Genomic DNA, 57671 nt, shown 5'->3' with positions numbered 1-57671 from the left:
CAGGCGGGCGTGGGCCCGACTCCCGCTCCGTGCTCGACCGACCAGACCCCGGTGACGGAGTCCCCGGACCTCTCGGGCCGTCCGGACTGCATCAGGTCCAACGCCTCGGACGCCTCGGCCCCGGCATCTCGAAGTTGTCGGCGTGGGCGGAGCCAGCCCACTGTGAGCAACCGAAGTTCGGTACACCTGTGGGACACGTTCTCCGGACACAGCGATATCGTCCTCGCGGACGGCACGAGCGAACTCGTCACGTTCGACCCGGCAGATGACCCCCTCGCCACCAGTCACGACGGCAACGTCGACGTGTGGCGCATGCCCATCACCGACCCGGATCTGGCGATACAGCACATCTGTCGGTCCGTGAACCATGACCTCACCAAGGCCGAGCAGTCGTCCTACCTGACTGACGCCCCGGCTCAAAGAAGTGTGATGTGCAACACCTCGAAGGGACCTCCCTCAGCTCTCGTTGCGGATGCCACCCGCCGCAACTGTGTGACAGGCCGACTGCGGCACTAGCCCTCAGCTCACGCTGCGGCCGCACGTCTCACCCTCGAGAGCTGGAGAAATCAGATACTCTGATTCCATGAGGACGATGACGGCGACAGAAGTCGCACGCAACTTCGCCTCCGTGCTCGACCGCGCCGAGCACGGGGAAACGATCGTGATCACCCGCGGCGGGCGTCGCCTGGCGACCCTCTCTCCGGCGCACGCCGGCAACGGAGCCGCGATCAAGGAGTTCCTGGCCACCCACCCCGTCGACGAGGACTTCGCCGACGACGTGACCGCGGCCCGGGAGAGCGTGACCGACGAGATGAGCGCGACATGGCACGACGACTGATCCTCGACACCGGCGTCGTCATCCGTGCCGAGCGCGGCGGCGCCGGGCTCGCCCGCCTGCTCGACGACGAGGACGACGTCACCATCGCGGCCGTGACCCTCGCGGAACTGCAGTTCGGAGTAGAACTGGCGGACGGCACCCGGCGAGAACGCCGACAGGCGTTCGTCGACGGAGTACGCGCCCTCATCCCCGTCGAGGACTACACCACGGACATCGCCGTCATCCATGCCCGCCTCCTCGCCCACGTCCGCCGCCAGGGCAAACCACGAGGCGCCCACGACCTCATCATCGCCGCGACCGCCGCCGCAACCGCCCGCACCCTGCTCACCACCGATGACAAGGCCGCCTTCGACGGCCTACCAGGCGTTCACGCCACAGTCCTCCCCATGGATTCTCCGGGCCCCCGCATGCCGTGAAGCTCACCCGGGGAACGCCTGGGGGGCACACGAACCAACCGGGCGAGACGGCGCTACAGCACAGGACCGCAGCACACCATCCTTCAACTCGGTTTCCAAAATCATGAGTTGAGAAAACAAAAGGCCCCCAACCTGCGTCTCCGCAGGTCAGAGGCCGTTTCGCGAGGGTGGCGGCGCCAGGGTTCGAACCTGGGTAGGCTGAGCCGGCAGATTTACAGTCTCCCCGGCACAGGGCTCTGACCAGGCACTTTACCTCTTTCGGCAGCCGCCACCCCACAAATGCCCCACAGGCCGCCGCGATGACTTGTCGCGTCACTCAGGCGCCGATACGGGCGTCACATGTCGAGCACGAGAGACGCCTCATTTTCCGCCTGTACAGCTCGTGGCGGTCCGACTACGATGTCGGCAGCCGGTTGAGGCGGCTTCGTGGTGGTATCCACGTGGATGCAGGGGCCGAGGGGTGCCAACGTGATCACGACGGGGCGGCTGAGTCAGCGCGAGGTGACTCACGAGCCCGACTACGAGGCCGTCGGCATGCGTCGGTCCCACGCGACCAGCGACGTCGCCGGCAACCCTCACAATGAACAGCGGGTCAGCCTGCCGCTGGAGGCCATCGCCGCCGCCGCCGAGATCAATCCGCCGCCCGGCATGGATAACCTGCCCCAGAGCGCGGCTGAGATCTTTGTCGGCCGGGCCGGCGACCTGGAGAAGGTCCGGCGGGTGCTGACCCACGGCGAGGGCGTCATCGCCCAGCCGCGAGCCCTCCACGGGCTGGGCGGCGTCGGGAAGACCACCCTCGCGCTGCGCTACGCCCGCACCCACCGCATCGATTATCCACTCGTCTGGTGGATCGTGGCCGAGAGCCGCGAGCAGGTGGACTCGGCTCTAGCCGACCTCGCCGTCTTCCTGCATCCGGGGTGGGCCCTCACCGCGCTGCCGAAGCAGCAGACCGAGTGGGCCCTAGCCTGGCTGCGGGCACACCCCCGCTGGCTGATCGTCTTCGACAACGCCGAGGATCCGGCCGCGCTCGCCCCCTACCTGGGCCGGCTGCGCGGCCATGGCCATGTGCTCGTCACCAGCCGTCGCGCGGACGGCTGGCACACCAGCGCGCCGCCGATGCGCCTTAACGTGCTGGCGGCGGAGTCCTCGGCGGAGCTGCTGTGCGGCCTGGCGCTGCCAAACCGCGAGCCGACCGAGGCCGAACGGCTGGAGGTCATCGAACTGGCTGCGGCACTTGGCCACTTACCCTTGGCGCTCGCGCAGGCGGGTGCCTACCTGCACCAGACCGGCGTGTCCTTCGCCGCCTACCGTGCCCGCTTGGCGGCGACCCCCGCGACGGTGTTCAACACGACCACCGGGACGACCGACGCCACCCGGACCATCGCCAGGATCTGGCGGACCACGCTGCTCGCCATCGAGCGAACCGACCCGCAGGCCGCCACCCTGCTCCACGCCCTCGCCTGGTACGCGCCCGAGGCGGTGCCGCGCGATGCGCTCACGATGCCGACGATGGATGCCGCGCGCGTCGACGAGGCATTACGGCTGCTCGCTGACTACAACATGATCACGCTCACCGAGCGGGCCGTGACGGTCCACCGGCTCGTGCAGACGGTGTTGCGTGATCCGGCCCAGGCAGCGGAGGCTTCGTCATCGCAGGTGGCCCGCGATTGGGCGGAGTCCGCGATGATCCGGGCGCTGCCGGACGGACCGCGCACCGAGCGTGCGGTACAGGCCCGCTGGCAGGAACTGCTGCCGCACATCCAGGCGTTGGCCGCGACTCGACCGATCGGTCGGCGCCCCCGCGAAGGCGCGGTGCTGCTCTACCAACGGGCGGCTGAGGAGTTGGCCGAACGCGACCAGAAGACCCTGACCATCAGGCTGCTTCAGGCGGTAGTGGACGGCCGCGCGCTGCTACTCGGCCCCGACCACCAGGACACCCTCGACAGCCGACACGCGCTTGCGGTGGCGGAGGCCAAGGACGGCGATCCGTGGCGGGCGGTCACGCTGCTCCGGGAGCTGATCGATGACCGGACGCGCCGCAGCGGCCCGGAGGCCCCCGAAGTGCTGGCGGATCGCAACGCGTATGCCTCGGCACTCCGCGAGGCGGGCCGCCACAGGGAGGCCGTCACCGAGTACCAGGTCGTGGTGACACTCAGGACCCAGGTGTTGGGGCCCGAGCACCGTGACACGCTCGACAGCCGGGACCGCCTGGCGTATGCGCGGCAGATGGCCGGCGACCACCGGAAGGCCGTCGCCGAGTACGAGGCCGTGGTGACCGACCGAACACGCCTGTTCGGCGCCGACGATCCGTCGACGCTGACCAGCCGCAACAGCCTGGCCTACGCCTACCGAGCCGCCGGCGACCACAGGCACGCGATCGCTCTGTACAAGGCGGCGATCGGCGACCGTGCGCGGGTGCTCGGGCCCGTTCACCCCGACACCCTCACCAGCCGCGGCTGGCTGGCGCACGCTCACCGGGCTGCAAAGGACTACGAATCGGCCATTGCCGGGTTCACGTCCATCGTGGCCGACCGTACCCGGGTGCAGGGGTCCGACCACTCCGACACCTTCGACAGCCGCAACGACCTCGCCTACGCGCACCAGTGCGCCGGGGACACGACGAACGCGGTCCGGGAGTTGGCGGCGCTGGTCGCCGATCGCCGGCGGGTACAGGGCGCCGACCACCCGGGAACACTCACCGATCAGGAGAACTTCGCCTACGCGCTCCAAGCCGCCGGCGATCACCCGCGTGCCATCGGGCTGTACGAGAAGGCGGTGGCCGACCGCACCCGCGTTCAGGGCCCCAACCACCCAGCCACCCTGGGTGCCCGCGACAGCCTCGCCCACGCGTGCGTGACGGCCGGGGAACACCCCCGCGCCGTCCGGCTGTTCCTGGCCTTGGTGTCACGCCGCAGCCGGACCCAGGGACCGGATCACGAGGCCACTCTGGAGGTCCGTGACAGCGTCGCTTACGCCTACCGAACGGCCGGCGACCACGTTCGGGCGCTCGCCTGGTACGAGGCGGCCGTCGCCGACCGTGTCCGGGTACTGGGAGACCGGCACCCTCAGACGCTCAACAGCCGGCACGGGCTGGCGACCACCCGTCGGCTCGCGGGACAGCACGCTGCCGCCGTCGCCGAGTTCACGTCGCTCGTCGCGGACCGCGTGCGCTGGTACGGGCCCGACCACCCCGACACCCTGGGCGCCCGCACCGGCCTCGCCTACTCCCGCGAGTTCGTCGGCGACTCCGCCGGATCTGTGCGCGGCTTCGAGGCGCTTGTCGCGGACCACGTGCGCTGGTACGGGCCCGACCACCCCGACACCCTGGGCGCCCGCGCATGGCTGGCCCTGGCCTGCCGGAACGCGGGCCGTCACCGCCAGGCGATCGCTCAATACGAGGAACTTCTCCAGGACCGTGTGCGCCTCAACGGGGCACATCACCCCACTGTGCTCGACGCTCGGGGGGAACTCGCCCATGCCTGGCAGGCGGCAGGCGACCACCGCAGGGCCGCAGGGCTGTTCGACGCACTGGTTCAGGATCGGATCGCCGCTCAGGGCGTCGACCACCCGGACGTGCTCAATACCAGAAGCAATCTGGCCGAGGCATACCGGGCCGCAGGCGATCACCACCGGGCCATCGAGGGCTACGAGGCGCTGCTGGCTGACATCACCCGGGTGCGCGGCGCTGACCACCTCGACACGCTCGCCTGCCGCAACGGCCTCGCATTCACCAGGCGGTTTGCCGGAGACCTGTCGAGCGCGTTACGGGAGTTCGAGACACTGGTCGACGACCGCACCCGCGTGCAGGGGGCGGATCACCTGAACACGTTGCTCAGCCGGACTAATCTCGCCTATGCCTGCCGAGAGGCAGGCGACACCCTCCGTGCGGTGGCGCTCTCCGAGGACGTGGTCACCGACTCCGTCCGGCTGTTCGGCCCTGACCATCCCGTGACGCTCGCCCAGCGCCGTAATCTGGCGTTCGCCTGCCGCAAGGCCAGGCATCTCACCCGAGCCATCCGGGTTTATGAAGACCTGTTGAGAGACCAACTCCGTGTGCAGGGCCCGAACCACCGTGCCACGCTGGACACCAGGGACCTCCTCGCCGGAGCGTGGCTGGAAACGCGGCGGTATGCGGATGCCCTGCGAGAGTTCGAGACCCTGGCCGCTGACCGCACCCGCGTGCAGGGGGCAGATCACCAGGACACGCTGATCAGCAGGGCCAACGTCGCCTATACCTGCCACCAGGCAGAAGACCATCGCCGAGCCGTAGCCCTCTACCAGGAGCTGGTCGACGACTACACCCGGGTGTTTGGCGCGGAGCACCCGTACGTGCTCGACATCCGTCGGGTACACGCGGTGGCCGTCCGTGCGGCAGGTGACCACCGGCGCGCCATCGCCCTGTACGAGGCCCTGCTCGCGGACTTCGCACGCGTGCAGGGCACGGACCACCTCGAGACGCTCGCCTGCCGCAACGCCCTGGCCTTCGCGCGGCAATTGGCCGGGCAGCACCAGGCGGCGGTGCCCGAGTTCGAGGCGCTCGTGGCGGACCGCACCAGAGTGCAAGGCACCGACCACGATGCGACCTTGACAAGCCGGGCGAATCTCGCCTTCGCCTGTCAGGATGCGGGCGACCACGACCGGGCGGTGCGGCTTCGCCGGGAGCTCGTGGCCGACCGGGAGCGGTTGCACGGCACGGACGACCAAATGGTCCTCATCGATCGGGAGTGGCTCGCGTTCGCCCACAGCCTCGCCGGTGACCACCACCGTGCCGTGCCCCTGTATGAGGAGGTGGCGGCGGACTGGGCCAGAGTGTTCGGTCCTGATCACCGCGACACCCTCGACACCCGCTTGGGAGTGGCCTATTCCCACCGGCGCGCCGGGGCCTATCGGGGGGCCGTTGAGTTGTATATTGCGCTGCTCGCCGACTTCGAGCGCGTGCAGGGCGCGGAGCACGTGGACACGCTCAGGTGCCGCGGCGAACTCGCGTTCACACGCTACCTGGCCGGGGAATACGTCACGGCGATCCGGGGATTCGAGGAACTGGTCGCCGATCGCGTCCGCGTGCAGGGCCCCAACCACCCCGACATGTTCTCCAACCGCTACGACCTCGCCCTGGCCTACCAGGCCGCCGGCGAACACGAGCGCGCGAAGTCGCTCTACGAGCGGCTCGCCGCCGACCGGGCCCTGGTCCAGGGCCCCGACCACAAGGCTACCCTGGGCACCCGCGGCGCCTTCGCCCTCGCCGCCATCGCGCAAGGTGAGGCCGAACTCGCCGTCTCCCACTGCGAGGCGCTCCTCGCGAATCACGCCCGCGTGCTGGGCGACGACCACGAGGAGACCGTCGCCAGCCGCGAGCGGCTCGCCTACACTTGTCAGCAGGCCGGCGACATTGAGCGGGCGATCGGGCTCTTCGAGGCCGCCATCACCGAGCGCGCCCGGGTCCTTGGTCTCGGCTGCCCGGACACCTCCGCGGGCGTCGCCGCCGCGCACGAACGAGGCCGTGACGCGCTGCCCACGGTGATCGCCTACCAGGCGCGCTTCCAGGACCGCAACCATCCCACCGCCATCGACGCGCTTGCCCGGGCGTACGGCCAGGCCGGGGACTGGGCACGGGCCGCAGCGCTGTTCCGCGCGGTCGCCGCCGGCCGGGCACAGATCTTGGGCGAACGCCACCCCGACACCCTGGAGAGCCGTGTCGGCGCAGTCCTGGCTCGCGCCGCGGCGGGCGAGCAGCGGGAGGCGACCGCCGCCGACTCGCGGCTGCTCGTGGACTGGCAGCGGGTGTTCGGCCCGGACCACCCCCGAGTCCGGGCACTCAGGCAGCAGCTCGCGCCACTTCGTCCCGCCTGGATGACCCGGCTCACACTGCTGGCCGACGAGGTGCGCGTCGGCGACGAGGTGCGCATCGGGCTCCGTCTGGAACGCACCGGGCCGCCGACGGAACCGCAGGCGCCGGAGCTGCCGTTGCTCCTCCTCGTCGCCACCAGCCGCTCCGCCGCCACCATCGAGCCGCCGGTGGCGGAGTACGTCTCCGGAGGAGAGCCCGCCGAGTTCGTCTTCACGGCGTCGGAACCGGGCGCGCACCGCCTGCGTTTCACCGTGTACGACCGCGATTTCGGCGTCGTGCTCCAGGACTTGCAGACTGACATCGACGTGCTGGCGGGCAGGCCGCAGCACGTCCTCGACCCAGCCGACCGCAGGAGGAACTGAGCAGGTGGCGAAAGAGTTGGTGGTCGACGTACTCCACAATCCTTCGCTCGATTTCACTGCCTTTCCCCCACACGGAGGCGACCAGAACGCTCCGGCCTGGGAGCGGGGCCCCCTCGATCTCATAGTGACGCTCCGCGAGCACCACCCGGGCCGGCTACACATATCCGCGTACCGCCCCACGCAACGCACCCCGAAAAATGGAACTCACCACGCCTATCTCGACGTTCCACCGGCCGAAATCCTCCAGTTGGCGGCCCGGCTCCGCAGTATCTGGCGGGACAAGCTGGTGCGCTACCAGCCGGTCGACGCGGAGGGCATGCCCGTGGGCGGCCACCCGTTCAGCGAGGCGATGGACCTCTCGCCACACGCCGACGAGGCCCGGCGCCTGACCGCTGAGCTCGCCGACGAGGGCCAGTACCTGCTGGAGCGCCTGCTAGACGGAACCGGGCGCGAGATGGCAGGATTCCGTGCCTACCTCACCGACATCCTCGCGAGCGAAGAGGGTTTGCGCGTCTCCTTCGACTCGGACCTCCACCTGCCCTGGCCGATGCTCGCGGTGCCACCGCCGCAAGGGCACCCCCTCCACCACGGATTCCTCGGCTACCGACACCAGGTGGAGCAGACCGGAGCCTCGGCCTACCCCGCCATCCATGTCGAAGCCACCAGCCGCCCCTTCCCCGTCACCAGCCTCAATACCGACTCCACCCTCGACACCGTCGGCCGCGCCCCCGACGTCCGCAAACTACTCGAGGAGCGTTCCCAACTCACCGTGCGTACCCACTCGGAGGGGCTGCTCGGCGCGCTCGCCGAGCCGGTGCTCGACGAGGATGTCATGTACTTCTGGTGCCACGGCGCCTTCGTCGACAACGGCTCCCCCCACCCCCACCTGGCCGTCCGGCTCTCCGACAGCCAGCCCATCGATGCCGCCCTGATGGAGCGCAAACGTCGGCGCCACGTCGACTCCGCCGACGCGTTCTTCCACCCCTTCGTGCTGCTCAACGCCTGCCACTCCGGCCAGACATCTCCGGAGCCCGGGCTGGAACACCTCGGCAGCGCGCTGGTCAACCTGGGAGCGGACGGGGTGCTCGGGCCGCAGATTGAAATCCCCCAACTCTTCGCGTCCGAATACGCCTTCGAGTTCCTCGATCGCTACCTGACCGGGGACAGCACCGCCGGGGAGATCGCCATGGCGCTCGCCCAGCAGTTCACCGACCGGTTCCACAACCCGCTGGCCCTGACCTACTCGGTGTACTGCGGCATCGACAGCCGGCTGGAGACCGTGCTGTGAAGCAGTCCTCGTCCGCGCTGGGGCGGGGCGCGACGGTCACCCCGACCGTCATCCACCTGGACGAGAAGGGCCGGTTACGTGCCCCGGGCAGCGCGGCGCCCGTCCCGCCGGACCGGGTCGCCGAGCATCTCGCCCGCCACCTGCACGTTCCGGAGCGTGCCACCGATCTCTACGTCTACGTGCACGGCTGGCAGACCGCCGCAGACAGCGCCGTCCGCAGTGCGACCCGCCTACTCGGGCAGGCCAGGAGCCTGGTCACCGCCAGACCGGACATGTATCCGGACCTCTCGGGCGGCTACCGCCCTTGGTGCCTGGTCATCTGTTGGCCATCCTCCAGCCTGCCGTCTCTCGCCGGTTACCGTCGGATCCGCGATCGGGCCCACGCGATGAGTACGCCGGGCGTTGGGCAGGCCGCCCACGTCCTCGGGCATCTGCTGGGCTATCTGGACGTGTGTCGGGCCAACCCCGCCGACCCGGCGGTGCTCGCCAACCGGCACGGGCAGTATCTCCACCTCCTCGGCCACTCCTTCGGCGGCCGGTTCCTCTGCGAAGCTGTGCAGTGGGCGGCCGAGCCGACCCAGCTGCCGCGCGTGCTGAGCTGGAGCAACGCTGTGGACCCACGGCGTCCGTTCACCGTGGACAGCGCGCTCGTCTTCCAGATGGCCGCGCCCCGCGACAGTTTCGATGTCCTCTTCCCCACACTGTTCCGGTCCGACGAATCGCCGGCCGCCCCGTTGCGGGGACCACTGGTGCTCACCTACTCCCGCTGGGACCGGGCCACCGGCTTCTGGCACCTGCGGGCGGAAGGCGCCCCCGGCATCGGCCACTCCGGAGCCGGCACAGCACCAGTGCATCCCTTTCACACCCGACTGCTCACGGTCGACGAGCCGTACGCGCGGAACCTGCTCGACCACCGCATCGTCAACGTTGACGCCGGCTGGCGCTTCCGCGGCGGACGCGTGAGCCGCATGCTTCCTGCCGGCGCGCACTCCGACTTCCACCACCCCGAGTCCGCACACCTCGCGCTCAGTCTCTCCACGCTGTCGCGCTGAGCCCCGACCCAGCGTCCGTGTACGGTCTTTGACAGCGCCATCACCCCGTCGCCGTCGCTCCCTGTTCCAACCCTCGGCCGTCCCGAAGGACGACCGCCACCCCCTGGGTGCTGGTGACCGCGAGGGAGCCGGGCCGTTCCAACCCTCGGCCGTCCCGGAGGACGGCCGCCACCAGCGGGCCCTCGCCGGCCGTGACCAGGAGCTCGAGGTTCCAACCCTCGGCCGTCCCGGAGGACGGCGTGGCGGCCGTCCGCGAGGGCGGCCGTAGGTTGGAACACCACGAGTGCCCCAGCTGCCAGGCCACCCCGGGTGGCGGCCGTCCCCGAGGGCAGCCGTGGGTGGGAACGTGGTCGCCGTGGTGGGCGGCCGCTTACCGCCCACGTGGCGGCCGTCCGCAAGGACGGCCGTGGATTGGAACCGCCTCTGGCGGCTCATCCAATCCCGCGCCGAGTAGTGGCAGCCGTACGGATTTCGACGTTGTGCCGACACCCACCCCCGCACTCGTGCATGCTCGTGGCTGAAGCGCCACCGTGATCAGTCGGGGGACTCGGCCATGCGACGCGCCAGAGCACCCTGGGTAGCGGGTTGTCGGCGCACCAGCGAGGAGGAGTAGCGATGGGCTGGCGAATCGAGAAGTTCGGGTCGTCCCACGAGGGCGCTCCGGGGGCCGTTCTGCCCGACGGCAGCGAACCCAAGCCGGTGTACTTCGACGCCGGCAGCGGTGGCGGCAGCGGTGCCGAGATGAGCGACTGGTGGATCTACGACGGCTCCCTGGGGGCGCCGCGGGCGGCGAGCCTGCGTGGCTCCTGCTCGTGCGGGTGGCGCGGCACCAACCGCTACCCGATCGACTGGGACGGTCTCGACGACCTTCGTGACGCGGACATCGCGGCCCAGCACGACGACTGGGAGCAGCACCTTGAGGAGGTCAGGTCACAATCGGTGCCACTCCCACTCGGCGTTGAGGAACTACTCGAACAACTCGACATGCGGTTGAGCGCGTTGGCCGACGACGCGCCCTTGGCAGCGTTGAAGGCGATCGCCGTACTGGAGCGCGCCACCCAGCGCATCGGCCGCCGGGCCACCCACGCGGTCCTTGCCGACGACGTGTCGTGGGAAACGATCGGCCAGGCCCTGGGCATGACCGCGGATGACGCGCACTCGCGTCTGCTCACGTATCACTTTCGGCACTGACGGACCATCGCCCACCAGCCCTGGCCTGCCCCCCGAGGATCGGTGGCGGATCGGCGAACCCAACACGGCGTCCGCGCGGAGGCCAACCACGACTCCCCGGTGAAGAGGTCCTGCAAGCAGGGTCAGACGGCTGCCGTGTCCTTCATGGATCTGACGGGGAAGCATCGCCGCGTCGGCCAGGGCGGCGAGGTAGCTTTCGGAGCAGCCGGTGCCGGCGGCAGTATGGCCTGGCGGTAGCTGTGGTCCACGGCGTCGCCGGCGGCGAAGACGCCGGGGATGTTGGTTCGGGTGGTGGGGGACTCGACCGCGGAGGTAGCCCTCGGGGTCGAGGTCGAGTTGGCCGGTGAACAGTTCGACGCGCGGGTCGTGGCCGATGGCGACGAAGAGGCCGGCGACCGGAAGCGCGAAGGTCTCGCCGGTGCGGGTGCTGCGCAGGGACAGCCCGGAGAGCTTGCCGTCGGTGCCCTCGATCTCGGCGACCTCGCTGTCCCAGATGAACTTGATCTTGGGGTCGGCGAAGGCGCGCTCCTGCATGGCCTTGGAGGCGCGCAGAGTGTCCCAGCGGTGCACGACGGTGACCGTCGAGCGAAACGGTTGAGGAAGACGGCCTCCTCCATGGCCGTGTCGCCGCCACCGATCACCGCGATGTCCTGCTCACGGAAGAAGAAGCCGTCACACGTCGCGCAGTAGGAGACGCCACGACCCGAGAGCGCGTCCTCCTTCTCCAGGCCCAGCTTGCGGTGCTGGAAGTGGGTAGTCACGTCCGTGCAGGGCCGTGAGTTCCGCCGGCCTGAGGGCCGGCGGAACCCCAGAAGGAATATGGGTTCAGCCTCGTGCGGTGGCGGGCAGCCAGTGGTTCAGGCGGCGGTCCACCCACTGCACCAGGCCAACGGCGACCAAGGCGACGGTGATCACGGCGAGCAGTACGGCTAGGACGCTCTCGCTGTCGAAGCGGCCTCCGGCCTGGGTGAGGACCCGTCCGAGGCCGACGACGGCGATGAACATCTCGCCGTTGATCATGCCGGTCACGGCCCGGCCGACGCCCAGCCGAACTCCGGACATCGCCAGCGGCAGGGCGGCGGGGAGTACCACTCGTAGGAGGAGTTGTCGTTCGCTCGCCCCGTACAGCTGTGCCATCTCGATCAGGTGCCGGGGCACGGCCCGTACGGCGGAGGCGGTGCTGATGACGATGATGAACAGCGAGTACATCACCACCACGGCGACGATCGACGCCCGGCCGGGCCCGAAGAGGGAGAAGAACACCGGTGCGAACACGAGAGATGGCGCGGTCAGCAGGGCGTACATGTAGACGCTGAGCGCGGCGTCAACCGCGCGGTAGCGTCCCATCAGCAGGCCGAGCGTGAGGCCGAGGGTGAGCGAGATACCGAAGCCGAGGCCGAGGTTGAGGAGGCTCGACAGCAGGCTGCCGAGAATCATCCCGTCCGCGGTCATCTCCCACAGCCGAGCGATCACGGCACCGGCGGGCGGGAGGTACGCCTGGTCGAGGAGACGGGCGGCGACCTCCCACACGACCGCCCCGATCAGCAGGCTCACCAGCGGCGCCGGAGCCAGGTTCACCGCGCGGGCCAGGCCGCGACCGCGCCGGGCGGGCGCCGGCCGGACGGCGACAGCGGGGGCCTTGACGTTCATCCGGTCACCTCCCGCGCGCCGCCCGCCGCCGCGGTGGCCCGATGGTCGGGGTGCATGGTGCGCAGGCTGCGCCAAAGGCGGGAGGTGATGGCGGTGAACTCCGGTGACCGTTCGAGGTCGTCGACGTGGGCGGACCTGGGGCGGGGGATGTCCACTGGCACGATCTCCGCGACCCGTCCCGGGCGGGGGCTCATCAGGACGACCCGGTCGCCCAGCATGACGGCCTCCTCCATGCTGTGGGTGATGAACACAACGGTCAGCCGGCGCCGTTCCCAGATGCCGAGCAACTCCTCCTGGAGGATGCGTCGGGTCTGCTCGTCCAGGGCGCCGAACGGCTCGTCCATCAGCAGCACCTGGGGCTCGATGGCCAACGCCCTGGCCAGGCCGACCCGTTGCTGCATGCCGCCGGAGAGCTCGCCCGGCAGCCGGGACTCGAAGCCGCCGAGGCCGACGAGTTCGATCAGCTCTCTCGCCTTTTCGTGCCGGACGGCCTTGGCCTCGCCGCGCAGTTGGAGGCCGAACGCGATGTTGTCCAGCACGGTCGCCCAGGGGAGCAGTGCGAAGTTCTGGAAGACCATGGCGCGTTCGGGGCCAGGGCCGCGCACCGGGGCGCCGTCCACCAGGATCTCGCCCTCGTCCCAGTCGATGAGGCCGGCGATCGCGCGCAGCAGGGTGGTCTTGCCGCAACCGCTGGGGCCCAGGATGGTAAGGAACTCGTTGTCGCCGACGACGAGTTCGATGTCGCTGAGCGCGTGGACCTGGCTGCCCTCCCGTCCCGTGAACTTCTTGGTGACGCCTCGGATCTCGATCACGACGTGCTCCTAGGGGAGTTCTGGGGTGCCGCCCACGGGGTGGCGCGGCGCTCGATCCAGCGGGCTATGGCGATGAGGACGAGCGCCTCGACGAGGATGACGACGATGGTCGCGTAGAGCTTCGGGGCCTCGAACAGGCTTCGGTACTCGAGCATCAGGCCGCCGAATCCGACGGAGACCATGAGGAGTTCGACGATCACCATGCCGGTGATGGCGCGGCCGAGGCCAAGCCGGATCCCTGTCATGATGGCTGGGAGCGCGCCGGGCAGCAGGATCCGCCGCCAGATCTGTGCCTCGGTCGCCCCATGTACGCGGCTCATCTCGATCAGCGAGGGGTCGATCCCCCGGATGCCGGCTCGGGCGTTGACGATCACCATGACGACGGAGAACAGGGTCACCAGGATCACGCGGGAAGCCAGCCCGAAGCCGACCGACATCACCAGCAGGGGGATGATGCCGGCCATCGGCGTCACCAGCAGGATGCTGAGGTAGATGTCGGTGTAGCGCTCGACGAGCCGGAAGCGACCGAGCAGCAGTCCGGCCGGCACGCCGAGCAGCACGGAGGCCGCGAAGCCGAGCACCAGCGCCTGGTTGCTGAGGTACAGCGCGCGCCACAGCTCCCCGTCGCCCAGCAGTTCGATGGTGGCGGCGGCCGTCTCGGAGAACGGCGGAAGCAGGATGCCGCCCTGGTAGCGCCCGTACAGCTCCCAGGCCACGGCGAAGACAACGAAGGTCAGCAGTTGGTAGGGCAGGGTGGATCGGGCGGCGGCGCGCAGCAGGGTGAGCCAGCTGCCGGGGGCGGGATGCGTCGTGGTCATGAGTTCTCCCCGTCGCTCGGATTCTCCGGGTCGACGAAGCTGAGGTCGGCGACATCGGAGGCCCGCATCGGGCCGATGACTCCCGCATCGGCGAAGAAGTCGACCGTGTCCTGGACGCTCTCCTCGGTCAGCCCGCCCGCGTCGAAGAGCCCGGCGTCGACATAGCGGGAGGCCAGTTCATCGAGCGAGGCGTCGTCGTAGTCGGCATAGGCGTCGGGCAGATGGCGGCGGACGAGCGCGGCGAGGTAGCCGTCCTCGGTGTTGATCCGTGCGTGTTCGGCGACCAGCGCGTCGACGAAGGTCTGACTGGCCTCCGGGTGACCGGTGAGGTAGTCCTCGTTGGCGTACACCGTCTGTGGGTGGAGCCCGGGGAAGATCTCGGCGAAGTCGGCAAGGCGGGGCAGTTCCCCGCTGGCGTTCCGCTCCAGGGTGATGGCATCGGTCAACTCCAGGGCGGTCGCGTCGATCTGCCCGGTCAGCAGCGCCTGGGCCCGGGCATCCGAGCCGCCGATGGTCAGGTACTCGGGGCGCGCCCCGTCGGAGCACTCGTGCTCCACCCACTGCCGGACCATCGCCGTGGCGACGGCCCCCTCGCTGAAGATCCCGAACGGCCGGCCGTCCAGTTGGTCGCAGCTGGTCTGCTGGTCGCTCCCGTAGACCGCCCACTGGTTGCCAATGACGTCGGCGACGATGCGGATCGGAGCTCCCTTGGATATGGCGATCAGGGCTGGGCTGGTGGACTCGGCGGAGAACTGGTAGTCGCCGCGCACCAGCCCCTCGATGGCCAGTTCCGGTTCGGCTGCCTCCTGGACCGAGACGTCGTACCCCTGCTGCCGCACCGTCTCGATGGCGGCCAGCAACGGGACGCTGGTGATGTCGGGTTCGATCAGCGCGACGGTGAAGGAGGTGTCGGTGCCGCCCCCGCCGCAGCCGGAGAGGGCAGTGGCGAGGACGAGGGACGCGCCGAGGATCGCGACATCCCGCCGGATGCGTTTTCGGACTCGCCCGGTTCCCAGTGATCGGACGGATGGGTTCGACAATGGACCGCACCTCTCTGGGAATTGCCACCGGGGGTTTGTCGCTTCCGGCATCGGCATGCCATGCTGGCTATGCATACGATTGCGCCTACGAATGCATCATGTGGCCGTCCAACGGGCATCGTCAACCCGTCTGCACCAGGAAAGATTCGCGGGGACAGCCGAGCCCGGCCGAGAAGAGAGGTGGCCCTTGACCGCACAAGGGGGTACGAGGCGGAACGCGAAACGACGGCCCACCATGGCCGATGTGGCGCGGATCGCCGGGGTGAACCAGTCGACGGTCTCCCGCGCCCTGGATGAACGGAACCCCTTCTCCCGCAGCGAGACGGCGGCCCGCATCCGGGAGGTGGCCCGTCAGGTCGGCTACACCCCCAACACGTCGGCCGCCAGTCTGCGCCGGCAGAGCACCAGGACCATCGGCGTGATCGTCCCGCGCCTGACCGACACCGTGATGGCGATGCTGTACGAGGAGATCGCCGCTGCATGCCGCGAACAGGGCCTGCACGCCCTGGTGGCCACCACGCACGACGATCCGGTCGTCGAGTCGGAGCAGGGGCGGCTGCTGCTTGACCGCATGGTCGACGGTCTGATCCTGACGACCGCCAGGCTCGACACCGGCCGGGAGCTGATCGCCGAACTCACCTCGCGCGAGGTGCCGTACGCGCTGGCCCTGCGCAGCGACGGCCGCGGCCCGGCGGCCGTCGGCGACGACCGGCTCGGCGGCTTCCTCGCCGCCCGGCACCTGATCGACCTCGGGCACCGGAGGATCGCCGTGGTCGCCGGCCCCGGCCACGCCTCCAACGCCGTGGGCCGGGTCGCGGGCTTCCGCCAGGCGCTCACCGAGGCCGGCCTGCCGGTCGACGAACGCCTCGTGGTCGCCTCGGACTTCTCCATGGAGAGCGGCGAGAGTGTCGCGGCCGAGCTGCTGTCCAGGCCGGCCGCCGATCGACCGACGGCCGTGATGACCGTCAACGACAACACGGCGGTCGGCGTCCTGGCCGCCGCCCGCCGGCTGGGGCTCTCCGTTCCGGATCAGCTGTCCGTCGTCGGGTACAACGACACCCCGCTGGCTGCCAGGTTGCCCGTGCCCCTGACCAGTGTCCGGGTCCCGCTGCGGGAGATTGGCCGCGGCGCCGTCGCCCTGCTCGTCGGCGCCATCGAGGGCCGGCCGGGCACCTCCCAGGTCTACGCCCCCACCCTGATACCGAGGGAGTCCTCCGCCGCCCCGGTGTGACGCCTCTCCCCCGGCCTCCCGAAAGGTCACCGCGTGTCCCGCACCGCCGAGAAGATCGACGCCTTCTGCCACCTGCTGCCCCGCGAGTACGCCGACCGCCTGTTCGCCCTGGACGGCGTGCCCGCGGTGGCGAACCTGCGCAAGCGCATCATGAACATCCCGGCCCTCGTCGATCTCGACGTGCGGTTCCGGCAGATGGACGAGTTCGCCGGCTATCGCCAGATCGTCAACCTCGCGGCCCCGCCGGTGGAGGACTTCGGCAGCCCCGCGGTGTCGGCCGAGTTCGCCGGGATCGGCAACGACGGGCTGGCCGAGCTCGTCGCCCGCCACCCCGACCGCTTCCTTGGCTTCTGCGCCGCCGTCGCGCTCAACGACGTGGACGCCGCCGTCGCGGAACTCGACCGGGCGGTCCACCACCTGGGTGCCGTCGGCGTGCAGATCTACACCCACGTCGGCGGACACCCGCTGGACGAGGCACGGTTCGAGCCGTTCTGGTCCCGCGCGGCCGAACTCGACCTGCTGGTCCAGGTCCACCCCTGCCGGAACTCCTCCTGGCCCGACTATCCGGCGGAGGAGCGCTCCCGGTACGAGATCTGGTGGACCTTCGGCTGGGAGTACGACCTGTCGGCCTTCATGGCACGGATCGTCTTCGGCGGCGTCCTGGAGCGACACCCTGACCTCAAGCTCCTCATCCACCACGGCGGCAGCATGATCCCGCACTTCTCCGGCCGGGTCGGACCCGGCTGGGACCAGCTCGGTTCGCGGACCCCCGACCACCAGCGGGAGGACGTCACCGGCTATCCGCTCACCAAGCGGCCACTGGAGTACTTCAAGATGTTCTACGCCGACACCGCCCTGTTCGGCGCCCCGCACGCGCTGCGCTGCGCGCTGGAGTTCTTCGGCCCGGAGCGAGTGCTGTTCGGCAGCGACTCCCCCTACGACCCGGAGAAGGGGCCGGGCTACATCCGCTCGGGCATAGCCGACGTGCTCGCCATGGAGCTCACGGAGGAACAGCGCGCGGCGGTCTTCGCCGGCAACGTCCGCCGGCTGCTCGGCGCTCGACTCCCGGCCTGACGCGCCGGAAGGGCGAACCGAGGTTCGCCCTTCCGGTGTTCGGCGTCGTCGTGAGTTCACGATCGTGCTGCCGACACCTCGGTCCCGGAGAACTGGTCGTTGCACTCACGTTGGAGGACGATGTCGCTCCACATCGGGTGGTGGGGGGCGGCGTTGGAGCACACGATGGTGCCCCAGGCTCCGGCCCGTGCGCTGAGGCGGACGGCCTGTCGGCAGAACTCCGCGCCGACGGGTCCTTCCTCGAAGTTGCCGGTCAGTGGGGTGTAGCCGATCCATCCCTCGCCGAAGACCAGGGGGATCCCGCGTCCGGCGCAGAGGTCGGCGGCCGCGGAGATCCAGGTGTCCAGGGTGCGGAGCATGGACACGCGGTGTTCGCCGTACCGTTCGTACAGGAAGCGGTCCCAGGCCTCGGCGTCGCACCAGTCGTGCACGTAGATCTCCGGTTTGCCGACGATCGTGGCCTCCAGCCGCCATGCGTCCTCGGCGGGCGGCCGCCACTGGTCGAAGGGCGGGGCGCCGGGGCGCATGAGGTCGGCGCGGGCGCGCTCCTCGTCGAAGCCGCCGTCGGTCGAGCGCAGGCCGTAGCCGACCACGAGTTCGTCGAGCACTCCGTAGACGTAGGGGTGGAAGACGCCGACGTCGATGTTCTCGGGGATGCCGCGGAAGGTGTCCAGGGGGACGCGGGCGTAGTTGACGGTGACGGGGACGGCGGGTTGGCGTTCGTGGAAGCGGGCCAGGCCGCGTTCGAGGCGTTCCCGCAGCTCCACCACGGCCGGTTCGCGGCCGGGCAGGCCTTCGGTGAGGTATCCGCCCTGGACCTCGTTGTGGAGTTCGACGAACGCGATCACCTCGGCGAGCCCTTCGGCTTCGGCGAGTTCGTAGGCGTCGGCGAGGGTGTCGGCCAGCCGGACCGGGCGGTCCTTTGGGTCGACGGCCATCAGCGCGTCGAACCATCGCCGGTCGCCGGCGAAGGAGCTGCTCTGCTGGTACTCCCAGCTGGAGAGGATCACCACGACCCCGTGGCGCCTGGCGGCGCGCAGCAGTTCGAGCAGGTGGGCCCTGGGGTCGAGTCGGACGCGGTGGCGTACGTCGTACCAGCGGGTGCCCTGGGCGTACTCCCCGCCGAGTGGCCCGAACTCCGTCTCTCCGGACAGTCCGGAGCCGAAGATCAGGTACGGCATGGCGCAGATCCGGATGGTGTTGTAGCCGCGTTCGACGGCTTCGGTGAAGGCGCGGTCGAGGTCCTCGAAGGGCTCGCCGGGGCCGGTGCGGGTGTACCAGCTGAAGTCCCACAGGGTGATGGTGAGGCGATCCGGCAGGTGCGGCGGGAGTGGTACGGGTGTGTAGGTCATCTTTCCTTGCTCCGGGGTGGTGGAGGTGTCTCAGCCTTTGAGGGCGCCGGCGCTGAGGCCGTCGATGAGCTGTTTGCGAAGGGCGACGAAGACGAGGATCGACGGGATCGCGGCGAGCATGGATCCAGCGAGGACGATGTCGTACTGGCGGCCCTCGGCGCCGAAGATCGCCTGTAGTCCGAGGGGCAGGGTGTAGGTGTCCGGGTCGCCGATGACGATGAGCGGCCAGAGGAAGTTGTTGTAGGAGTTGAGGAAGCTCCATACCGCGAGCGCGGCGATGGCGGGGCGCAGGAGGGGCATGACGAGTCGCCAGAAGAGGCCCGCCTCGCCGACGCCGTCGATCCGGCCGGCGTCGAGGATCTCGTCGGGGACGGACTGTTCGACGAACTGGCGCATCATGAAGATGCCGAAGGCGGGCGCCACCCAGGGCACGACGAGCGCGAACCAGGGGTCCGCCGTTCCGGTCCGCGCCAGGAACACGAACAGCGGCACGACGATGACCGCGAAGGGGATCGCGAGAGAGCTGAACATGACGTTGAACAGGGCGTTCTGGAACCGGAAGCGGTACTTGGCGAAGCCGTACCCGGCCATCGAGCACACCAGCACGGTGATGATGGTGGAGGCGAGCGCGATCAGGGTGGAGATCAGGAACCACTGCCAGAAGGGGTGTCCGTCGAACAGCGCCGTGTAGTTGTCGAGGGTCGGGTCGGGCGGGAGCAGGCTCGGTGGGTAGGCGAAGATGTCGCTGCGTCGCTTGAACGAGGAGAACAGGGCCCACACCAGGGGGAACAGCCAGCACGCCGACGCGAGGACGAGTCCGGTGTAGAGCGCGAGGCGGCCGGGGCGGATCGCGCGCGGGTTCCGTACCGGCGTGGTGGGCGGGGCGGCGGCGGTCGTGGTCATCGGTTCTCTCCCGCTCCGAACACTCGGATCGCGATCCGCCCCAGGAGGAAGACCACGACGAACATGACCACGCCGGCGGCCGAGGCGTAGCCGAGCTCCTGTCGCTGGAAGGCGGCGCGGTAGATGAACTGGGCCACCGACATGGTGGCCTCACCCGGCCCGCCCTGGGTCAACAGGAAGGGCTCCTCGAAGATCTGCGCCGTGGACACCAGGACGGTGACGCCGATGAACGCGGTCACCGGGCGCAGTTGCGGGAGGGTGACGCTCCAGAAGCTGCGGATCGGGCCCGCGCCGTCGAGCTGGGCGGCCTCGTGCAGTTCGTGGGCGACGTTCTGCAGGCCGGCGAGGAAGAACATGGTGAGGTAGCCGGTCCAGCGCCACAGCACCAGGATGATCACGACGACCTTCGCCCAGAACGGGGAGGTGAGCCATGCGATGCCGGGGCTGCCGAGGGTGGCCCGAGTGAGGCCGTTGACCAGGCCGAACTGCTGGTCGAAGAACAGGCCGAAGACCAGCGCCACGACGATCGGGGACACCACCACCGGCAGGAAGAAGACCGTGCGGAAGAAGTCCCGGAACCTGAGCCCGCGGGCGTTGAGGGCGAGGGCGATCATCAGCGACAGCGGCAGGACGACGCACATCGTGCCGACGGTGAAGACGGTCGTGTTGAACACGGCGGTGTAGAAGCTGGGGTCGTCGAACAGGCGGGCGTAGTTGTCGAATCCGACCCACTCCGGGCTTCCGACCCCTGACCACCTGGTCATGCTGAGGAAGGCTCCGATGGTGATCGGGACGACCATGAAGAGCAGGAACAGGACGTAGAACGGGGAGATGAACAGGTAGGGCGCCCACGTCCGGGCGCGTGCCGCGCGTCGTGCGCTGGCGGGCGGGGCGGCCGCCGGGGCGGCTCTGGTGTCGGTGGTGTCGATCACGCTCATCAGGACCTCACCTGTCGGCGGTAGGAGTCCGTGGCCTCTTGGATCACCTGGGCCGGGGTCAGGTCGCCGTCGTAGAGGCCCAGCATCGCGGCGCCGATCGCCACGACGAGCGCCTCGTTGTTCTCCGAGAGGAAGAACTCGGGCAGGTCGTCGGCCGCCCGGGCGTACTCCTGGAAGGACTGTTGACCGCCCAGGAACTCGTCGCGGTGGGAGGTGAAGTCGGGCTCGGTGTAGAGCGAACGCAGGGTGGGCAGGAATCCGCCGGTCTGGAAGCGGAGGAGTTGCCCCTCGGGGGTGAGGTAGACCCTGCGCAGCAGGTCGAGCGCGGCCTCGCGGCCCGGGTTGACGGCGGAGACGGTGAAGCCCGTGCCGCCGAGCGCCGACGCGATATGGCCGCCGCCGCTGAAGCGCGGCAACGTCCGAAGCCGCCACTGCCCGGCCTGTTCCGGGGCGTTGGCCTCGAGGCCGTAGACCCGGTACCACGAGGGCATGGTCAGCGCGACGAGCAGGCCGGACTTGATGGCGGCCCCGGCCGCGGCGCCGTAGGGGTCCCCGACGACCAGGAACGAGCCGTTGGCGACGCCGCGTTGGATGAGGTCGAGTGCCTCGACTGACTCGTCGGTGTCGATGCTGAGGTTGCCCTCGGCGTCGAACGGGCTGCCGCCACGCTGCACCAGCAACTGCAGGTAGGTGTTGTACAGCGAGGTGTTGTCGCCGTTGGAGACCATGCCGATCGACTTGCCGGTGGCCTGGTTGAGCCGGCCCCCGATGTCGAGCATCTCGTCCCAGGTGGCCGCGTCCGTCGGGAGCCCGGCCTGGGCGAACTCGTCGGGCCGGTAGTAGAGGACGGAGATCGAGGTGTCGGAGTCCAGGCCGTAGAGGCGGCCGTTCAGGCTGTAGGGCCCGCGCCGCAGCAGATCGTCGCCGAACGGCTCGGCGATCTCCGAAAGGTCAAGGAACAGCGACTCGGCGAGGTCGCCCTTCATCACCCGCGGGAACTCGGAGATGATGATGCCGAGCAGGTCGGGCGGGGAGCCGTCGGCCATGAACTGGGTGATGGTCCGCGTCAGCAGATCGGATCCCGAGGCGGCGGTCACCTCGAGGGAGGGCGTGTACGCCGATCCGCGCATGATGGTCCGGTCGCCCAGGGCGGCCTGGAAGGTGGCGGTGTAACTCGGGTCGTGGGTCCACAGCTTGAGGCCGACGGCCCCGTCGGTCACCGGCTCGGCGGGCGCCGCGGTCGCGCACCCGGTGGCGAGCGCCCCCATCCCGCCCATCATGGCGAGGAAGCGGCGTCGGCTCGGCCCGCTCACGACGCACCGATCCCGACGGAGGCACGGTGGACGGGCACCAGCCGGGCCTCGTCGAGACGCAGGGTGACCTCGTCGGGGCGCAGATGGTCGGGCACGTGGATCCGCGCGGCGGGATCGAAGGGGAGCAGCCGCAGGACCAACTCCGCGCCGCTCGCCAGGGCCTCCCGGTGCCGGGTGAGGTCGATCTCCCAAGGGGAGCCGTTCCAGTACTGGTCGGCTATCAGGGCGCCGTCGAGTTCCGCGCGGCCCGCGTCACCGACCCAGTCGAGCCGCAGCAGCAGCCGGTGGGCCGCGGTGAGGGCAGCACGGTCGAACTCGACGCGGTGGGCGGCGGCGCCGGCGTAGTCGCCGGCGGTGGGAGCGGCGGCGCGCTTCAGCGGACCTCCGATGCGCTGCGGCGCCGGCCCCTTCGCGGCCGCGAGCTCGACCAGCTCGACCCCGGGCACGGCCGTGGGCGCCTCCACCGCGAAGCGGGCGAAGATCCCGCTCTCGCCGGTGTCTCGCAGCGCCAGCGGCGGAGCCAGGACGACGGTGCCGGTCGGCGCCGGATGGATCAGCAGGGTGCCGCCGGCGGGGCCGCTCTCGATGTGCAGCAGCTGCCCATCGGGCACGACGTGGACACCGTCGCCGACGACCAGCCGACGCGCTCCCCACAGCTCGCCGACCGTGGTGTGGCGGGCGGTGTGCTCGTCGAGGACCAGCAGCCGCAGCGCGTCGAGGCGGATGAGCGCGTCCGGTCCTGGGTGCGGCACCCGGATCCGGGTGCGGCCGGCGCCGAGGTCGTCCACGAGGACGCCCGGGCCCGCGACCGAGGCCGGGTCGACGCCGGTGAGGACGAGTTCGACCGGGATGCCGGCGGTGCGGGTCAGCACGACCAGGTCGTCGAGGACGGTGACGAGTTGGGCCGTGGCCGACTCCAGGGTCGCCGCGCCGGGCAGCGGCCAGCGGAAGGGCCAGGCGAAGTAGGCGCCTGAGGGGATGTCGACGGGATCGACGGGCAGTTCGAGCGGTCCCTCCTGTCCGTCCTGTCCGTCGAGCCGGAACCGGACGCCGCGGTGCGCCGCCAGCGTCTCCCCGCCGGGCTGGTGGGTGTTGACGAACAGCATCCCGGACGTCCCGTCGGTGCGCACGGCCCAGCGCAGCGTCTCCCGGTCGTCGAGGCCTCGGGGGCCGTCGGCGGGTTCGACGAGTCCCATCGGGGCCAGTCGCTCGCCGGCGGCCGCGAGCAGGTGGTGTTGCAGCCGGAGCAGCTCGTAGCTGGGGCGGACCTGGCCGTACTCGCCGAGCGGGGCCTGGAAGTCGTAGCTGACGACCGGCAGGTCGTTGGGGTAGCCGGTGGCGATCGACTCCTGCATGGTGGTCGCGGCGTCGGTGACGTGCGAGCCGCCCTGGTACATGTAGTAGCCCTGCCAGGTCGATCCGGAACCGATCTTGGTGAGCGCCAGCGCGGCCACGTCGTCCGGCGGGGCGAGGGGCCGGCGGTGGTACGTCACCTGGACGCCGCCGCCGAGCTCACAGGTCGCGTACGGGTAGCGGTCGAGGTCCGGCCCCGCGGTCGTGCTGGGCAGGCGGCGCAGGTCGGCGCCCACGGTGTGGTCGTCGCGCAGGGCCGTGAAGAAGAAGTGCCGCCTGTTGTGTCGGGCCCATCCCGGATGGGCGTCGTCCCATGGCGCCTCGGGATACCCCGCGTACAGCGGCAGGAACTCGTCCGCGGGCAGGTCCGCGCCGCCCCAGGCCGTCGCGGTCCACAACGGTGGGGTGATCCCGGCCTCCTGGGCCATCCGCTTGAGCGTGCGCAGGTGCTCGGGCTGGTCGTACAGCTCGTTCTCGATCTGGACGGCGACGATCGGCCCGCCCTGCGCGTGGTAGAGCCCGTCAAGCTCCGCGCCGATCCGCGCGTAGTAGGGCCGGACGAGGTCGAGGTAGGCCGGGTCGTCGGAGCGGGTGCGGGTGCCCGAGTGCTGAACCCACTCCGGGAAGCCACCGTAACGGGCCTCGCCGTGCGCCCAGGGGCCGATCCGCACCACCGCGTCCAAGCCGCACTCCGCGGCCGTCTCGACGAACGCGCGGATGTCGCGGTTGCCGTCGAACCGGAACTCGCCCCGGCGTTCCTCGTGGTGGTGCCAGAACAGGTAGGTCGCGACGACATCGATCCCCCCGGCCCGCATGGTGAGCAGCTGCTCCCGCCAGCCGGCCCGGGGGTAGCGGGTGAAGTGCATCTCGCCCATGACCGGAAACCAGGGGCGCCCGCCGCGCGAGAGGTGGGTGCTGGTGGCGACGATCCGATCCGGTTGCCCTTCGGGCTCGCCCATCCTGAGATGGCCGACGAGCGGCTCCAGGGGCGGGCGCAGGGTCAACGTGTACACCATCGGTCTCCTTGCCTCGGCGCCGGGCCCAGGTCGGCCTGTCCGGCAGGCCGGCGTCATCGATGGACGCAAGTTAAATCATAATTTCCGAATAGTGAACCCCTTGCGCATCGAGTTCGCCCCAGCCGCGAGGCGGGCGACTCGCCGCCGAGCGAACGGGACCCCCTTGCGCCGATCCGCCCTCTTCAGCTAGACATTAATTAGTATTTTAAGAAGAAAGCTTGAGGCAGGCTGCCACCCGCACGAGACAGCCCGCGGTGCGCAACATCCACCGCATCGCCCGGCCCCCTGAGGGGCCACGGACGCCAGATGCCCGCCCGACCACACAGGAGATACGCGTGCTATTCGGCGCCAGCTACTACCACGAGTACCAGCCCTACGAGCGACTCGAGCGTGACCTCGACCTGATGATCGCGGCGGGCTTCACCGTGATCCGAGTCGGCGAGTCGACCTGGGCCTCGTACGAACCGCGCGACGGCGAGATCGGCTTCGAGGCCCTGTCGCGGGTCGTCGACGCGGCGTACGACCGGGGCCTGGAGATCATCGTGGGAACGCCGACCTATGCGATACCGCCCTGGTTGGCGCGCGCCCATCCCGAGGTGATGGCCCACGTCCGCACGGACACCCCGGTTCCCTTCGGCGGACGGCAGAACATCGACTTCACCCACCCCGCGTTCCGGTTTCACGCCGAACGGATCATCCGCGCCCTCGGCCGCGAGTTCGGCGGACGCCCAGGAGTCATCGGCTTCCAGGTCGACAACGAGATCGGCGTGCACCACCTGCACAACCCCGACGTCGTCGCCCGCTTCCGCCGCCACGTGGCGGAACAACTGGGCGGCGTCGACGGCGTCAACGACAAGTGGGGCCTGACCTACTGGAGCCACCGGCTGTCAGAGATCGAGGACCTGTGGACACCGGACGGAAACTCCAACCCGGGATACGAACTGGAGTGGGACCGTTTCCAGGCGTCGCTCTCCACGGAGTTCCTCAGCTGGCAACGCGACCTGCTCCGCCAGCACATAGCGCGGGACCAGTTCGTCACGCACGACGTCGTGGGCGGACACTGCAACCGCGGCGCCGATCCACGGGCGCTCATGCGGGCGATGGATCGTTCGGCCATCAACATCTACTACCCGATGCAGGGCGCCCTCGAGTTGCCGGAACCACCCCCCGAGGAGATGCCGGCCCGCCCGTTCTGGGCGGCCGACAGCGGCGCCTGGGTCCCTCAGTGGAGGGCCGACATGGCCTACGGCGCAGGTGGCGAGGCCGGCAGACGATTCATGATCACCGAGGCCCAGGCGGGTTCCATCGGTGACCACTCGACGAATGTGGTCCCGTTCCCCGGGCAGCTACGGCTGGCCGCGCACCTGTTCGCCTCACGCGGTGCGGACCTGCTCGCCTACTGGCACTGGCACTCCCTGCACTACGGCGCCGAGACCTACTGGGGCAGCGTGCTGGGCCACGACCTGGAGCCCGGTCGGATCTACGACGAGGTCGCCGAGCTGGGGGCCGAGCTGAAGAAGCTCGCGCCGAGCTGGCGCGACAGCGTGCCGGACGCCGATGTCGCCATGCTCTACTCCCGCGACAGTTACAAGGCACTGCAGTTCCAGCCCGCCCTCCTCGTCCCCGGTACCTCCACCCCGGACAGCTCCACCTACCACCGCGTTTTCAGCCGGCTGTACCAGGCCGCGCACGACGTACGGCTCCAGGTCCGCGTGGTGCAGACCGACTCGGACTGGACGGAGCATCAGGTGCTCGTCGTTCCTGCCCTCTACATCGCCGACGACATCCTGTTGGAGAAGATCGTCGAGCACGCCCGTCAAGGCGCCCACGTGGTCGTCACGTTCCGCACCGGCTACGCCGATCAGTGGGCACGGGCCCGCTGGACCCGCCAGCCCGGTCTGCTCCGCGGACCGGCGGGAGTCTCGTACCAGGAATTCAGCACGATCAGCAGGCCCGTACCGCTCCAGGCCGCGACCAGCACCGACCTCCCCGAGCTGAGACTGCCGGCCGGCGCCCACGCCGAGGGATGGGCCGACGGGCTGCTCCTCGAAGGAGCCACGGCCCTGGCCCACTACTCCGACCGTTTCCTCGGCGAATCCCCCGCGATCACCACTCACCCACACGGAGAGGGCAGGATCACCTGGGTCGGCACGCTGCCGGACCGGGAGACCGCGGCCGAGATCCTGCGCTGGGCGCACGAGGAACGCGGCGCGACCGCCCCGGCCGATGCCTGGGACGTTCCCGCGAGCGTACGCGTCACCAGCTCCGTCCGCCCCGACGGGCGAAGGCTGTGGTTCGTCGCGAACCACAGCTGGGAGCCGGTCGAGTTCCACGCCCCCGAGCCCGTGCGGGATCTCACCGGCCCCGGCGACACCGGCGCCCTCCGCCTCAGCGCCTGGGACAGCCGCGTCCTGCTGGGGGGAGCGCGATGACCCGCGTCACGGCCGTCGAGACCCACGTCGTCAACGCCGGGCTCCGCAACTGGGTCTTCGTCAAGGTCGTCACCGACGAACCCGGCCTCGTCGGCTGGGGCGAGGCGACCCTGGAGTGGAAGACCCGGGCCGTCGTCGGCGCCGTGGCCGACCTGGGCGGCACGCTCGTCGGCAGGAACGCGTGCGACACCGAGCGGCTGTGGCAGCTCATGTACCGCGGCCAGTTCTTCCAGGGCGGCGCGGTCACCATGAGTGCCCTGTCCGGCATCGACCAGGCCCTCTGGGACGTGAAGGCCCGTTCCCTCGGCGTCCCGTGCTGGCAACTGCTCGGGGGCCTCGTCCGCGACAGGCTCCGCATGTACGACCACTTAGGGGGCGGTGACTCCTCCGTCGTCTACGGCGCCGCCAGCGGGGAGGGATTCGCCGAAGCCGCGCGCAAGAGCGTCGCGGACGGGTTCACCGCCCTGAAGATCCTCGCCGTCCCGATGGGCACCGGACTGCCCGGTACCGCCGACATCCGCGCCGCGGCGGAGGTCATGGGGGCGGTGCGCGACGCGGTCGGCCCCGACATCCAGCTCATGGTCGACCTGCACGGACGCACCAGCGCGGCAGGCGCTCTGATGTACGGCAGAGCGCTCGCCGAGTTCGACCCCTGGTTCTTCGAAGAGCCCTGCCAGCCGGGAAACCCCGAAGTGATGGCCGATCTCGCCCGGGCTCTGCCCTTCCCGGTGGCCACCGGCGAACGGCTGATCTCGCTCCAGGAATTCCGCGACCACCTGGCGGTGCGCGCCTGTGCCGTCCTCCAGCCGGACGTCTGCCACGTCGGCGGTCCGACCGCGCTCCGCAAGATCGCCGCCATGGCGGAGACATGGCACGTCCCCCTCGCCCCGCACAACCCGCTCGGCCCGATCGCCACCACCGTCAACCAGCACCTCGGTTTCGCCACGCCGAACTTCCTCATCCAGGAGGTCATGCGCTCGGACGTTCCCTGGCGTGACGATGTCGTCCGCGGCGGGCTGCCCATCACCGACGGCCACGTCCATCCGCCGACGGAACCTGGTTGGGGCATCGAGATCGACGAGAAGGTCGCCGGCACGCACCCCTACCAGCCCGAGCCCGTGCTCGACCTCGCACAAGCCGACGGCGCCCTCGCCGACTGGTGAAACCCGGACCCAACCAGCGCCCCCGAATCGGAAGCCCACACATGAGCGAAAACCAGAGCACAGGCCCAGGAGCGAAGCTCGGCCGGCTCGCCGGAGAGGTCGCCCTCGTCACCGGCGCCGCCGGTGGGATCGGCTCCGCGATCTCGGCCGTGGCCGCCCGCGAGGGTGCCGCCGTCGCGATCCTCGACATCGATCGAACAGGCCAGGATGTCGCCGACGCCCTGAACAGGCTGGGAGCGGGTGCGGTGTTCGTGCACACCGACGTCACCGACGAGGAAGCCGTGACGGCCGCGGTCACGACCGTCGGCGAGCGCCTCGGCCCGCCGACCGTGCTGGTCAACAACGCGGGCCGGAACTCCTATGCGGACCCCGTCACCATGACCGTCGCCGAGTGGGACGCGGTGTTCGCGGTGGACCTCAGGAGCGCGTGGCTGCTCAGCCGTGCCGTCCTGCCCTCGATGATCGAGGCACGCCACGGCTCGATCGTCAACATCGCGTCCGTACACGCCGACCAGACCAGCGCCGGCTACTTCCCCTACGCGGCGGCGAAGGCGGGCCTGATCGGTCTCACCCGTAGCACCGCCCTGGAAGTGGCTCACCACGGCATCCGGGTCAACGCCGTCAGTCCCGGCTGGATCCGCACGGCACTGGTCGACGAGTGGCTGGCCCGCAACTCCGACCCGGCGATGGAACAGACCGTCCTCGGCACCCACCCGCTGGGCCGCATCGGGACACCCGAGGAAGTGGCCGAGGTCGTGTGCTTCCTGGCCTCGCCCGCCGCGTCCTTCGTGACCGGCGCGGACTGGCGGGTGGACGGCGGGCTCACCGCGCGGTACGCCGTGCCACCGGCATCGTGACGGAGCTACAGCAAGGCCGTGGACCATCAGCGTCCCTTGGCATCCCGCAATAATTAATATTTAATCTGGTCAGTCGTTTCCGCCCGCCTCACAGGAGTTCGCCCGTGCCTCCCGCGCCCCTGCCCCTCACACCCCGTCTGGCCGGCCGCTGCGCACTCGTCACCGGCGGCGCCTCCGGCATCGGCGCCGCCACAGCCCGCCGGCTCGCCGCCGAGGGAGCCGGCGTCCTCGTCGCCGACATCGACGAGGAGTCGGGCGCGGACGTCGTCACCGCCATCCGTGAGGCCGGTGGCAACGCGCGATTCCAGTACTGCGACGTCTCGGACGAGGATTCCTGGGCCACGGCGGCGCGAGCCGCCAGCTCGGCCTTCGGGCCCGTCCACGCCCTGGTGAGCAACGCCTACACCGTCCGCATCGCCCCAGCCCACCGGACCAGCGCGGAGGAGTGGAACCGGCAGCTCGGCGTGAGTCTCACCGGCTCGTTCCTCGGCACTCGCGCCTGTCTCGACGACCTGGAAGCGACCGGCGGCAGTGTGGTGCTGGTTTCCTCGGTGCATGCCCTGGTGGGCCTGCCAGGGCGGCCCGCCTACGCGGCGGCCAAGGCGGGACTCACTGGGCTGGCACGGCAGTTGGCCGTTGAGTACGGCGGCCGGATCAGGGTGAACAGTGTGTTGCCGGGCCCGGTCCTGACTCGGGCCTGGGACGGTATCGCCGAGGAGGACCGGCGGGCGGCCGCCCGGGAGACCGCCGCAGGGCGCCTCGGGGCGCCCGAGGAGGTGGCCGCGGCGATCGCCTTCCTGCTCAGTGCCGACGCCTCCTTCGTGACCGGGGCTTCGCTCGTGGTGGACGGCGGCTGGAGCGTGTTGAAGAACTCCTCGTGAGCCGTGTCCGAGCACACCGGACCCCGGTCAACCCCCACCCGCCTTTGGAGTCATCCCTTGAAGATCACTCGCGTTGAGACGTTCGCCGTCCCGCCTCGTTGGCTGTTCTGCCGTGTGGAGACCGACGAGGGCGTGGTGGGCTGGGGCGAGCCCGTCGTGGAGGGTCGGGCCGCCACGGTCCGCACGGCCGTCCACGAACTCGCCGAGTACCTGGTCGGCCGGGACCCCATGCGGATCGAGGACCACTGGCAGGTGATGACGAAGGGATCGTTCTACCGGGGCGGCCCGGTGCTCTCCAGCGCCGTCGCCGGCCTCGACCAGGCGCTGTGGGACATCGCGGGCAAGGCACTGGGCGTGCCGGTCCACGTGCTGCTTGGCGGCCCCGTGCGTGAACGGGTCCGTGCCTACAGCTGGGTCGGCGGTGACGAGCCGGCCGACATAGCCGACGCCGTCAAGGCACAGGTGGAAGCGGGCTTCACCGCCGTCAAGATGAACGCCTGCGGGCGGATGAACAGGATGGCCACCGCCGCGGACGTCGCCGCAGTCGTCGAACGGGCCGCCGCCGCCCGAGAGGCACTGGGCCCCGCACGCGACTTCGCCCTCGACTTCCATGGCCGGTTCACCGCCGCCAACGCCCGCCGCGTCCTGCCCCACCTCGCCCCGCTGCATCCGCTGTTCGTCGAGGAACCCGTCCTGCCCGAGTACACGCACCGGCTCGCCGAGGTGGTCTCCGCGTCGCCGGTCCCGATCGCCACCGGCGAGCGGATCTACTCACGCACCGAGGCGATGCCCGCGCTCCAGGCGGGCATCGCCGTCCTCCAGCCCGACCTGTCGCACGCCGGAGGCATCTCCGAGGTACGACGGCTGGCGTCGCTCGCGGAGACGTTCGACGTGCTGCTGGCGCCCCACTGCCCCCTGGGACCGATCTCCCTAGCCGCCAGTCTGCAGGTGGCCTTCAGCACACCGAACTTCCTCATCCAGGAACAGAGCATCGGCATCCACTACAACGAGGGGGCCGAAGTCCTGGACTACGTCGTCGACCCGGAGGTGTTCCGGTTCGACGAGGGCCACATCCGGCGCCCATCGGGCCCGGGGCTTGGCATCGAGGTCGACGAGCCGGCGGTACGCCGTGCCGACGGAAGCGCGCCGGACTGGCGCAACCCGGTGTGGCGACACACCGACGGCTCGTTCGCCGAGTGGTGACCCTCCGCCCCTCGCCCACCCGGTTCTCCCCCGACGAGTAACTCCACGGAGCACAGCACATGCCGGACCACAGTGACTTCGCACGCGTACTGCGCCACGACCGTCTGGTCGCCATCGTGCGCGGCGACGACCAGGAGGCGGCGCTGCGCAGCGTCGTGACCCTCGCAGAGGAAGGCGTACGGCTCATCGAGGTCTCGCTCACCACGCCCGGGGCCGTCGAGGTCATCCGCCGGGCGATACGCGAGACGGGCCCGGCCGCGGTCATCGGGGCCGGGACGGTCGTCACCCCGGAGGAGGCGCTGCGCGCGCGGGACGCGGGGGCGAGCTGGATGGTGACTCCCGCACTGGGCGGGGGCCTTGAGCGGGCTGTCGCCCTGGGCGTGCCGGTACTGGCCGGTGCCTTGACGCCGACCGAGGCGGTGGCGGCCACGGGCGCCGGCGCCCACGCGGTGAAGTTGTTCCCCGCCTCCCTGGGCGGCCCCGGCTATCTGCGGGCGCTGCGCGATCCGCTACCCGACGTGCCGTTCGTGCCGGTGGGAGGTGTGAACGCCGAACTCGCACCGGCGTACTTCGCGGCCGGTGCCGTGGCGATCGGCGTGGGCTCCCCCTTGCTGGGCGACGCTGCCGACGGCGGGGACCCGGACGCGCTGCGGCAGCGTGCCCGGGCGTTCCGCACACTGTGCCAGGCGGAGGACCACGCATGAGCGTCCAGCCCGCGGAGGTGCTGACCTTCGGCGAGACCATGCTCTCGCTGCAACTCGAAGGACCACTTGCGGTGGGCAACCCGGTCCGGCCCACGGTGGCGGGTGCCGAGTCCAACGTGGCGGTGGGCCTGGCACGGCTGGGGCACCGGGTGCGCTGGGCCGGCCGGGTGGGCGCCGACGAGCCGGGACGGATGGTGCTGCGGACGCTGCGCGGTGAAGGGGTGGACGTGGCACACGCCAGCCTGGACCACACCGCTCCAACGGGTGCCATGCTGCGCGAACGACGGGTGGCCGACCTGGCCCGCGTGCACTACTGGCGCGCCGGCTCGGCAGCATCCCACCTGCGCCCCGAACACGTCAGGCCGGCACTCGACGCCGGCACGCGCGTCCTGCACCTGACCGGCATCACCTGCGCCCTGGGGGCCGACCCGCTGGCCACCGTGCGGGCGGCCGCCGAACACGCCGCGGAGCACGGTTGGACCGTGTCCCTCGACGTCAATCACCGCACCCGCCTGTGGAGCGCGGAGCGGGCCGCCTCGGTCCTGCGGCCGTTGTTGCCCTGGGTCGACATCGTGATCGCCTCGGACGACGAGCTGCCACTGGTGGCAGGCGGGGACGGCGCCGAGGAGGCCGAGCGGGTGGAGGTACTACTCCTGGCAGGGGTGCGGGAGGTGGTGGTCAAGCGAGGTGCCGAGGGCGCGGATCTCCATCTGAGGGGCCAACCCGCACTGCGCGCCCCGGCCCGCCGGGTGCCCGTGGCGGACACCGTGGGCGCGGGCGACGCGTTCAGCGCCGGCTACCTCTCCGCCCTGCTGGACGACCTGCCGCCCGAGGGACGGCTGCGACGCGCCACTGCCACGGCCGCGTTCGCCGTGGCCACCGCGGGTGACTGGGAGGGCCTGCCGCACCGGGACGAACTCCCGCTTCTCGACGCGGCGCCCGGGGCCGCCGTGCGCTGACCGGCCGGCCCTGGCGCGCCGATCCGTGCTCTCTTCCCCCGACTTCCGCGAAAGGTTTCCCATGACCGTGTACGGACCTTCGGACATCGGCCCGTTCCGGCCCGTCACTCCGGAGCGGCTCCAACTCGGTGAGGGGCCAAGGCTGTTGCCCGGCGGCACCGTCGTCCTGGTGGACATCCTCACCGGCCGGCTGCTGCGGCTGCCGCCTGCCCCGGGGGGCGAACTGGTCCAGCTGGCCAAGTTGTCAGAACCCCTGGGCGCGGTCGCCCCCCTGGTGCTGACCGGCAACCGGACGGGGTGGCTCGCGGCGACCGGTATGGCCTTCGCCGTGCTCGATTCCACCGGCCGGGTCCTTCGGGACTTCCCGTTGCCACACCGGGCGGGCGGCGCACAGCGCATGAACGACGCGGTGTGCGACGCGACCGGGCGGATGTGGGCGGGCACCATGGCATACGAGGCGACACCGGGGTCGGGTGCCCTGCACCTGCTGGACGTCGACGGCACGGTGACCACCGTGCTGGACAGCCTGACGATCCCCAACGGACCGGTTGTCAGCCCGGACGGGCACACCCTCTACCTGGCGGACAGCGCCCTCGGCACGGTCGAGGCTTTCACCGTCGACCCCGACACCGCCCGACTGTCCGCCCGCCGCCCACTGTTCCGCGTCGATCCCGACGAGGGCAGCCCCGACGGCATGACGGTCGACACGCACGGCTGCGTCTGGTCGGCGATCTGGGGAGCCGGCCAGGTCAGGAGGTACGCCCCCGACGGGCGACTGCTGGAGATCGTGGAGGTGCCGGCCGTGCAGCCTTCCAGCGTCTGCTTGACCGGGCGCAGCCTCGTCGTGACGACCGCCGCGCTCGGCCTGGAGGAGCCCGGCCCGAACGACGGGGCGGTGCTCAGCGCCCCGTGCTCCGCCGTCGCCTCACCCGCCGCGTACGCCTCCGCCGCACTCGCGGGCCCGCACGCCTGACGGAGCGGCGCTGGTTCCGGGCGCCAGCACGTGCGCCGACCCTGCCCCTGAGACAGGGGGCGGGGTCGGCGCCGAGGCTTACGCCGTGCGGTAGGCGCGCAGCGCGGGCAGCGCCCGGCCCCGGAAGTCGAACAGCGTGGTGTTGCTCACGAAGTTGGGCTGCCCGACCTCCCAGCCCACTCCGGGCGCGGGGATCATGACCGGGTCCCAGTAGATGTCACCGATGACCGCCCCGTCCTCCACCTCCCTGAGCTGCCTGAACAAGTCGGTGAGGAAGTCCGCCTGCCCCTGAGGGGTTTCGGGGTACGGCACCGGGCCGTTGTCGGTGAGCTGCCCCTCGACACCTTCGTGGGTGACCGGATTCCAGTTGATGCCCGTCTCCATCACCATGATCTCCCTGCCGAAGCGTTCGTGGAGCTGCTCGAAGAACGCGCAGACGGTCGGGATGTCCTTGCGGGTCCAGAACGGGTAGTACGACGAGCCGATGACGTCGTAGGGGATGCCATGAGCGTCGGCTGTGGAGAAGAACCACTCGTACTTGTCCATGTTGCCCGCGTCGTCGAGGTGGAGGATCACCTGAGTCGAGGGGGAGACCTCCTTGACGGCCTCGTACCCGGCGCGCAGGAAGCGGGCCAGGTTCTCCCAACCCTGCTCGGAGGAGGTCGTCCCGTACGGGAAGAGGATGCCGCCCTGCATCTCGTTGCCGAGCGAGACGTACGCCGGGACGGTGCCCTGGTTCCTCATGTCGAGCATGAGCTCGCGGGTGTAGTCGCGAACATACTCTTCGAGCGCGGCGACCGCCTGGTCGTCGGGGAGGTCGGTGACGTCCCGCCACTCGCTCGGGATGTCCTGGATGAGGCCGTTGGTCCAGTAGTCGCTGTAATGGAGCGTCAGCTGGATCTCCATGTCGTTGCGCGTCACCCGGCGAGCGAGGTCGAGCATGTCCGGCGTGTCCTGGTAGCCCTCGGGCAGGTAGGAGTCCGGGTAGCCGATACGCGGGTTGTCAGGACCGGTTTCCGTGTAGACACGCAGCCGGGCCAGGTCCATGCCGTTGGCGGCCATCAGTCGGACGGGGTCGACGCGTCGCCCGTTCTCGTCGTGGTACCTGCCGCCGCTGTCCTCGACCCAGTTGAGCATGGTCAGGTCGCCACCGGCGGCGAACCCGTCGTCGGTCACGGGACGCCCGGGTCGGTCACGGTCCTGGCCGTGCGGAGTGGCCGCGCCGGCCTGGCCGGTGAGTCCGGCCAGACATGCGGCGGCGAGTACGAACGCCGTGAGGCGTGCACGCAATCGACGCCATTGTCGTGCATATGACATAGAAAAACCTCCATCTGCTCTCTCGTGTCGGATCAGCCGAACCAACGCCTGCCTTGCGGCGCTCAGGGTCCGGGGTACAGGGGCAGGCTCATCAGCCACAGCGCCGTGCGGCGTGCAGTGGTGTCGTGTCCCGCCACTTCCGGAGACGGCTTTGCTCCGATGCGTGTACCAGGGCCGGCACGGCGTCTCGGACACCCTGGCGTGCCCGGACCGCGCCGCGCCGACCCACAACGCCTCAGGCAGCGTCTCCGATCGCGCTCAGGCCCGCTCGTCACCGGTGGCGCGCAGGGACAGGCGCGGCACACCCACCAGTTCGGTGGTTTCGACCGCGGCCCGGTCGTGGGCCGCGTCCAGCCCTTCTCGTACCGAGGCGTCAACGTAGATGCCCGACGCGGGGTCCAGGGGCAGGACTCGGATCTCCACACCGTGCCGCGCGGCCGAGTCCGCGAAGCGGCGAAGTCCGATCTCCCAATCGGGGCCGTACCAGAAATGATCGGCAACAAGCTGCCCGTCGATGTACGCGCGAGCGGCGTCGCCTGTGTAACGCAGCCTCAGCAGTACCTCCCCGTCGCCTTCCAGAGCCGATGCGGGAACGGTGACGCGGTACACGGCAGCCTTGTCGAAGTCCTCGTCGCGGGGTGCGGAGGCTCGCTGATGGGTGCCGCCGGCACGGGCCGGCGCGGCGATCGCCTCCGCCCGCAGGCACTCCACAGCCGGCTGCGGCAGGTTCGCAGCGGGCCGAAGCGGCCAGCGGGTGAAGACGCCGTCCGGTACGGGATCGTGGACGCCGGGTCCGTGCAGGGCCGCGGGTGCGGGAAGCAGGGCGATCGAGGGGGCCGCGGACGTGAGGTGCAGGCGCGCCTCGTCCCCGTCGAAGAGGACCAGGTCGTCACTGAGCACGAGTCGTTCACTGCCGAAGACGTGCGCTCGATTCAGCCGCAGAGCCTCGTCGTGCGACAGCACCAGAACCTTGGCGCGGCCGGACGACGTGGTCAGCGTCAAGAGCGCCCCCGTGCCTGGCTCGGTGACGTACACGAGAGTGGCGTCCTCGCCGCTCTCCACTCGCGCGGGCCCTTCGACGCCCACGCCCGCGGGCAGGGAGAGGGAGACCGGGATGCCCTCGATAGCCGCCAGCACGTTCAGCGGGGTGCCGTCCACCTCGAGGCGCGTCACCGGCTGGGCGGTGGCCCAGTCCAGGCGGAGACCCACCCCCAGGTCCAGACCGATGGGCCACACGAAGTGGGCCCCGGAAGGCACGTCGACCGGCTGGGCGGGCAGCACGACGGTCCGGCCGTCGTCGAGGTGGACGCGGAACTGAACACCGTCGTGGTCGGGCAGCCCCTCGTGCGGCTGGTGGTTGTTGACGAACAGGAAGCCCTGGTCGGCCGCGGAGCGGACGGCCCAGCGCAACGTGCTCCGGTCGTCGAGCGAGGCGGGCTCGACGTCCGGCAGCCACAGAGGCATCCGCGCCAGTTCGGCACCGTAGGTGCGCAGGAACAGGTGCTGCAGACGCAACGCGTGGAAGGAAGGTCGGACCTGCCCGTACTCTCCGAGCGGCGCCTGGAAGTCGTAGGTGACCCTGGGCAGGTCGTTGGGATAACCGGTGTCGTGGCTTTCCTGGTTGGGCTCCTTGAGGTCCACCCGTTGCGAGCAGCCGTGGTAGAGGTAGTACCCCTGCCAGACGGAACCGCTGCCGAGCTTCGCCAACGCGAGCGACGTGACGTCCTCGCAGGGCACCAGGGGCCTGCGGTGGTACGCGATCGCCATCCCCCCGCCGAGCTCACAGGTGGCGTACGGGTAGCGGCGGGTGTCGGGGCCGGTGCCGGTCGCGGCGGCGGACCGGAGGTCGGCCCCGATGGCGTGGTCGTCGCGGATCGGCGTGAAGAAGAAGTGGCGGCGCATGTCCCGCGCCCATCCCTGATGGGCGTCCTCCCAGAACACCTCCGGGTAACCGCCGTACAGCGGCAGCAGCGCGTCGGGCGGGATATCGGCCGCGCCCCAGGCCGTCGCGGTCCACAGCGGCGCCCGCATGCCGGCGTCCTCGGCCATCCCCCGCAGCGTGGCGAGATGGCCTGGCTGGTCGTAGAGCTCGTTCTCCACCTGGAGCGCCACGATGGGACCGCCGTCGTCGTGGAAGAGACCGCGCAACTCGTGGGCGATGCGCCGGTAGTACGGCTCGACCAACGCGAGGTAGGCGGGATCGTCGGTGCGCGGGGCGCAGTCGTTCTCCCGCAGCCAGTCGGGATGCCCTCCGTTCCGACATTCGCCATGCGACCAGGGGCCGAGCCGCACGATCACGGCCAGGTCGAGCTCGCCGCACAGCGTCACGAAGCGACGAACGTCGAGGTCACCGTCGAAACGGAGCGTGCCACGCTCGTTCTCGTGCTGGTTCCAGAACAGGTAGGTGGCCACGAGATCTATGCCACCAGCCTTGATCTTCAGCAGTTCCTCGCGCCACTCGGCTGACGGGTAGCGGCTGAAGTGGAACTCACCCATCGCCGGGATCCAGGGGCGACCGTCCCGGATCAGGCTCTGGCTGTCGACGGTAAGCGTGTGCGCCGCGGTGGCTGAACTGCCCATGGGCAGGTGCCCCGCCAGGGGCGCGGCGGCTTCGTGGGCGTGCAGAGACAACATGACGGGCGGCTCCTGCGGGAGGCGGCTCGGTGGAGTGCGTTCATCGTGGGGGGAGCCCCAGACAGTGTCAAGATGTATTCATAATTAATGTCTACTGCTAGGGTGGGCGTACCAAGCCTCCGCATCCGGATCCCGCGCAGACCCCGAGGAGAGACCCGCCATGGCGTCGTACACCGGCAGAGGCGTTCACGGGCAGGTCGTCCACGTCCTCGGCCTGCGCATCGTCGGCGGTGAAGTGCCCGAGGGAGCAACTCTCGACATGCGTGCCCTCGGGGAGGAACTCGACGTGAGCCTCACCGTGATGCGCGAGTCCCTAAAGGTCCTCGCCGGCAAGGGGCTGATAGACGCGCGTCAGAAGCGTGGAACCTTCATCAGGGACCGTAGAAACTGGAACCTGCTCGACGCGGACATCATCCGCTGGCAGGTCGAGAGTGGTGCCGGACAACGCCTCATGCGTGATCTCGCCGAGGTGCGCGCGATCATCGAGCCGGCCGCCGCCCACCGCGCGGCCCTCAACCGAACAGAGGACGACCTGCGAGCGCTGGAGACCGCGCTCGACGCGATGACCCAGGCCCACGCGAGTTCCTCCGCGGACGCCGCCGAGGCCGACGCCGCATTCCACCGCGCCCTGCTCTCCGCCACCGGCAACGAGATGCTTGCCCGCATGGACCTCCTCCTCGAGCCCGGGCTACGCGAACGCGACCGCGTCGTCCACTCCCACGACCAGACCACCGACCCCGTCCCCAGCCACCGCGCCGTCCTCGACGCGATCCGCGACCAGGACCCCGCCCGCGCCGAGCTCGCCATGCTCGACCTCCTCGCCAAGGCCACCCACGACCTCGACAGAATCACCGGCAGCGCCGCCACGGCCCACCAGCCCTGACCGCCATCCTCTTCACCTCCGCCGACATGCCGGCAGCACGGGATCAGGTTCCGCGGGAACATCAGAACCTCGCCGGGACGAACTCCGCGACATCATCCGCAGGCCCGGGATATGTGTGGTGTCAGCTCCGGCGTGGACCCACAAACAGTCGCGAGGCGCGCCGGACACAGCGTGGCGGTACTCTTCCGCGTCTACGCCAAGTTCATCGATAACAGCGACGACGCGGCCAACGCGAAGATCACCGCCCTACTCCGCGACCGCGGCGGGCCGGGCAACCGCCCCCGCTGAGCTGGTCGATGGCCCGCCAACCCGACCGCCAGGGAGGACGGCCGCCACCCCGGCGGTAGCAGGCTGGGGCGTGTGGAGAGCGAGTTCCAACCCTCGGCCGTCCCGGAGGACGGCCGCCACGCGAGTTGCTGCTCACCATCATCCACACGGGTCGGGCTGTTCCAACCCTCGGCCGTCCCGGAGGACGGCCGCCACCCGGCCGTGTTCGAGGAGGCCCGCCGCTACCTGGAGTTCCAACCCTCGGCCGTCCCGGAGGACGGCCGCCACCAGGCCGTGTTCGAGGAGGCCCGCCGCTACCTGGAGTTCCAACCCTCGGCCGTCCCGGAGGACGGCCGCCACCAGGCCGTGTTCGAGGAGGCCCGCCGCTACCTGGAGTTCCAACCCTCGGCCGTCCCGGAGGACGGCCGCCACCAGTCCCCCTGGTCCTCCCCGGTGGCCTCCTCGGCCTCCGGGATGGCGTTCCAACCCTCGGCCGTCCCGGAGGACGGCCGCCACCGCCAGGTCCAGGAGTTGCGGGCCGACCTGGCGAGGTTCCAACCCTCGGCCGTCCCGGAGGACGGCCGCCACACCCCATCCTTGACGCCGTTTCGGTGCCGTCATGAGGTTCCAACCCTCGGCCGTCCCGGAGGACGGCCGCCACCGCGCGTGGACGCGGCCGTGCTGCTGGCCGCCCACGAGTTCCAACCCTCGGCCGTCCCGGAGGACGGCCGCCACCTGATTCAGCGCAAGGCCGCCGCGAACTCCTACGTGACGTTCCAACCCTCGGCCGTCCCGGAGGACGGCCGCCACCGTCACAGGCGAGCCGTCCGAGCGGCCGGTGTACCTGTTCCAACCCTCGGCCGTCCCGGAGGACGGCCGCCACGAGGTGACCCGGGCCAGCAGCTCGATGGTGGTGTGGTTCCAACCCTCGGCCGTCCCGGAGGACGGCCGCCACCGGCGAGTTCGACGGCGGCCGGCGTGGTGGGCGCCGGGTTCCAACCCTCGGCCGTCCCGGAGGACGGCCGCCACGCGCACCCCTGTACGACGCACTGTAAACCGGCCCTTCAGTTCCAACCCTCGGCCGTCCCGGAGGACGGCCGCCACCAGATGCCGCCGGCGCGGCCGGCGACGTAGGCAGCGACGTTCCAACCCTCGGCCGTCCCGGAGGACGGCCGCCACAAGTCGGTCGGCGCCTCGCTGTTGCGGCGCAGCCGGTTCCAACCCTCGGCCGTCCCGGAGGACGGCCGCCACGCCGTGCGCCGGCCGGCAGTCCCGCATAGAGAAAGGGGTTCCAACCCTCGGCCGTCCCGGAGGACGGCCGCCACTCGCGCTGGCGGGGATCGCTGCGACGATCCTGGTGGTGTTCCAACCCTCGGCCGTCCCGGAGGACGGCCGCCACCCCTTTCCCCCCATTGCTCTGGCGCAGAGGCAGTACAGGTTCCAACCCTCGGCCGTCCCGGAGGACGGCCGCCACCCCTCGACCCACACAACCGAACCTCTCCAGACGGAAGGTTCCAACCCTCGGCCGTCCCGGAGGACGGCCGCCACTCCCGAGCGTCCCGTCCCCGGGGGTGGCAAGGCAGATGTTCCAACCCTCGGCCGTCCCGGAGGACGGCCGCCACTCCCGAGCGTCCCGTCCCCGGGGGTGGCAAGGCAGATGTTCCAACCCTCGGCCGTCCCGGAGGACGGCCGCCACCTGCTCGCCGCCGGCGCGCTCGCGGCGACCGAGGACGTTCCAACCCTCGGCCGTCCCGGAGGACGGCCGCCACCCCCGATGCCCGCGCCAGAGCAGGATCCCGAAGAGGTTCCAACCCTCGGCCGTCCCGGAGGACGGCCGCCACGACGCCCTTGTGGCGCCCCTGGCGCTCGGCCGCGAAGTTCCAACCCTCGGCCGTCCCGGAGGACGGCCGCCACCCGCAGCAAATGCCGGACGGTCTCCAGGCTGTTTCCGGGGTTCCAACCCTCGGCCGTCCCGGAGGACGGCCGCCACTACACCCGCCGGACATCACACCGGGAGACCAGGAAGTCGTTCCAACCCTCGGCCGTCCCGGAGGACGGCCGCCACCCCGTCCACGGGCCCGCAGAACGCCGCAGAGGGGGCCGTTCCAACCCTCGGCCGTCCCGGAGGACGGCCGCCACTCTGGGGGTCGCCCTCGCGGCTCACCTGGTGGTCGAGTTCCAACTCTCGGCCGTCCCGGAGGACGGCCGCCACCACCTGGACCCACTACGCGGCGTTCCACGAGTTCGTGTTCCAACCCTCGGCCGTCCCGGAGGACGGCCGCCACATCCTCACGGCGAACCCGTTCGGCACGGTCGACACCGAGTTCCAACCCTCGGCCGTCCCGGAGGACGGCCGCCACCCGCCGGGTGCCGGCGGTCTGGCCGCGACGGTGCGGTTCCAACCCTCGGCCGTCCCGGAGGACGGCCGCCACCGCCGAAGCAGTGTTCGACTCCGTGGGCGGGAAATCGTTCCAACCCTCGGCCGTCCCGGAGGACGGCCGCCACGCGGTGAACCTCGTTGCCCCGCAGCAGGTAGCGCCAGTTCCAACCCTCGGCCGTCCCGGAGGACGGCCGCCACTCCGGCTTGGGGAGCGGGAAGCCTCGTTTCCACCGCTGTTCCAACCCTCGGCCGTCCCGGAGGACGGCCGCCACCGGTGCACGACGCGATCCTCTGACCGAGCACCCGACGTTCCAACCCTCGGCCGTCCCGGAGGACGGCCGCCACGGCAGCTCCATCTGCCCCACGGTCGCCACGGACACGTTCCAACCCTCGGCCGTCCCGGAGGACGGCCGCCACTGAGCGCACGGCCGCTGCCGCCCGCCGCAAGGCGGAGTTCCAACCCTCGGCCGTCCCGGAGGACGGCCGCCACTCCCGGCTGGTGACGGGATCGACCGAGCTGCACGCCGAGTTCCAACCCTCGGCCGTCCCGGAGGACGGCCGCCACCGGCGCTTCGTCCCTGTCGTCAACCTCTCGACGTGCGGTTCCAACCCTCGGCCGTCCCGGAGGACGGCCGCCACCCGAGCGACAGCGCGGCGAGCAGCCTCGAGGTCTTCTGGTTCCAACCCTCGGCCGTCCCGGAGGACGGCCGCCACACCCAGGTGGCGCCGGTCCACACGATGCCGGCGGCGTTCCAACCCTCGGCCGTCCCGGAGGACGGCCGCCACCGGTGGCCAGGGCGGGCGGGCACTCCATGCTGCGGACGTTCCAACCCTCGGCCGTCCCGGAGGACGGCCGCCACCTGCCACGTCCGGGGGATCAAGGACACCTCAGGGGACGGGTTCCAACCCTCGGCCGTCCCGGAGGACGGCCGCCACGGCGCCTGAGCAGGGGCGATAGCGTTCGCGGCCTCCTGCATCGGCGCCAAGTGCATGCACTCATCACCCCAATACGGACATTCCACTTCGGTGCGGTGCGGCGATTCTCGGCATGCTTGCGGTTCCGAAGCAGCGCCACGAAGAGGGATAGGAGGTTGCGGCAGCCCACTTGCCGCTCATGGGCGCCCTCCCCTTCCGGCCATCCTCCCATGCCGCAAGCAGGCGCCCCAGGCATCGGGCGGCGACTCCTATTCCAGAAAACCAGGTTCCAAGTTCCCGCCCGGCTCGCGTTGACCATTTCATTTCGCTCGTCTGTTCGCTTTGGGGTGGGCTACCGCTATCCGCCCTCAATTGTCAGTGGCGGGTTGTACGGTTCGGCGCATGTCTGAGGAGACAACGGGGACTCCCTCTGCTTCAGGGGCAGTCGAGCCGTTATGGGCACACAGCCGGAGCGAGGTTTCCAAGCGGCGTCACACGCTGGAGGACCACCTGCGGGGGTCTGCCGAGTTGGCGCGACGTTTCGGAGAGGTCTTCGGGTACGGGGATCTGGCCGCGTATCTCGCGCTGGTGCATGACGTGGGGAAGTCCAGTTGTGCGTGGCAGCAGGGCTTGGTGCGCGCGGAATGTAAGGGCGGCCGGGTGGGGGTGCCGCACAAGGACGCTGGGATGCTGCTGGCCGCGGAGCGTCTCGGTCTCGCATGCGGTGGCGTCGTCTTCGGTCACCACGGCGGGCTGCTCGACTGGGAGCGGCTGCGGGACGAGTTGGATGAGGCCCTGGATGGTGCGTCCTCTCGGGGCCGTGCCGCCGCCGAAGCCATCGGCATCATGCGGAAGGTCATTCCGGAGATCGTTCCGAGCAAGCCTCTGAACGTGCCGTCGTGGTTGGCCCGGCCAGCTCGACGTCGAGGCTCGGACGTTCGCCCGGATCTGTTGCTGCGGATGCTGTTCAGCTGCCTGGTGGATGCCGACTATCTCGACACCGAGGCGCACTTCCTGGATGAGGAGCCGCGGCTCGGCCCCGTGCCCGACATGGCGGCGCTGGTCGAGCGGTTCGAGCAGCGCCGCCTGGAAGAGCTCGCGAAGCGGGAGCCGTCCGCGATGGATGCCGCACGCCGGAGCCTCTACAAGCAGTCGGTGGCCGCGGCGGCCGGTGAACGAGGTATGTATGTGCTGCACGGGCCTACGGGTTCGGGGAAGACCCTGGCGATGGCCGGCTTCGCGCTGCATCACGCGGCGCGGCACGCGTTGAAGCGGGTGATCGTCGCAGTTCCGTTCATCAGCGTCACCGAACAGAACGCCCAGGTGTATCGCAGGATGTTGGAACCCGACGAAGGTGGTGGCGACGCTTCGTCAGTGGTTCTGGAGCATCACAGCGAGGCGGACCTCGATGACGAGTCGGCGCCCTGGGCGCGGCTCGCGGCGGAGAACTGGGACGCTCCATTCGTCGTCACAACGACGGTGCAGTTGTTCCAGTCGCTGTTCTCACGCAAGCCGGCGGCGATGCGGAAGCTCCACCGGCTGGCCGGGGCCGTGATCGTGCTAGACGAGGTCCAGTCCCTGCCGGACCACCTGCTCGCCCCGATCCTGAGCGGGCTCCGCGGATTGGTGGAGGACTTCGGGGCCACCGTGGTGCTCGCCTCGGCCACGCAGCCGGAGTTCTGGTCGCTCGCGCAGCTCGACGGCCTGCCCGCGCGCAGGATCGTCGAGGACCCCGCCACACTGTTCGAGCAGTCGCGGCGGGTGACGTACGAGTGGCTCCGGGGGCCGGAGGTGACGTGGGAGCGCGTGGCGGACGAGGCGACGACCAGCCGACAGGCACTCACCGTGGTGAACACGACCAGGAGCGCCGCCGCCCTGCATCAGCTTCTTGAGACTCGGGCCGCGGGGGCGGTGCTGCATCTGTCGACGCGGATGACCGCCGGGCATCGGCGAGCGACCATCGCGCGCATCCGGGAGTTGCTGGACGAGAACGAGCCCTTGCAGGTGGCCTCGACTTCGCTGGTGGAGGCCGGGGTCGATCTCAGCTTTCCACTCGCCCTGCGGGAGGAGAACCTGCCCGAGTCCATGCAACAGGCGGCCGGCAGATGCAACCGGGAGGGCCTTCCTCAAAAGGGCCGGGTCGTGCTCTTCCGGATCCACGAGGAGCAGCAGCGGGCACGGCGCGGCCGGGGCCCGGCGGCGATCACCCTTGAGGCCGGTCTCGCGGCGGCACGCAGCTACTTCGGCCCGGAGGAGGGGCAGCGTGACCCGGATGATCTTCAGGCGTTGGCCGCCTACTACGTCGAGCGCTACGCGCAGCAGTTGGCGGACGGTAGTGGCATGGGGTCGGAGATTGACGAGCAGCGGGTCAGGTTGAACTTCGAGTCCGTTGCGGCGGCGTTCCAGATGATCGACGACACCTTGGGGGTGCCGGTCATCGCCGTGCATGAGGAGAAGCACCGGGTGGAGGTGGAGGCCGCGGTCGCGGTGCTGCGCAGCGGTTTCGGGTCGTTGCGGGAGACGTTGCGGATGCTGCAGCCGTACATCGCCCGGCTGCCCCGCTGGGAGGCGGAGGCGGCGCGGCGGGTGGGTCTGGCGGAGCCGGTCCTGGGTGATGGCCTGTTGCTGTGGTGCGGCTCCTACCACCCGTTGCGCGGTATTGACCCGATCGAGAAGGAGAACAGGAGTGAATTCACCGTATGACCACCGCGCCCCTGCACAACCGTGGCCGTGATCGCGGCAATAGCGGTTGGAAGTACCCCGACCTGGTCGTGGAGACCCGAGGGCCGTTCGCCTGTTTCACCCGCCCGGAGTTGAAGGTGGAGCGGGTCAGCTATCCGCTGATGACGCCGTCGGCGGCCCGCGGCCTGCTGGAAGCCATCTTCTGGAAACCGGAGTTCCGTTACGTGGTCCGCAGGATCGAAATCCTGCGACCTGTCGCCTGGTTCCAGTTGCGGCGCAACGAGGTGAACAGCGAAATCACCGCGCACGACCTCCGTGGGCTCGCTTCCCACCCCGGCTACCGATACGACGCCGAGCAGGACCGGGACCAGCGCAACACCGTCGCCCTCCGCGATGTCGCGTACCGCATCCATGCCCAGATCCGCACGATCTCCCACGACGGTGAACCGCCGCCCAGCGAGAGCAAGTACCGCGACCAGCTGCGACGCCGCGTCGAGCGGGGCGCGTGCTTCTCCCAACCGTTCCTCGGCTGCCGGGAGTTCACCGCCGAGTTCGGCCCGGCCACCGACGCCCAGCCGCACGACACGGGGTTCGAGGAGCTGGGCGTGATGCTGCACTCGATCGAGTACCCGCCCTGCGGCAGCGCCGGCCAGGAACGCTACCGCTGGTTCCGGGCCACGTTGAACGGCGGCGTACTGATCGTGCCGGAAGAGCCTCTCCCCGAGGGCTCCGTGAACATGCCCACGGTCATCGACGAGGAGGTGTAGCGATGCTCGTGCAGTCCCTCGTCGGCTTCGCCCAGGACAACGCCGACCGCCTGCCGCCGATGTACTACCGGCCCAGGCCCATCGACTGGGTCCTGCTCATCACGCACCAGGGCACCCGGGCCCAGCTCAGCCGCCGCCCCGGGCGCAGCAGCACCGACCGCAGGCCCGTCGAACTCAACACGCCCTACGCGGCTCGCTCGGGCACCCGGCCACCGCCGTCCCTGATCGTCGACACCGCGCAGTTCGTCCTCGGCGTGCCGGCGGCGGACAAGAAGACCGGGACGGCGTCCGAGGCGGCTGTCGCGGAGGCGGAACGCCGTCACGAGGAGTACCTCGACCTCCTACGCCGCTGGGCCGCATCCGACCCCGGTCCGGGGCCGGCCGCGGACCTGTTGCGCTTCCTCGACGAGACCGGCCTGGGTCGGGTCGCGCTCCCCGATGGCCTGGAGGCGTCACACACCGTGGCCCTCCTCGTCGACACGCGTTGGCTGCACGAGCTCCCCTCGGCCCGCGCGTTCTGGAGCGACGAGGTGAGCCGGCGCAAGAGCGGCAAGAGCGCCCAGGGCATCTGTCTGGCCTGCAACACCAGCGGAACGCTGCTGGACACCATCCCTGTCGACCTCAAGCCCGGGCTCATCCCGGGCGGCGGTTCGACAGGCCCCAAGCTCATCAGCGTCAACAAGGCCGCCCACGGTAGGGACGGCGTCACCTCCGGCCTCGCCGGCACCCCCATCTGCGAGCCCTGCGGCGCCCACTCCATGAGCGCCCTCAACCACCTCCTCGCCGATGAGGAACACCGCCACCGCGGCCCCGACTACACCCTCATCTGGTGGACCCGCCCCACCGCCCCCGACCCAGGAATCGCCCAACTCAACGAGTTGGAGCCCGACCCCGCACACATCGCCCACCTCCTCGATTCCCTCAACGACCGGCCTCGACCCGTCTCGCTGCGCCGCGCCGACAGCACCGCGTTCTACGGACTGACGCTCTCCACCAACAACGGGCGGGTCGTCGTCAGGGACTGGCTCGACGTCCCGCTGGAGGACATCAAGGCCAACCTCGGAGCCTGGTACGCCCACACCCGGGTCTGGGACGGCTGGCGGGACACGTACTGGTACCAGCCGGTGTGGCTCCTCACCGCGTCGACCGGCCGCTACGACGCGACCGCCGGCCGGTATCTCACCAAGTCCGCGCTCGACGGGCTGGAGAACCAGTTGATGCACACCGCGATCCGCAACACCCCTCCCCCGGCCCGGGTCCTGCCCAACGTCCTACGCCGAATCCAGTCCGACGGACGGCTGGACCCGGTCCGCACCGCCCTCATCCGACTCTCCCTCAGCCGAAGCACACGAGGACCCATGCCCGACAAACTCGACACCGATCTCACCGAGGCCGCCTACCTGAGCGGCCGCACGTTCGCCATCCTCGAGGAGATCCAGCGCAAGGCCCTGCCCGACGTCAACGCCACCATCGCCGACAAGCACCTCGGCCAGGCCATGCGATCCCCCGGCACCGCCTTCCCGGGGCTGCGGATCAACGCCCAGGCCCACCTCAAGCGCCTACGCCGAGACAAACCCGGGGCCTACTTCCGACTCAACGAAGCCCTCTCCCAGAGCCTCGAACGCCTCGACCACCGCCAAGGCGGCATCCCCCTCGTCCTCGACATCCAAGGTCAGGGCATGTTCCTCCTGGGCTACGAGCAGCAGCGCGCCGCCGACTTCGCCGCGAAGCGAGCAGCCAAAGCGGCAACCACGTAGCCGAGAACAGGACCGCCGAGCCGCCGCCCACCGCGAGCACCCCGGCGCGCCACATGCCCACCAGGCACCCATACCACTCACCGAACAGGACCTCAGCCATGCCCGAAAAGCACTGCGACCCCACCCTCAAGCACGACTTCGTGTTCTTCCTCGACGCCCGCGACAGCAACCCCAACGGCGACCCCGACAACGGCGGCGCACCCCGCATCGACCCCGTCAGCGGCCAGGGACTCATCACCGACGTCGCGATCAAGCGGAAGATCCGCAACACCATCCCCCTGCTCACCGCAGACCGCCCCGAGGGCAAGCACCACATCTACGTCGAAGCCGGCACCGCCCTCAACACCCAGCACGAACGCGCCTGGGCCACCGAAGCCTGCGGCCCCAAAGCCACCCCGGAACAGGCCCGGAACTGGATGTGCCAGACCTTCTACGACATCCGCATGTTCGGCGCCGTCATGTCCACCGGAGAAAAGAAGAAGCGCATCGGACGCGTCCAGGGCCCCGTCCAGATCACCTTCAGCCGCTCCCTGGACCCCGTCACCACCCTCGACCTCGGCATCACCCGCGTCACCCCCACCAAGGCCGAAGACCTCCAAGCCTTCCGCAGCGGCGAACCCGGCAAGGGCAAGGAGACCGAGATGGGCACCAAGAGCGTCCTCGCCTATGGGCTCTTCCGCGGCGAAGGCCACTTCAGCGCCCCCCTCGCCACCGGGAAGAACGGCACCGGCGTCACGGCCGAAGACCTCGACCTGTTCTGGCGCGCGCTCACCCACATGCTCGAACACGACCGCTCATCGGCCCGCGGCGACGTCAACCTCCGTGGCCTGTACGTCTTCACCCACGACGACGCCTTCGGACGCGCCCCGGCACGCGAACTCCTGGACCTGGTCACGATCAAACCCCTCGGCCACACCGGCGCCCGCTCCTTCGCCGACTACGGCCGCGCCCAGATCGACGAGGCGGCCGTCCCCGACGGCGTCACCCTCAAGCGCATCGTCGGATGACCCACGCCGCACACGAGGGGGACCTGCTTCAAGTCCCCCTCTCCGCCCTTGAGCACTACACCTACTGCCCCCGGCAGGCCGGCCTCATCATGCTGGAGGACACCTGGGCCGACGACGCCGCGACCGTCCGCGGCACCATCGCCCACCAACGCGTCGACACCCCCGGGCACCGCCGCCGCGACCAGACCCGCACCCTCCACGCCCTACCCGTCTGGAACCACGACCTCGGCCTGATCGGCATCTGCGACACCGTCGAACTCCACCACGATGGCACCATCCTGCCCATCGAGCACAAGTCCGGGCCCTACCATCCCGGCGGAGCCGCAGACATCCAAGCCGGCGCACAAGCCCTCTGCCTGGAAGCCATGTTCCAGCGCCCCGTCCCCCACGCGGCCGTCTACTCCTACACCGACCGCCGACGACACACCATCACCGTCGACGACGCCCTCCGCCAGCAGATCGCGGACGCGACCGAGCATGTCCGCACCATGCTGACCACCCAGCACCTTCCCCCAGCGGCGGCCGACCGCCGCTGCCGCCGCTGCTCGTTGGCCGCGACATGCATGCCGAGCGTCCTGGCCGGCACCCGCAAACTCCACACGGCCCTCGCCGACCTCTACTCCCCACCACCCGACATCCCGGAATGACCAGACCCAAGGCCACCCAGTGACGATCGAAGTCCTCAACACCCTCTACGTACAAACCCAAGGAACAGACCTACGCCTCGACCAGGACGCCCTGCGCATCCACCTACCCGACGCCCAAGGCCACAAGACCCTGCCGTTACGCCGCATCGACAACATCGTCGTCTACGGCAACATCAACCTCTCCACCCCACTCATCACCCGCTGCGCCCAGGACAACCGCCCCATCACCTGGATGAGCGGCACCGGCCGCTTCGAAGCCCGTCTCGAAACGCCGGCCAACGGCAACATCCTCCTGCGCCACGCCCAACACCTCGCCCACGCCGACCCCGCACACCGCCTCGACCTGGCGCGCCCCATGGTCGCCGGAAAGCTCCGCAACAGCCGCTGGATCCTCCTCAAAGGAGCCCGAGACGCCAAGAACGGCCCCCAACAGAGCGTCCGCGACGCCGCGGAGAACATCCGCGACCTCATCGAAACCATCCCAGCCGCCGACTCCCTCGACACCCTCATGGGCATCGAAGGCAACGCCGCCCGCCTCTACTTCACCGCCTTCCGCCACCTCCAACGTCCCCAAGAGGGCATCCCCTCCCTCACCCAGCGCACCCGGCGCCCACCCACCGATCCCACCAACGCACTGCTCTCCTTCACCTACGGCCTCCTGCGCACCCTCGTCCACGGTGCCTGCGAACACGCCGGCCTGGACCCCCGCCTCGGCTTCCTCCACGGCCTCCGCCCCGGAAAACCCGCCCTCGCCCTCGACCTCATGGAGGAATTCCGCGCGCCCCTCGCCGACCGCTTCGTCCTCACCCAACTCAACCGCCGGCAACTGCGATCCGACCACTTCGAAACCCTCGACGGCGGCTCCGTCAACCTCACCGAAGACGGCAGAAAGACCGTCTTCAACGCCTGGCACGAATGGCGCACCCGCCCCTGGCACCACCCCCTCACCGGCCGCGAAATCCCCGCCGGCCTCATCCCCGCCCTCCAGGCCCGCATCCTCGCCCGCCACCTCCGCGGCGAACTCCCCGCCTACCTCCCCTGGATCACGGCCTGATGGACCTACTCCTCACCTACGACGTCAACACCACCACGCCCGCCGGACGCCGCCGACTCCGAAAAGTCGCCAAACTCTGCGAAGGCTACGGACTACGCGTCCAACACTCCGTCTTCGAGATAGTCGCCGACGACAGAACCCTGCCGAGGCTCCTTGACGACCTCAACCAACTCATCAACCAAGACACCGACAGCATCAGGATCTACGCTCTACCCAAGGACGGCTTCAACACCGTCCGCCCCCTCGGCACAGCCCGAATCATCCAGCACCGCGACGACCTCGTCCTCTAGACAGGTTCGGAACCACAAGCATGCCAAGAAACGCCGGAGCGCACCGAAGCAGATTGCCCCAACTACGGGGAAAACTGACCAGCCCCGGCGGCTACACAAAGAACACCATCCGGCGTCTCCCCTGCTCAGACGCCGTGGCGGCCGTCCGCGAGGGCGGCCGTGGGTTGGAACCTGACCTCGTGGACGATCCCGGATGCAGAGCAGCTGTGGCGGCCGTCCGCGAGGGCGGCCGTGGGTTGGAACGCTTCGGCGGCGGTGATGCGGTTCTCGATCTCCATGTGGCGGCCGTCCGCGAGGGCGGCCGTGGGTTGGAACCTTGTCGGACTTTCGGGGCAGTCGAGTGACGATGCGTGGCGGCCGTCCGCGAGGGCGGCCGTGGGTTGGAACGGCGCCCTGGTCGTCGGGGGCGACGGGCCCACCGTCGGGTGGCGGCCGTCCGCGAGGGCGGCCGTGGGTTGGAACCACTTGCGGATCACGCACCGCCCCTACCCCATCGGCTGTGGCGGCCGTCCGCGAGGGCGGCCGTGGGTTGGAACGGCGTAGATGGCGCGCATCTCGGCACCGCGCGACCCGTGGCGGCCGTCCGCGAGGGCGGCCGTGGGTTGGAACAACCAACTCGCCGCACGCATGGAGGAGTCCGGCGTAGTGGCGGCCGTCCGCGAGGGCGGCCGTGGGTTGGAACGATCGGTCGCTTGCCGGTCGGTGGCGCGTGGCCACCGTGGCGGCCGTCCGCGAGGGCGGCCGTGGGTTGGAACGCCACGGACACCACCGCGACGCCGCCCGCTGGCATGCGGTGGCGGCCGTCCGCGAGGGCGGCCGTGGGTTGGAACGGCACCACCCTCGCGCCGGTGAACATGCCGCAGGGGTGGCGGCCGTCCGCGAGGGCGGCCGTGGGTTGGAACTGGTCCCGATCGGCCCGGACAACTCGGAGATCCGGTGGCGGCCGTCCGCGAGGGCGGCCGTGGGTTGGAACGGTGAGGTCTCGCGGGAGCGGGTTCCTGCGGACCCTGGTGGCGGCCGTCCGCGAGGGCGGCCGTGGGTTGGAACTTCCGGTTGGGGCGGCCGTCGCCGATCCGCTGGCCGTGGCGGCCGTCCGCGAGGGCGGCCGTGGGTTGGAACGGCGAACGCGTGGTGCGCGCCACGGACGGCACGTACAGGTGGCGGCCGTCCGCGAGGGCGGCCGTGGGTTGGAACGGGTTGACGCCGTCCGACCGGTCACAGCTGAAGATGTGGCGGCCGTCCGCGAGGGCGGCCGCGGGTTGGAACCAGGTGACCTGTGTCGGCCCGACCGACGAGGTCGCGGTGGCGGCCGTCGGCGAGGGCGGCCGTGGGTTGGAACGAGCTTGGGCCCGTGCCCCAAGATCCGCTGCCCGACGTGGCGGCCGTCCGCGAGGGCGGCCGCGGGTTGGAACGACCTCCTCGGGCGTACACCGCAGTTCGGCCGCCTGGGTGGCGGCCGTCCGCAAGGGCGGCCGTGGGTTGGAACGCTGCCCGGTACAGCGCACGCACCGTGGCGACGGTGGTGGCGGCCGTCCGCGAGAACGGGCACCGATGGCGGCTGTGACCACGAGACAGCCGCTCTCGCAGAGGTCAGAGGGATGAGCCGAACACCGCTTCGAGGCCCTCGATGGTCACACCCATCACCCAAATGCACGAGAAGAGGGCAGACAGCAGCGTACGCGCGTAGCTGGCACCTTCCGATCGGACGAGTACGGCAACGAGCCCACCAGCTGCCAAAGCGATAAGCGCTGCCGATTGCATAGCCATCTGAGCTTGATCGCCCATTTCGCATCACCTCTGTTCAGTGAAGCGTATTGAAAAGATGCGGCGCCTGAGCCACGCCGCTACAAGAGGAAAAACCTCGAGGCGGGAGTCCATGGACTCCCGCCTCGCTAGAAGGATCAACGATCTCAGGCTTCAGTACGCCTCAATGTTCCAATCCACAGCCGCACTGCACAGCGACTGCTCGGCACTGAGCCAAATGGCACTTCAGCACCCGTGAAAGCAATCCTAAAACCCCGCCGGGTCAAGTCGTCGAACGCGGTCCCCGGACTGGTGCGGCAGTCCAGGAGTCGGGACACGTACGACTGTTCCCCACCTGGGGCATATTCATCGACCCGCTCGCGGGAAGTCGCTGCCCCCACCGGCTGGATCCGCCCCGAGGCCGTCCGCCGCCCAGCGGGCTGAGGAATACCTTCAGCCGTTGGCCGAGGCCACCGCGTCCCCGACCTGAACGCCCCCGCCATCCGCGAGCAGTTCACTAGGAAGCGCACCGCCGTCACCGCCGTCGTCAGCCTGGCCGACCTCACCACGGCGGAAGACAACGCCGGCACCCACACAGTGTGACCCTGGCTGCGGCATCACGAGACTCGATGTCCCTCAAAAATAAGAACCGCCATCCAGCGGAAATTTACGATTCGGTCTCGAACGGTAGGGCGGAAACGGTGGGCGGTCTAGGGCGTCCGCCGTAGCCGACTTTCGGGCCGCCACTAATGAACGTGAAAGGGCTGGCTACGGGGGGAGGGGGCATCTTCCGGATTGCCGTCACGGTGACCGCCATGTGGTTGCGTGAACGCTCGGCGCCATTGGGCGCGCGGATGATCGTCGCGCCGGGCCGGATTGTCGTCGCCGACTCGGGTTGCGCGCAGCCGCATCCGCTACCTAGCGCGGGTCCGTGGGATCGGTTGCGCACCGCCTTTATAAGCTCTTGCCGGTGACGTCAGTTGCAGCCGTCACCTGCCGATCGGCTGGGCATCGTCGTCGTCATCGGCCGCCGTCACTGTAGGTCAAGAAACTTCCTGGATTTGCGGGCGAGTTCACCCTCAAGAGTGTGCGAGATTTGGTATCGTTATTCATGTCGAAATCGGTTGGCCCTGAATTCGACGCGAATCACGCATCACCAAGAAGGGAATCTCGTCCATGAATTCATCTGCTCTTCCCAGCGGCGGAAGCTTCCGTGACCTTGAGGTCGGCGGCGACGCGATGCGCTCGATCCCGACGCCCCCGGCAGGGAGTCAGGTCGAGCCGGCCGACGGCGCTGAGCGCGGGGAGGCGACGGCTGCGGTCGTCGACGCGTACTCACGGGCGGATGCCCTGGAGGACGGCGTCCTGGTCGCCGTTGACGCGGAGTTGGCCCGTCAGGCCGGGCTGCCCGTGCCGGTGGCGCTGACCGCTGCGGCCCATGCCGATTGCGTGGCCTGGAGCGCGGAGGACGACGCGCGCAAGGGGACGTGCCAGGACGAGGTCGGCCGGCTGTGGGACGTGCTGAACATGGTGCGGTTCGCCCTGCGGCGCCTGCGGCGGACCGAGTGGCGGTACCTGGTCGAGCTGTACCGGGTCCCGCGCCCGGGTCGGGCCCGGACCGCGCGCCGGACGGTGCTGGCTGTCGAGATCGGCCCCGGGGACTCGGGTGAGCCGGTCCTGACGATCATGCTGCCCGACGAGAGCTGAACCACGTGTGCTGGGACGGCGGTTGGCCCCGCCGTCCAAGCACCGGCGAACCACACCACTCACCGAGAAGGAAGGACAGCGGAAGATGAACGACACGACGGAGAAGAACCGCCCGCGAGCGGCGACCAAGTCCACCCGACCTGCGAGGAAGACGGCGGCGCCGGCCGTTCGACGGCGGACGGCGCGGGTGACGAGCGAGGCCGCGGTGGTCGAGGCCGGGGCCGGTGCGTCACGACGTGGGACGCCTGGAGTATCTGGACCCGCACGCGCTGGTGGTCGATCCGTTCAACCACCGTAAGAAGCGGGAGACGGGCGACTCCACGGAGCCCGACCGTGCCCTGGTCGCGAGTGTCAAGGCGATGGGCGTTCAGGTCCCACTGCTCGTGCGGCGCCAGGCAGACGGCACGACGCTGGGCGTCGTGTGGGGGCAGCGTCGTCTGGGTGCCGCGTTGCTCGCGGCGAAGGAGGCGAAGGCGAGGAAGCGGCCGTACGCGCTCGTGCCATGCCTGCTGCGCGATGACCTGGTCGGGGTCGATGACGAGGCGTTGGTGGCCAGCATGGTGGAGAACGTCCACCGCAGGGCTGCCAGCGAGCGTGATGACGTCGACGCCCTGACACAGCTCGCGCTCATGGACCTCGGCGAGGAGAAGCGTGCCCTGCACGCGAAGGCGCTGGGCTACCGGCCGGCCGAGATCCGGGTGGCGAGCCGCGCGGCAAAGCTCGACAACGAAGAGTTGGCGGCCGTACTCGGGGCGGCCTTCGACCTGGTAGAGGCGGCGGACTTCGCCGAGGTTCACGACGTGCCGGGGGCGCTCAGCACGTTGTCCCACGCCAAGACCTTGGATCGGAAGAAGGGCGAGGGGTGGCGCGGCCACTGGGCCCACGCCCTTCAGTGCCTCCGGCAGGAGAAGGCCGACCGCGAGCGGCGCGCGGCTGCGCAGGCCAAGCTGGCCGACGCGGGGGTTCGCGTCGTCGCCTACAAGTACTCCTGGGCGTACGGGGACGTTCGGCCGCTGACGGACCTCCAGACCGGGTTAGGCAACCCCGTCACGCCCGAGCACCACGCCGCCGACTGCCCCGGGCACGCAGCCGCACTGCATCCGGAGACAAGCGAGCCGGTGTACGTCTGCACGACTTGGCAGCGACACCAGCTCAACGCCGAGGCCGCGCCGGCGGCAGGCGCTGAGCCCGTCGACCGTGCGGCGGAGCTGGCCAAGCGGCGGCACACGATCGCCTCCAACAAGGCGTGGCGGGCGGCCAGGGAGGTTCGGTACGCGTTCATCACCGAACTCTGCGGCCGCAAGACGGCCTCCGACGCGGTCTGGACGACGGCCCTGTCTCTGATCACCGGGGTCGGCTACGTGTACTCGCGCTACACCGGCCGGCACCGCACGGACCTGACCGCTCGCTTCCTCGGTGTCCCCGACCCCAACAAGGACGAGGCGAGCGCCGACCCGTTCGGGCCGGTCATCGCCCGCACCGGGAAGGCGCGCCGCTGGCGGCTGCTGCTCGCCCACACGGCCGCCGCGATGGAGTCCGAGGTCATGCACGACCACGCATGGCGGAGCCCCGGTGACGATCTCCGTGGCTGGCTGGCGTTCCTGGTCGGCGAGGGATACGTCCTCAGTGACATCGAGCGGGAGATGTGCGCGCCGGCCGAAACCGCTCCGCCGTCGTCGCCCGAGGCGGAGAACGACACCGACGGTTAGTCGATGGTGATGGACCGGCGGCCGTCCGCCACCAGGACGGACCTCCGAAGAGGCTGGCCCGGCCGCCGGTCCCGCGAACCACGCACCCAGCCCCGAAGGGAGGCACGCAGAAGACCTCAGTCTAACGACCAACCTCGGCGCCGAAGTCGAGAGCGACACGACGCCGAAACGCCCAAACGAAGTGCATAAAGATTGGTAAAGTTATTCATGTCGAAAAGCCTGGTTGGCCCCGGGCCCGACGCGAACCACCCACCGTCCGGAAGGGCAACACCATGTCAGACCACCTGCGTCTCGTCCCCGAGCCCGACCAGCCCGACAGCGGCGCCGCCTGCTACACGCAGCAGGAGCTGCACGACGCGACGGAGCTGTTGTTGGAACACCTCCAGCAGGTCGCCGAGCACGCCGGCCAGCCGCTCCGCGAGCTCATCGAGTCCGACGTCTTCGGCCTGCACACGCTGGCCTACATCGTCACGCTGCGGCGCACCGACAACCACGTGCACGAGCGCGCCGCCGGGCTGTTCTTCCGTCTGCTCCACCGTACCTCCGCGCACCGGGATCTGGCGCTGAGCGCGCTCGGCCACCTCTACCGCGACGCGCCCAGCACACCGCCACCGCTGCACCTCCTCGAGTCCTGAAAGACCGGCGTGGCCCTGGCCAACCAGGGCCACGCCCGCGAACTGCCCGCTGTCTCCACATCACCTCAGGACTCGCCATGCACCACCCAGCCGCTGAGGAACACCGCCTCCCCGCGGATCCCGCCACGCGGACGCCCGACGCCACCGAAAGCCGCGACGGCATCGACCGACTCACCATCCACCTCAGGTCGCGCCTCACCGCGGTCGAACTCACCCAAGTCCTGCTCGACTCCCCGTTCCAGGACTACGGCTCGGCCAGCATGAACCGGATCCGCGAAACGGTGGAGAAGCAGCTTCTCTATCACGGTGGCTTCGTTCTCTTCATGTGACGGCGAATATGCGTCGGCCACGATTGGAGGGAACTCAGATCGGCTGGACGTATGGAGCCCGCCATGCGGGAGACGGGTCCGCGCCGAGTTCTGTCCAGTATTCGCGGCCGCTGGTGATCACGCCGTTGCGGATGGTCCAGAAGGACGCCACCCGATGGATGCCCATCGTGTCGTGAGGGACCTCGACCTCGGAGACGACTTCGTTTCCGGACGACACGATGCGGAGGACGTTGATCGACCATCCCTCCGGATACTCCGCGTTGATGCGCACGTAGTTCTCGCGGCCCAGGATGCGTTCACCGCTGACCGGCCACTCCACAACTACATCATCTGCCAGCAGCTCACCAACGCCTGCCCAGTCCCGGTCCTGCATACGGTTCCAAAGCATCTGAACGGTCTTTGAAGGTTCCATGACCACATCCTGCATGGCGCCACTGACGGTGGCGCCGCTGTTTCGCATAGGCGTGGACGATCGTCGCGAGAGGTCCCTCCCGCCGGCTGGATCGACGCGGGCGCCCCCGTCCTGCTCCTGCATCACCGCCACGGTGAACCGCACCTTCCGCCGACGGCCCGATGCCCCCGCTACCAACTCCACATCCGACGACCAGCCCGCACGCACCGCGCTACGTCCTGTGGCGCGCAGCACCGGCTCTTCTGATGCCGGATGGGCGACTTCGCCGTGTCCGTCGCCCCCACGGGTGACGGGCGCGGCCCTTCGTGGCCTGGTTTTGGTTTGATTCTCCGTGTCGGCTCACGATCCCGTGGGACCACCGCCAGGACACGAGCAGACCAGGGAGACCACGGTGATTCCCGCCGGCCGCACGCCCGCCGACTCCGCCCGCGCCGCGCAGCTCCTCGGCATCGCGCTGGGCACCTTCCGCAACCGGAAGGCGTGGCAGAAGCTGCCCCCCACCCTCAGCCGCTCGGGCACCCGTCAGCGGATCTGGGACGAGGAACAGCTCCTGGCCGCCGTCGAAGGCCGCCCCATCCCGGAACTTCCCGCAGTGGCCGATCCCCGAGACCTGCTCGACCTCGAAGAGGCCCGGCTCAGCATCCCCGAGGAGCAGCGTCCGACCGAGGAGACCTGGGCCAGCTACATCTCCGACGGCACCGGCCCGAGCCCCGACGAGAAGGTGTTCGGCGTCCCGCACTTCCACCGCGAGACCATCCCCGCCTGGCTCGCCTCCCGCCCGGGTCGCGGAGCCGGCGGCGGGCGGCCAGTCGGCGCGACCGACAGCCGGCCCCGCGACCACTCCAACAACCCCCGCCACCAACTCGCCC

General features: G+C 70.1%; 43 protein-coding genes, 1 pseudogene and 2 CRISPR repeat arrays (1 of these 46 only partly in view). Of the genes and pseudogenes, 31 read left to right on the top strand and 13 right to left on the bottom strand.

Annotated features, from left to right (window positions below):
- Positions 1-162 precede the first annotated feature (162 nt).
- From ACYVPE_RS02490 to ACYVPE_RS02460, 7 genes are all read left to right on the top strand, one after another.
- The gene (locus ACYVPE_RS02490) at positions 163-516 is read left to right on the top strand and encodes a hypothetical protein (protein WP_461031675.1); all 354 of its coding nucleotides are present in this window, start codon (positions 163-165) and stop codon (positions 514-516) included.
- A gap of 67 nt (positions 517-583) precedes the next feature.
- Entirely contained in the window at positions 584-838 is a 255-nt protein-coding gene (locus tag ACYVPE_RS02485; RefSeq protein WP_461031674.1) for a type II toxin-antitoxin system Phd/YefM family antitoxin, read from the top strand.
- On the top strand, positions 823-1254 hold the full coding sequence (locus tag ACYVPE_RS02480; RefSeq protein ID WP_461031673.1) for a PIN domain-containing protein: 432 nt from the start codon (positions 823-825) through the stop codon (positions 1252-1254). The genes ACYVPE_RS02485 and ACYVPE_RS02480 overlap by 16 nt, the downstream gene beginning before the upstream one ends.
- Positions 1255-1722: 468 nt before the next feature.
- Complete coding sequence (gene fxsT / locus ACYVPE_RS02475) at positions 1723-7464, top strand: FxSxx-COOH system tetratricopeptide repeat protein (protein WP_461031672.1); 5742 nt, start codon at positions 1723-1725, stop codon at positions 7462-7464.
- A gap of 247 nt (positions 7465-7711) precedes the next feature.
- On the top strand, positions 7712-8752 hold the full coding sequence (locus tag ACYVPE_RS02470) for a CHAT domain-containing protein (RefSeq protein WP_461031671.1): 1041 nt from the start codon (positions 7712-7714) through the stop codon (positions 8750-8752).
- The gene (locus ACYVPE_RS02465) at positions 8749-9804 is read left to right on the top strand and encodes a hypothetical protein (protein ID WP_461031670.1); all 1056 of its coding nucleotides are present in this window, start codon (positions 8749-8751) and stop codon (positions 9802-9804) included. Before ACYVPE_RS02470 ends, ACYVPE_RS02465 begins: the two co-directional genes overlap by 4 nt.
- A 615-nt stretch (positions 9805-10419) precedes the next feature.
- Positions 10420-10995 (top strand): hypothetical protein, encoded by a 576-nt coding sequence (locus ACYVPE_RS02460; protein ID WP_461031669.1) that lies wholly within the window; start codon positions 10420-10422, stop codon positions 10993-10995.
- A gap of 168 nt (positions 10996-11163) precedes the next feature.
- Here the strand turns inward: ACYVPE_RS02460 and ACYVPE_RS02455 are convergent.
- From ACYVPE_RS02455 to ACYVPE_RS02435, 5 genes and pseudogenes are all read right to left on the bottom strand, one after another.
- Positions 11164-11756, bottom strand: a pseudogene (locus tag ACYVPE_RS02455) (NAD(P)/FAD-dependent oxidoreductase); the annotation flags it as partial.
- A 64-nt stretch (positions 11757-11820) separates the two neighbouring features.
- Complete coding sequence (locus ACYVPE_RS02450) at positions 11821-12645, bottom strand: ABC transporter permease (RefSeq protein WP_461031668.1); 825 nt, start codon at positions 12643-12645, stop codon at positions 11821-11823.
- Positions 12642-13457 (bottom strand): ABC transporter ATP-binding protein, encoded by an 816-nt coding sequence (locus tag ACYVPE_RS02445; protein ID WP_461031667.1) that lies wholly within the window; start codon positions 13455-13457, stop codon positions 12642-12644. Before ACYVPE_RS02445 ends, ACYVPE_RS02450 begins: the two co-directional genes overlap by 4 nt.
- Positions 13454-14275, bottom strand: a complete 822-nt coding sequence (locus ACYVPE_RS02440; RefSeq protein WP_461031666.1) for an ABC transporter permease — start codon at positions 14273-14275, stop codon at positions 13454-13456. Before ACYVPE_RS02440 ends, ACYVPE_RS02445 begins: the two co-directional genes overlap by 4 nt.
- On the bottom strand, positions 14272-15315 hold the full coding sequence (locus tag ACYVPE_RS02435; protein ID WP_461031665.1) for an ABC transporter substrate-binding protein: 1044 nt from the start codon (positions 15313-15315) through the stop codon (positions 14272-14274). The genes ACYVPE_RS02440 and ACYVPE_RS02435 overlap by 4 nt, the downstream gene beginning before the upstream one ends.
- A gap of 235 nt (positions 15316-15550) precedes the next feature.
- Here ACYVPE_RS02435 and ACYVPE_RS02430 point away from each other — a divergent pair, with 235 nt between their 5' ends.
- Together ACYVPE_RS02430 and ACYVPE_RS02425 are read left to right on the top strand one after the other, a co-directional pair.
- Positions 15551-16546: a LacI family DNA-binding transcriptional regulator gene (locus ACYVPE_RS02430; protein ID WP_461031664.1), complete on the top strand. Its 996-nt coding sequence runs from the start codon at positions 15551-15553 to the stop codon at positions 16544-16546.
- A gap of 33 nt (positions 16547-16579) precedes the next feature.
- Complete coding sequence (locus ACYVPE_RS02425) at positions 16580-17620, top strand: amidohydrolase family protein (RefSeq protein ID WP_461031663.1); 1041 nt, start codon at positions 16580-16582, stop codon at positions 17618-17620.
- A gap of 56 nt (positions 17621-17676) precedes the next feature.
- Here the strand turns inward: ACYVPE_RS02425 and ACYVPE_RS02420 are convergent, their stop codons facing one another.
- From ACYVPE_RS02420 to ACYVPE_RS02400, 5 genes are read right to left on the bottom strand one after another with little or no spacing between them, the layout of a single operon-like run.
- Positions 17677-18972, bottom strand: a complete 1296-nt coding sequence (locus tag ACYVPE_RS02420) for a cellulase-like family protein (RefSeq protein WP_461031662.1) — start codon at positions 18970-18972, stop codon at positions 17677-17679.
- Positions 18973-19002: 30 nt separating this feature from the next.
- Positions 19003-19875: a carbohydrate ABC transporter permease gene (locus ACYVPE_RS02415; protein WP_461031661.1), complete on the bottom strand. Its 873-nt coding sequence runs from the start codon at positions 19873-19875 to the stop codon at positions 19003-19005.
- Positions 19872-20813 (bottom strand): carbohydrate ABC transporter permease, encoded by a 942-nt coding sequence (locus ACYVPE_RS02410; RefSeq protein WP_461031660.1) that lies wholly within the window; start codon positions 20811-20813, stop codon positions 19872-19874. Before ACYVPE_RS02410 ends, ACYVPE_RS02415 begins: the two co-directional genes overlap by 4 nt.
- A complete protein-coding gene (locus ACYVPE_RS02405) occupies positions 20813-22126 on the bottom strand; it encodes an ABC transporter substrate-binding protein (protein ID WP_461031659.1) in 1314 nt (437 codons plus the stop codon). Before ACYVPE_RS02405 ends, ACYVPE_RS02410 begins: the two co-directional genes overlap by 1 nt.
- On the bottom strand, positions 22123-24495 hold the full coding sequence (locus ACYVPE_RS02400; protein ID WP_461031658.1) for a beta-galactosidase: 2373 nt from the start codon (positions 24493-24495) through the stop codon (positions 22123-22125). Before ACYVPE_RS02400 ends, ACYVPE_RS02405 begins: the two co-directional genes overlap by 4 nt.
- A gap of 335 nt (positions 24496-24830) precedes the next feature.
- Here ACYVPE_RS02400 and ACYVPE_RS02395 point away from each other — a divergent pair, with 335 nt between their 5' ends.
- From ACYVPE_RS02395 to ACYVPE_RS02360, 8 genes are all read left to right on the top strand, one after another.
- Positions 24831-26927, top strand: coding sequence for a beta-galactosidase (locus ACYVPE_RS02395; protein WP_461031657.1), 2097 nt, complete (start codon positions 24831-24833; stop codon positions 26925-26927).
- On the top strand, positions 26924-28090 hold the full coding sequence (gene dgoD, locus ACYVPE_RS02390) for a galactonate dehydratase (protein WP_461031656.1): 1167 nt from the start codon (positions 26924-26926) through the stop codon (positions 28088-28090). Before ACYVPE_RS02395 ends, dgoD (ACYVPE_RS02390) begins: the two co-directional genes overlap by 4 nt.
- Before the next feature lie 41 nt (positions 28091-28131).
- Entirely contained in the window at positions 28132-28947 is an 816-nt protein-coding gene (locus ACYVPE_RS02385) for an SDR family NAD(P)-dependent oxidoreductase (protein WP_461031655.1), read from the top strand.
- Positions 28948-29051: 104 nt separating this feature from the next.
- A complete protein-coding gene (locus ACYVPE_RS02380) occupies positions 29052-29828 on the top strand; it encodes an SDR family NAD(P)-dependent oxidoreductase (RefSeq protein ID WP_461031654.1) in 777 nt (258 codons plus the stop codon).
- Between the two features lie 57 nt (positions 29829-29885).
- Complete coding sequence (dgoD, locus tag ACYVPE_RS02375) at positions 29886-31031, top strand: galactonate dehydratase (protein ID WP_461031653.1); 1146 nt, start codon at positions 29886-29888, stop codon at positions 31029-31031.
- A gap of 59 nt (positions 31032-31090) precedes the next feature.
- The gene (locus ACYVPE_RS02370) at positions 31091-31735 is read left to right on the top strand and encodes a bifunctional 4-hydroxy-2-oxoglutarate aldolase/2-dehydro-3-deoxy-phosphogluconate aldolase (protein ID WP_461031652.1); all 645 of its coding nucleotides are present in this window, start codon (positions 31091-31093) and stop codon (positions 31733-31735) included.
- On the top strand, positions 31732-32694 hold the full coding sequence (locus ACYVPE_RS02365) for a sugar kinase (RefSeq protein WP_461031651.1): 963 nt from the start codon (positions 31732-31734) through the stop codon (positions 32692-32694). The genes ACYVPE_RS02370 and ACYVPE_RS02365 overlap by 4 nt, the downstream gene beginning before the upstream one ends.
- Before the next feature lie 61 nt (positions 32695-32755).
- The gene (locus ACYVPE_RS02360) at positions 32756-33667 is read left to right on the top strand and encodes an SMP-30/gluconolactonase/LRE family protein (RefSeq protein ID WP_461031650.1); all 912 of its coding nucleotides are present in this window, start codon (positions 32756-32758) and stop codon (positions 33665-33667) included.
- Positions 33668-33745: 78 nt separating this feature from the next.
- On the opposite strand, the gene ACYVPE_RS02355 is transcribed toward ACYVPE_RS02360, so the two are convergent.
- Complete coding sequence (locus ACYVPE_RS02355) at positions 33746-34957, bottom strand: glycoside hydrolase family 53 protein (protein ID WP_461031649.1); 1212 nt, start codon at positions 34955-34957, stop codon at positions 33746-33748.
- A 285-nt stretch (positions 34958-35242) separates the two neighbouring features.
- Complete coding sequence (locus tag ACYVPE_RS02350) at positions 35243-37618, bottom strand: beta-galactosidase (RefSeq protein ID WP_461031648.1); 2376 nt, start codon at positions 37616-37618, stop codon at positions 35243-35245.
- A gap of 160 nt (positions 37619-37778) precedes the next feature.
- On the opposite strand from ACYVPE_RS02350, the gene ACYVPE_RS02345 reads away from it, so the two are divergent.
- From ACYVPE_RS02345 to ACYVPE_RS02290, 12 genes are all read left to right on the top strand, one after another.
- Complete coding sequence (locus tag ACYVPE_RS02345; protein ID WP_461031647.1) at positions 37779-38501, top strand: FadR/GntR family transcriptional regulator; 723 nt, start codon at positions 37779-37781, stop codon at positions 38499-38501.
- Between the two features lie 371 nt (positions 38502-38872).
- Positions 38873-42084: direct repeats of the CRISPR family, unit length 37 nt; unit sequence GTTCCAACCCTCGGCCGTCCCGGAGGACGGCCGCCAC.
- Positions 42085-42465: 381 nt separating this feature from the next.
- Positions 42466-44766 carry a CRISPR-associated endonuclease Cas3'' gene (locus tag ACYVPE_RS02340; protein ID WP_461031646.1) on the top strand — a complete coding sequence of 767 codons (2301 nt, stop codon included), beginning with the start codon at positions 42466-42468 and terminating at the stop codon, positions 44764-44766.
- Positions 44763-45512: a type I-C CRISPR-associated protein Cas5c gene (cas5c, locus tag ACYVPE_RS02335; protein WP_461031645.1), complete on the top strand. Its 750-nt coding sequence runs from the start codon at positions 44763-44765 to the stop codon at positions 45510-45512. Before ACYVPE_RS02340 ends, cas5c begins: the two co-directional genes overlap by 4 nt.
- Positions 45513-45514: 2 nt before the next feature.
- Positions 45515-47269, top strand: coding sequence for a type I-C CRISPR-associated protein Cas8c/Csd1 (gene cas8c / locus ACYVPE_RS02330; RefSeq protein WP_461031644.1), 1755 nt, complete (start codon positions 45515-45517; stop codon positions 47267-47269).
- Positions 47270-47367: 98 nt separating this feature from the next.
- Positions 47368-48276 carry a type I-C CRISPR-associated protein Cas7/Csd2 gene (gene cas7c, locus ACYVPE_RS02325; RefSeq protein WP_461031643.1) on the top strand — a complete coding sequence of 303 codons (909 nt, stop codon included), beginning with the start codon at positions 47368-47370 and terminating at the stop codon, positions 48274-48276.
- Positions 48273-48923, top strand: coding sequence for a CRISPR-associated protein Cas4 (cas4, locus tag ACYVPE_RS02320; RefSeq protein WP_461031642.1), 651 nt, complete (start codon positions 48273-48275; stop codon positions 48921-48923). Before cas7c ends, cas4 begins: the two co-directional genes overlap by 4 nt.
- A gap of 19 nt (positions 48924-48942) precedes the next feature.
- The gene (gene cas1c, locus ACYVPE_RS02315) at positions 48943-49977 is read left to right on the top strand and encodes a type I-C CRISPR-associated endonuclease Cas1c (protein WP_461031641.1); all 1035 of its coding nucleotides are present in this window, start codon (positions 48943-48945) and stop codon (positions 49975-49977) included.
- Positions 49977-50267, top strand: coding sequence for a CRISPR-associated endonuclease Cas2 (gene cas2 / locus ACYVPE_RS02310; protein ID WP_461031640.1), 291 nt, complete (start codon positions 49977-49979; stop codon positions 50265-50267). Before cas1c ends, cas2 begins: the two co-directional genes overlap by 1 nt.
- Positions 50268-50401: 134 nt before the next feature.
- Positions 50402-51753: direct repeats of the CRISPR family, unit length 37 nt; unit sequence GTGGCGGCCGTCCGCGAGGGCGGCCGTGGGTTGGAAC.
- A 1433-nt stretch (positions 51754-53186) separates the two neighbouring features.
- Positions 53187-53717, top strand: coding sequence for a DUF6573 family protein (locus ACYVPE_RS02305; RefSeq protein WP_461031639.1), 531 nt, complete (start codon positions 53187-53189; stop codon positions 53715-53717).
- A gap of 236 nt (positions 53718-53953) precedes the next feature.
- The gene (locus ACYVPE_RS02300; protein ID WP_461031638.1) at positions 53954-55426 is read left to right on the top strand and encodes a ParB/RepB/Spo0J family partition protein; all 1473 of its coding nucleotides are present in this window, start codon (positions 53954-53956) and stop codon (positions 55424-55426) included.
- Positions 55427-55698: 272 nt separating this feature from the next.
- On the top strand, positions 55699-56061 hold the full coding sequence (locus ACYVPE_RS02295; RefSeq protein ID WP_461031637.1) for a hypothetical protein: 363 nt from the start codon (positions 55699-55701) through the stop codon (positions 56059-56061).
- A 77-nt stretch (positions 56062-56138) separates the two neighbouring features.
- On the top strand, positions 56139-56390 hold the full coding sequence (locus ACYVPE_RS02290; RefSeq protein WP_461031636.1) for a DUF6181 family protein: 252 nt from the start codon (positions 56139-56141) through the stop codon (positions 56388-56390).
- A 34-nt stretch (positions 56391-56424) separates the two neighbouring features.
- Here the strand turns inward: ACYVPE_RS02290 and ACYVPE_RS02285 are convergent, their stop codons facing one another.
- Complete coding sequence (locus tag ACYVPE_RS02285) at positions 56425-56763, bottom strand: nuclear transport factor 2 family protein (RefSeq protein WP_461031734.1); 339 nt, start codon at positions 56761-56763, stop codon at positions 56425-56427.
- A 45-nt stretch (positions 56764-56808) separates the two neighbouring features.
- Between ACYVPE_RS02285 and ACYVPE_RS02280 the strand changes: the two genes are divergently transcribed.
- Together ACYVPE_RS02280 and ACYVPE_RS02275 are read left to right on the top strand one after the other, a co-directional pair.
- Positions 56809-57048, top strand: coding sequence for a DUF6349 family protein (locus ACYVPE_RS02280; protein WP_461031733.1), 240 nt, complete (start codon positions 56809-56811; stop codon positions 57046-57048).
- 103 nt (positions 57049-57151) lie between these two features.
- Positions 57152-57671 carry the 5' portion of a hypothetical protein gene (locus tag ACYVPE_RS02275; protein ID WP_461031635.1) on the top strand. 134 nt of this gene lie beyond the right edge of the window, so 520 of the gene's 654 nt are visible here — the first part of the coding sequence; the start codon lies at positions 57152-57154; its stop codon lies off the right edge, out of view.

Source organism: Streptomyces mayteni, assembly GCF_054783955.1.
This window is presented reverse-complemented; position numbering and strand designations above follow the sequence as displayed.

Excerpts from the sequence above, each read along its gene's own strand:
- cas8c (WP_461031644.1), top strand. The coding sequence starts at position 45,515 with ATGCTCGTGCAGTCCCTCGTCGGCTTCGCCCAGGACAACGCCGACCGC.
- ACYVPE_RS02420 (WP_461031662.1), bottom strand. The coding sequence starts at position 18,972 with ATGACCTACACACCCGTACCACTCCCGCCGCACCTGCCGGATCGCCTC.
- ACYVPE_RS02440 (WP_461031666.1), bottom strand. The coding sequence starts at position 14,275 with ATGACCACGACGCATCCCGCCCCCGGCAGCTGGCTCACCCTGCTGCGC.
- ACYVPE_RS02295 (WP_461031637.1), top strand. The coding sequence starts at position 55,699 with ATGTCAGACCACCTGCGTCTCGTCCCCGAGCCCGACCAGCCCGACAGC.
- ACYVPE_RS02480 (WP_461031673.1), top strand. The coding sequence starts at position 823 with ATGGCACGACGACTGATCCTCGACACCGGCGTCGTCATCCGTGCCGAG.
- ACYVPE_RS02290 (WP_461031636.1), top strand. The coding sequence starts at position 56,139 with ATGCACCACCCAGCCGCTGAGGAACACCGCCTCCCCGCGGATCCCGCC.
- ACYVPE_RS02400 (WP_461031658.1), bottom strand. The coding sequence starts at position 24,495 with ATGGTGTACACGTTGACCCTGCGCCCGCCCCTGGAGCCGCTCGTCGGC.
- ACYVPE_RS02360 (WP_461031650.1), top strand. The coding sequence starts at position 32,756 with ATGACCGTGTACGGACCTTCGGACATCGGCCCGTTCCGGCCCGTCACT.
- ACYVPE_RS02485 (WP_461031674.1), top strand. The coding sequence starts at position 584 with ATGAGGACGATGACGGCGACAGAAGTCGCACGCAACTTCGCCTCCGTG.
- ACYVPE_RS02460 (WP_461031669.1), top strand. The coding sequence starts at position 10,420 with ATGGGCTGGCGAATCGAGAAGTTCGGGTCGTCCCACGAGGGCGCTCCG.
- ACYVPE_RS02345 (WP_461031647.1), top strand. The coding sequence starts at position 37,779 with ATGGCGTCGTACACCGGCAGAGGCGTTCACGGGCAGGTCGTCCACGTC.
- cas7c (WP_461031643.1), top strand. The coding sequence starts at position 47,368 with ATGCCCGAAAAGCACTGCGACCCCACCCTCAAGCACGACTTCGTGTTC.
- ACYVPE_RS02385 (WP_461031655.1), top strand. The coding sequence starts at position 28,132 with ATGAGCGAAAACCAGAGCACAGGCCCAGGAGCGAAGCTCGGCCGGCTC.
- ACYVPE_RS02430 (WP_461031664.1), top strand. The coding sequence starts at position 15,551 with ATGGCCGATGTGGCGCGGATCGCCGGGGTGAACCAGTCGACGGTCTCC.
- ACYVPE_RS02365 (WP_461031651.1), top strand. The coding sequence starts at position 31,732 with ATGAGCGTCCAGCCCGCGGAGGTGCTGACCTTCGGCGAGACCATGCTC.
- ACYVPE_RS02450 (WP_461031668.1), bottom strand. The coding sequence starts at position 12,645 with ATGAACGTCAAGGCCCCCGCTGTCGCCGTCCGGCCGGCGCCCGCCCGG.
- ACYVPE_RS02305 (WP_461031639.1), top strand. The coding sequence starts at position 53,187 with ATGAATTCATCTGCTCTTCCCAGCGGCGGAAGCTTCCGTGACCTTGAG.
- cas2 (WP_461031640.1), top strand. The coding sequence starts at position 49,977 with ATGGACCTACTCCTCACCTACGACGTCAACACCACCACGCCCGCCGGA.
- ACYVPE_RS02285 (WP_461031734.1), bottom strand. The coding sequence starts at position 56,763 with ATGCAGGACCGGGACTGGGCAGGCGTTGGTGAGCTGCTGGCAGATGAT.
- cas4 (WP_461031642.1), top strand. The coding sequence starts at position 48,273 with ATGACCCACGCCGCACACGAGGGGGACCTGCTTCAAGTCCCCCTCTCC.
- ACYVPE_RS02415 (WP_461031661.1), bottom strand. The coding sequence starts at position 19,875 with ATGACCACGACCGCCGCCGCCCCGCCCACCACGCCGGTACGGAACCCG.
- ACYVPE_RS02340 (WP_461031646.1), top strand. The coding sequence starts at position 42,466 with ATGTCTGAGGAGACAACGGGGACTCCCTCTGCTTCAGGGGCAGTCGAG.
- cas5c (WP_461031645.1), top strand. The coding sequence starts at position 44,763 with ATGACCACCGCGCCCCTGCACAACCGTGGCCGTGATCGCGGCAATAGC.
- dgoD (WP_461031656.1), top strand. The coding sequence starts at position 26,924 with ATGACCCGCGTCACGGCCGTCGAGACCCACGTCGTCAACGCCGGGCTC.
- ACYVPE_RS02410 (WP_461031660.1), bottom strand. The coding sequence starts at position 20,813 with ATGAGCGTGATCGACACCACCGACACCAGAGCCGCCCCGGCGGCCGCC.
- ACYVPE_RS02370 (WP_461031652.1), top strand. The coding sequence starts at position 31,091 with ATGCCGGACCACAGTGACTTCGCACGCGTACTGCGCCACGACCGTCTG.
- ACYVPE_RS02350 (WP_461031648.1), bottom strand. The coding sequence starts at position 37,618 with ATGTTGTCTCTGCACGCCCACGAAGCCGCCGCGCCCCTGGCGGGGCAC.